The sequence below is a fragment of the Escherichia sp. S10b genome, from assembly GCF_028421345.1.
Lineage (GTDB): Bacteria > Pseudomonadota > Gammaproteobacteria > Enterobacterales > Enterobacteriaceae > ECMA0423.
The window spans coordinates 1-45,110 of sequence record NZ_JAHZSO010000142.1; the positions used below are offsets into that span (position 1 = coordinate 1).

Here is a 45,110-nt window from a genome sequence, read left to right on the forward strand (position 1 = left end):
GTTACAGAGCCAGCACCTGAACAGCCTGGTGTATGACCGTGACTACGGGTGGAATGACAACGGCGACCTGGTGCGCATCAGCGGCCCGCGACAGACGCGGGAATACGGCTACAGTGCCACGGGCAGGCTGGAGAGCGTGCGCACCCTCGCACCGGACCTGGACATCCGCATCCCGTATGCCACCGACCCGGCGGGAAACCGCCTGCCGGACCCGGAGCTGCACCCGGACAGTACCCTCACGGCGTGGCCGGATAACCGCATCGCAGAGGATGCGCACTATGTTTACCACTATGATGAATACGGCAGACTGACGGAGAAGACGGACCGCATCCCGACGGGTGTGATACGGACGGACGACGAGCGGACCCACTACTACCACTACGACAGCCAGCACCGCCTGGTGTTCCACACGCGGATACAGCATGGCGAGCCACTGGTCGAGAGCCGCTACCTCTACGACCCGCTGGGACGGCGAATGGCGAAACGGGTATGGCGGCGGGAGCGTGACCTGACGGGGTGGATGTCGCTGTCGCGTAAACCGGAGGAGACATGGTACGGCTGGGACGGCGACAGGCTGACGACGGTACAGACCGACACCACGCGTATCCAGACGGTATACCAGCCGGGGAGCTTCGCGCCGCTCATCCGCATCGAAACAGACAACGGTGAACGGGAGAAAGCGCAGTGCCGCAGCCTGGCGGAGAAGATACAGCAGGAAGGGAGCGAAGACGGTCACGGTGTGGTGTTCCCGGCTGAACTGGTGGGGCTGCTGGACAGGCTGGAGGGGAAAATCCGGGCAAACTGCGTGAGCAGTGAAAGCCGCCAGTGGCTTGCGCAGTGCGGGCTGACGGTGGAGCGGCTGGCGGCACAGATAGAGCCGGTTTATTTGCCTGAGCGAAAAATACATCTTTATCACTGTGACCACCGGGGCCTGCCGCTGGCGCTTATCAGTGAAGACGGCAATACGGCGTGGAGCGCGGAATATGATGAATGGGGCAACCAGCTTAATGAGGAGAACCCGCATCACCTGCACCAGCCGTACCGGCTGCCGGGGCAGCAGTATGATAAGGAGTCGGGGCTGTACTACAACCGGAACCGGTACTACGATCCGTTGCAGGGGCGGTATATCACTCAGGACCCGATAGGGCTGGAGGGGGGGATGGAGTCTGTATGCGTACCCGCTGAATCCGGTGAATGGTATTGATCCATTAGGGTTAAGTCCCGCAGATGTAGCGCTAATAAGAAGAAAAGATCAACTAAACCATCAAAGAGCATGGGATATATTATCTGATACTTATGAAGATATGAAGAGATTAAATTTAGGTGGGACTGATCAATTTTTCCATTGTATGGCATTTTGTCGAGTGTCTAAATTAAATGACGCTGGTGTTAGCCGATCGGCGAAAGGGCTGGGTTATGAAAAAGAGATTAGAGATTACGGGTTAAATCTGTTCGGTATGTACGGCAGAAAAGTAAAGCTATCCCATTCTGAAATGATTGAAGATAATAAAAAAGACTTGGCTGTAAATGACCATGGGTTGACATGTCCATCAACAACAGATTGCTCAGATAGATGTAGTGATTATATTAATCCAGAGCATAAAAAAACGATAAAGGCTTTACAAGATGCTGGCTATCTCAAGTAATCTATCAAAGATGATAATATTTATTTTTGCTATTATAATCATTGTTGTTTTATGCGTAATTACTTATCTTTATTTATACAAAGATGAATCTCTTGTAAGTAAACATTACATAAACTATATGGCAATACCAGAAAATGATGGAGTTTTTACATGGCTCCCAGATTTTTTTCCGCACGTAGCGGTGGATATATCAATATACACAAATGTAGAAGATGATTATTTTTTTTCTTATTTTTCCCTAACAAATGATGATGGGGGTAGGTTTAAGAAAACATTGACAGTGAGGGCCAGGGAACAAGTGGCGAAAATCGTATCAAAGAATGATCCAGATACAAAAAAAGTGTGGTGTAAATATGGTAAGATACCAGGGCAAGGGGATGGTGTAAACCTTTTTTTTGTTGGTGAAATTAATGTTACGCATTATTTTATAACAAATATTGGAGCTGGATTGCCTGATGCTTGTGCAGAGTAATTGCTTGAATTAAGAGTCTATCCCATATCGAAGTCGTCAACTTCGTAGTGAGGAAAAGTAAAATTCCTGACTGAGAAAAGACATGTCGGCTATTGTGTAAAGCCATATAGCTCAGACGATGAATATCTACTCGTATTCAGTTGTTTATTGAGGGTGAGTTCCGACCCTGAAACAACAAATAAAATGAACAGTCAGAGAGTTTACATAGAATTGCACTGGTCTTTTACGATATCTGACATTGTGTAATACATATTCAGCCATGCATTAATTAAAATGTTACGTGTTTAATGTGAGTCCCTATCTGAAAATAAATAATCCTTCCGGATTAAAATAAATTCTTGCCGGGAAAGAAAGAGGAAATAAACCATTAGCGGAAAACCAGCGGCACGCCAGGGTGACATGCCCCAGTACGGCGGCCCGATAGTCCAGGGTTCAGCGGGGGTACTGATAGTCGCGCCGACTGCATCGAGAACTCCATACAACTTTTTACGGAACGTCACCTGATAAAATTTGTTCAGTATCGTCTTTTGAGATTCTCAAGGTTATGGAGTAACCAGACAGAACGGACACCACTGTCGGAGATAAAAACCCCCTGTTTACGCAGCTCGTTGCTGGCCCGGTGCTGACCATGTGTCGGGAAAGCGACGGCGTAATCAACAACAGCCTGTTCAGTTGCCTCATCGGTACGGTTCTTAAGGTTAGGAGCGCGGCGACTACGATTAATCTGCGCATCCACACCGCCTTCAGCGACCAGTTCGCGGTAACGATAAAACGTATCACGCGAAACGCCCATGATTTTACAGGCTTTTGATACGTTGCTGAGTTCTTCAGCCAGATTGAGCAAACCGACTTTGTGTTTGATGACGGGATTGGCAGTATGAAGCATGAGAGTTACCTCTTGTTTTGGATAAGGATTCGACACTCATATCAAAACCGGTAACTCTCAACCTTTCAAGGCCATGTGTCAGATCAAGTCGCGACTAATACAAATACGTCCCTCATTACCGCGCCTTAACCCATTCCGCCACTTCCGCCCACTCACCGCGAAAGACAACTTTTTCCGCTTTTTTCTCAAGCTGATAGCGATACATTGGGTCGTAATATTCTTTAAGTAACGGCACCAGCCAGGCCAGATGACCGTCGGTGCTGCCGGTGGTGAGTTGCGTTGTCAGCGCCGTATCCAGCTGGGCAGCGAGTTCGTTATAGCGCTGTAACCCCAGCCGACGCTTAATCGCCGAAAGTCCGTGATGCAGGTATTCGCAATATTCCTGCCAGCCCTGTTCGTCGCCATAAGCGTGGGTAAAATCATGATGCATACGCAAGAAATACTCTTCGTTCAGGCGCTCAAGACGGATCTCAAACGGATCTTCTACCACCGCAATCGCCGCCTGAGTCATTCGCTCGCGCAGGCATTCCGGCAGGTGATTCGAACCGATCATCCGGCTTTCGTCTTCCAGCACCCACAGGCGCAAATCCTGACGGGCGTCGGTTTTCAGCATTTCGGCAGCCAGCAGGTTTTCAAAACTCGCCTGGCTAAGTTGTGGTTGTAACGTGCGACCAAACGCCGAACCGCGATGGCGCGCCAGCCCTTCCAGATCAACACCGTTCGGCTGTTGCTGCACTAACAGCGTTTTACCGCTGCCAGTACAACCGCCAATCAGCACTATCGGTTTTTGTGCCAGTTCAATAGTCGCCTGAATCGCGGTCTGGCGCAGTGCCTTATAACCGCCTTCCACCAGCGGATAATCAATCCCCGCTGCATACAACCAGCTTTGCACAATATGTGAGCGCTGACCGCCACGGGCGCAGCAGAGAATACCTTGCGGATTTTGCAGGCACGCTGCCCGCCAGGCGTCCATGCGCTGCTGACGAATTTCACCCGCCACCAGTTTATGCCCCAGCGCCAGCGCTGCGTCTGAGCCTTGCTGTTTATAGCAGGTGCCAACGGCGGCGCGTTCATCGTTATTCATTAACGGCAGATTGATAGCGGCGGGCATTGCGCCTTGCTCAAACTCGATAGGGGCGCGAACATCAATAATGGGCGTATCAGCAATCAGCAGGGCACGATAGTCCTGTTCCGTGTGTCTCTCTTGCATAGTTAAAAGTGAACCTCAAATCAGCTTGCGCGCTATTTTACGCGCCAACGCGCAAGGAAACTTGATTTTTAACTGCGTGGGTTGCCGAAAATTTCTAAAAATCCGCTGATTTCCGGCCTGCGCTGGGTAAACAAGGTCACAATATCTTCTACCGCTTTGCCGCTGCCAAATTTGCGCCATGCCAGACTCAATGGCGAAGGAGGGCGCATCGTTGGGATTACCCGGCTAACTAGTTGTTGATTATCGATCATTGACTGGCAAAGCGATTTTGGCAAAAAACCAATGCCAACGCCCGCAAGATGGGCGGCGATTTTCGTTTCCATATCAGGAACAATAATCTCTTTTTGCCCAGGCAATCGCCAGGCGACGCGTTTGGTTAAGGTGCGGGCGCTGTCTTCAATATTGACCGCCGGAAAGCGCCGCAACTGCGCTTCTGTTAGCGGCTCTTCAACGTTCGCCAGCGGATGATCCGCCGCCATGACAAAGCGCCATTGCACCGATCCTAAGGGATCAAGACTAAAGGTATTTGCCAGCGCCTCGGTTCCCGTGACGCCGATAGCCAGTGAAAAACCTTCGTATAATAGCGAATCCCAGACGCCCATAAAGATTTGTCGGGAGATGTGAAACTGGGTAAAGGGGTAACGTTCATTCAGCCACGCCAGCAACTGGGCGACGGCCTGGGGGTTGTAGAGCAGGTTGTTGATGACAATATTCACCTGGCGTTCCACGCCATCATTCACCTGTTGCAGCTCGCTTGGCATACTTTCCAGCCAGCTCAGCCAGTCTCTGGCCTGGGAAAGTAGATGCTCGCCAGCCGCTGTCAACGTCACGCTGCGAGTCGTGCGGAAAAACAGCGCTACTCCGGTATTCTCTTCCAGAAGTTTAATGCGATAACTGATCGTCGCCGTGGTTTTACATAATCGTTCTGCCGCTTTTGAAAAACTTCCTGTTTCAGCAACCGCAATGAAAGTCCGCAAGGTTTCTGGATCGAACATCTTCAGGTATCCCCTTTTAAATCCGCAAGTTGCGTGATTTTCTTATCCTCTGATTTATCAGTATTTTTACATGATAACCCTGTTCAATTTGTGGACTAAATCTAGTTTTGGAAAAATATTCCAGCTTTTGTATTGATGTTGTTCTCTTAAGGTTTTAGATTGCCTGTTATTGAAACCAAGCTGACCGGTCGGCGGTGGTTGAACGGAATTATGTTACAAGGACAAAAAGATGAAACTTCAGGTATTACCGTTAAGTCAGGAAGCCTTTAGTGCTTATGGCGACGTAATCGAAACTCAGCAACGGGATTTTTTCCATATTAACAATGGCCTGGTGGAGCGTTACCACGATTTGGCGCTGGTTGAGATTCTTGAGCAAGACCGTACGCTTATCAGCATTAACCGCGCGCAACCGGCGAATCTGCCGCTGACCATTCACGAACTCGAACGTCATCCGCTGGGCACTCAGGCCTTTATCCCGATGAAAGGTGAAGTGTTTGTGGTGGTCGTGGCGTTAGGCGACGACAAACCAGACCTGTCAACGCTGCGGGCGTTTATCACCAACGGCGAACAGGGAGTGAATTACCATCGTAACGTCTGGCATCACCCACTTTTCGCCTGGCAGCGCGTCACCGATTTTCTGACCATCGATCGCGGCGGCAGTGACAACTGTGATGTTGAAAGTATTCCTGAACAGGAACTCTGTTTTGCGTGACGCCTGCAACCGACTTGCATAAGATAAACTAATTGTTCATTGTTTATGCTCACTTGTAGGTCGGAGTTAACGTAGGTATGACGGAAGTTAGACGGCGCGGCAGGCCAGGACAGGCGGAGCCTGTGGCACAGAAGGGCGCACAGGCGTTAGAGCGGGGAATTGCGATTCTGCAATATTTGGAAAAAAGTGGGGGAAGTTCGTCGGTTAGCGATATTTCTCTCAATCTGGATTTGCCGCTCTCCACGACCTTTCGCTTGCTGAAGGTTTTACAGGCAGCGGATTTTGTCTATCAGGACAGTCAATTAGGCTGGTGGCATATAGGATTAGGTGTCTTTAACGTCGGTGCAGCGTACATCCATAACCGCGATGTCCTCTCCGTCGCCGGGCCGTTTATGCGCCGCCTGATGTTACTTTCCGGCGAAACGGTCAATGTCGCGATCCGTAACGGCAATGAAGCGGTATTAATTGGTCAGTTAGAGTGTAAATCGATGGTCAGGATGTGTGCGCCACTGGGCAGTCGTCTGCCGCTGCATGCTTCCGGTGCGGGCAAAGCGCTGCTTTATCCGCTGGCGGAAGAGGAGTTGATGAGCATCATTCTGCAAACCGGTTTGCAGCAGTTTACGCCAACTACGCTTGTGGATATGCCCACCTTGCTGAAGGACCTGGAACAAGCGCGTGAACTGGGCTATACCGTAGATAAAGAAGAGCATGTTGTAGGTCTGAATTGCTTAGCTTCAGCAATTTACGATGATGTAGGTAGTGTTGTTGCCGCTATCTCCATCTCCGGGCCTTCATCAAGACTGACAGAAGATCGTTTTGTCAGTCAGGGTGAGCTGGTCAGAGACACCGCCCGCGATATCAGCACGGCGTTGGGACTGAAAGCACATCCATAATGTCTGTCGCATCCCGCTCTGCGGAGCGGGTTTTTTTGACAAAATTTGAAAGTTGGAAAAATTTTCCAATTAATAGAGGTAGGAATAAAATGGCAAAAATGAGAGCCGTTGACGCGGCAATGTATGTGCTGGAGAAAGAAGGTATCACCACCGCCTTCGGCGTTCCGGGAGCTGCAATCAATCCGTTCTACTCAGCGATGCGTAAGCACGGCGGTATTCGTCACATTCTGGCGCGTCATGTGGAAGGTGCTTCGCACATGGCGGAAGGTTATACCCGCGCAACGGCAGGGAATATCGGCGTATGTCTGGGGACTTCCGGTCCTGCGGGCACGGACATGATCACCGCGCTCTATTCTGCTTCTGCTGATTCCATTCCTATTCTGTGTATTACCGGCCAGGCTCCGCGCGCCCGTCTGCATAAAGAAGATTTCCAGGCTGTTGATATCGAAGCTATCGCCAAGCCGGTCAGCAAAATGGCGGTTACAGTACGTGAAGCGGCGCTGGTGCCTCGTGTGCTGCAACAGGCATTTCACCTGATGCGTTCTGGTCGTCCGGGTCCGGTACTGGTGGATTTACCGTTCGACGTTCAGGTTGCGGAAATCGAGTTTGATCCTGACATGTACGAACCGCTGCCGGTCTACAAACCTGCTGCCAGCCGTATGCAGATCGAAAAAGCTGTAGAAATGTTAATCCAGGCCGAACGTCCGGTGATTGTTGCCGGGGGCGGGGTAATTAATGCTGACGCAGCTGCACTGTTACAACAGTTTGCTGAACTGACCAGCGTTCCGGTGATCCCAACGCTGATGGGCTGGGGCTGTATCCCGGACGATCATGAACTGATGGCCGGGATGGTCGGTCTGCAAACCGCGCATCGTTACGGTAACGCAACGTTGCTGGCGTCCGACATGGTGTTTGGTATCGGTAACCGTTTTGCTAACCGTCATACCGGTTCGGTAGAGAAATACACCGAAGGGCGCAAAATCGTTCATATCGATATTGAGCCGACGCAAATTGGCCGCGTGCTGTGTCCGGATCTGGGGATTGTCTCTGATGCTAAAGCGGCGCTGACACTGCTGGTTGAAGTGGCGCAGGAAATGCAAAAAGCAGGGCGTCTGCCATGCCGTAAAGAGTGGGTTGCTGAGTGCCAGCAGCGCAAACGTACTTTGTTGCGTAAAACACACTTCGACAACGTGCCGGTGAAACCGCAGCGCGTGTATGAAGAGATGAACAAAGCTTTTGGACGTGATGTTTGCTATGTCACCACCATTGGTCTGTCGCAAATTGCCGCTGCGCAAATGCTGCATGTCTTTAAAGACCGCCACTGGATCAACTGTGGTCAGGCTGGTCCGTTAGGCTGGACGATTCCGGCTGCGCTAGGGGTTTGTGCCGCTGATCCGAAACGCAATGTGGTGGCGATTTCTGGCGACTTTGACTTCCAGTTCCTGATTGAAGAGTTAGCCGTTGGCGCGCAGTTCAAAATTCCGTACATCCATGTACTGGTCAATAACGCTTATCTGGGGCTGATTCGCCAGTCGCAGCGCGCGTTTGATATGGACTACTGCGTGCAACTCGCTTTCGAGAATATCAACTCCAGCGAAGTGAACGGTTACGGCGTCGACCACGTAAAAGTAGCGGAAGGTTTAGGTTGTAAAGCGATTCGCGTCTTCAAACCGGAAGATATTGCGCCAGCCTTTGAACAGGCGAAAGCCTTAATGGCGCAATATCGGGTACCGGTAGTCGTGGAAGTTATTCTCGAGCGTGTGACCAATATTTCGATGGGCAGCGAACTGGATAACGTCATGGAATTTGAAGATATCGCCGATAACGCAGCGGACGCACCGACTGAAACCTGCTTCATGCACTATGAATAAGGGAGATAAATAATGTTACGTTTCTCTGCTAATTTATCGATGTTATTTGGAGAATATGATTTTCTCGCCCGTTTTGAGAAAGCTGCGCAGTGTGGTTTTCGCGGCGTTGAATTTATGTTTCCTTATGACTACGACATTGAAGAATTAAAACAGGTGCTGGCGAGTAATAAACTCGAACATACGCTGCACAATCTACCGGCGGGTGACTGGGCGGCGGGGGAGCGCGGTATTGCCTGTATTCCTGGCCGTGAAGAAGAGTTTCGGGATGGCGTAGCAGCAGCGATTCGTTATGCCCGTGCGCTGGGGAATAAAAAAATTAACTGTCTGGTCGGTAAAACGCCGGCTGGTTTCAGCAGTGAACAGATTCACGCAACGCTTGTAGAAAACCTGCGTTATGCCGCGAATATGCTGATGAAAGAAGATATTTTATTACTGATTGAACCTATTAACCATTTTGATATTCCTGGTTTCCATCTCACCGGAACTCGGCAGGCGCTGAAATTGATTGATGATGTTGGTTGCTGCAATTTGAAAATTCAGTATGACATTTATCACATGCAGCGGATGGAAGGTGAATTAACCAACACCATGACTCAGTGGGCCGATAAAATTGGTCACCTGCAAATTGCTGATAATCCGCATCGCGGCGAACCGGGAACCGGAGAAATTAATTACGAATATCTCTTTACGGTAATTGAAAACTCTGACTACAACGGTTGGGTTGGGTGTGAATATAAACCCCAAACCACCACGGAAGCTGGTTTACGCTGGATGGATCCGTACCGTTAAAACGTAACGCTATTCAGACAATGCTTTTTTAGGCCGCTAAGTTGGCAGGGGATCGTGTTGTCTGAATTCAGGAAAAGCGAAATTTAAAAGAGGTTAATTATGAAACTGGGATTTATTGGCTTAGGCATTATGGGTACACCGATGGCCATTAATCTGGCGCGTGCCGGTCATCAACTGCATGTCACGACCATTGGACCGGTTGCTGATGAATTACTGTCACTGGGTGCCGTCAGTGTTGAAACTGCGCGCCAGGTAACGGAAGCATCGGACATCATTTTTATTATGGTGCCAGATACACCACAGGTTGAAGAAGTTCTGTTCGGTGAAAATGGTTGTACCAAAGCCTCGCTGAAGGGCAAAACCATTGTTGATATGAGCTCCATTTCCCCGATTGAAACTAAGCGTTTCGCTCGTCAGGTGAATGAACTGGGCGGCGATTATCTCGATGCGCCAGTCTCCGGCGGTGAAATCGGTGCGCGTGAAGGGACGTTGTCGATTATGGTTGGCGGTGATGAAGCGGTATTTGAACGTGTTAAACCGCTGTTTGAACTGCTCGGTAAAAATATCACCCTCGTGGGCGGTAACGGCGACGGTCAAACCTGCAAAGTGGCAAATCAGATTATCGTGGCGCTCAATATTGAAGCGGTTTCTGAAGCCCTGCTATTTGCTTCAAAAGCCGGTGCGGACCCGGTACGTGTGCGCCAGGCGCTGATGGGCGGCTTTGCTTCCTCACGTATTCTGGAAGTTCACGGTGAGCGCATGATTAAACGCACCTTTAATCCAGGTTTCAAAATTGCGCTGCACCAGAAAGATCTCAACCTGGCACTGCAAAGTGCGAAAGCACTTGCGCTGAATCTGCCAAACACCGCGACCTGCCAGGAGTTATTTAATACCTGTGCGGCAAACGGTGGCAGCCAGTTGGATCACTCTGCGTTAGTGCAGGCGCTGGAATTAATGGCGAATCATAAACTGGCCTGATACCCGCAATAAAAATGGCCGATATCAGAATATGAATCGGCCAGCAATATTAAAAAAGAAAGCAGCCAAAGATGTTGCTTCAGTATTAAAAATAATATTTTTATTTTATTTGTTCCTCATAGCTAGATTAAAACAACGTTATTCGATACGTGAAATTAAGAGGGATTTATGGAACATCAGAGAAAACTATTCCAGCAACGCGGCTATAGCGAAGATCTATTGCCGAAAACGCAAAGCCAGCGGACCTGGAAAACATTTAACTATTTTACCTTATGGATGGGTTCGGTTCATAACGTTCCCAATTATGTGATGGTCGGCGGCTTTTTTATTCTCGGCTTGTCTACCTTTAGTATTATGCTGGCAATTATCCTCAGCGCCTTTTTCATTGCCGCGGTAATGGTATTAAACGGCGCTGCGGGCAGTAAATACGGCGTACCGTTTGCCATGATCCTGCGTGCTTCTTACGGCGTACGTGGCGCACTGTTTCCCGGATTATTAAGAGGCGGTATTGCTGCCATTATGTGGTTTGGCCTGCAATGTTACGCGGGGTCACTGGCCTGCTTGATTCTGATTGGCAAAATCTGGCCGGGATTTTTAACTCTCGGTGGTGATTTCACGCTGTTAGGGCTTTCTCTACCGGGCTTAATTACTTTCTTACTCTTCTGGCTGGTCAACGTTGGTATAGGTTTTGGCGGTGGCAAAGTTTTAAATAAATTCACTGCCATTCTTAACCCGTGCATCTATATCGTTTTCGGCGGTATGGCGATTTGGGCGATTTCGCTGGTCGGGCTCGGTCCAATCTTTGACTACATTCCGAGCGGTATTCAGAAAGCAGAAAACAGTGGATTCTTGTTCCTGGTGGTGATTAACGCGGTAGTTGCGGTCTGGGCGGCACCGGCGGTGAGCGCATCCGACTTTACGCAAAACGCCCACTCGTTTCGTGAGCAAGCGCTGGGGCAAACGCTGGGTTTAGTTGTGGCCTATATTCTGTTTGCGGTCGCTGGGGTATGTATTATTGCCGGAGCCAGTATTCACTACGGCGCTGACACCTGGAACGTGCTGGATATTGTTCAGCGTTGGGACAGCCTGTTTGCCTCGTTCTTTGCGGTACTGGTTATTCTGATGACGACTATTTCCACTAACGCCACCGGTAATATTATTCCGGCCGGTTATCAGATTGCTGCCATTGCACCGACAAAACTGACCTATAAAAACGGCGTACTGATTGCCAGTATTATCAGCCTGCTGATCTGCCCGTGGAAATTAATGGAAAATCAGGACAGTATTTATCTGTTCCTCGATATCATCGGCGGAATGCTGGGTCCGGTAATTGGTGTCATGATGGCACATTATTTTGTGGTGATGCGTGGGCAAATTAATCTTGATGAACTGTACACCGCACCTGGCGATTATAAATATTACGATAACGGTTTTAACCTCACCGCGTTTTCAGTAACTCTGGTGGCCGTTATTTTATCTCTTGGCGGTAAGTTTATTCCCTTTATGGAACCGTTATCGCGTGTTTCATGGTTTGTCGGCGTCATCGTCGCCTTTGCGGCCTACGCCTTATTAAAGAAACGTACAACAGCAGAAAAAACAGGAGAGCAAAAAACCATAGGTTAATTAATCCCGATATTGAACATTGAGTTAAAAACCAATCTGTATTTTACAAGGAGTTTGTTATGTCTTTTGATTTAATCATTAAAAACGGCACCGTTATTTTAGAAAACGAAGCTCGCGTTGTAGATATCGCCGTTAAAGGCGGGAAAATTGCTGCTATCGGTCAGGATCTGGGCGATGCAAAAGAAGTTATGGATGCGTCTGGTCTGGTGGTTTCGCCGGGCATGGTTGATGCGCACACCCATATTTCTGAACCGGGTCGTAGCCACTGGGAAGGTTATGAAACCGGTACTCGCGCAGCGGCAAAAGGTGGTATCACCACCATGATCGAAATGCCGCTCAACCAGCTGCCTGCAACGGTTGACCGCGCTTCAATTGAACTGAAGTTCGATGCCGCTAAAGGCAAGCTGACTATCGATGCGGCACAACTCGGTGGCCTAGTGTCTTACAACATCGACCGTCTGCATGAGCTGGATGAAGTGGGCGTTGTCGGCTTCAAATGCTTCGTTGCGACCTGTGGCGATCGCGGTATCGACAACGACTTCCGTGATGTAAACGACTGGCAGTTCTTCAAAGGTGCGCAGAAGCTGGGCGAACTGGGGCAGCCGGTGCTGGTGCACTGCGAAAACGCGCTGATCTGTGACGCACTGGGCGAAGAAGCGAAACGTGAAGGTCGCGTAACTGCCCATGACTATGTGGCTTCGCGTCCGGTATTTACCGAAGTGGAAGCGATTCGCCGCGTGCTGTATCTGGCGAAAGTTGCCGGTTGCCGTCTGCACGTTTGCCATATCAGCAGCCCGGAAGGCGTTGAAGAAGTGACTCGTGCACGTCAGGAAGGTCAGGACGTTACTTGTGAATCCTGCCCGCATTACTTTGTACTGGATACCGATCAGTTCGAAGAAATCGGCACTCTGGCGAAGTGTTCACCGCCGATCCGCGATCTGGAAAACCAGAAAGGCATGTGGGAAAAACTGTTTAACGGTGAAATCGACTGCCTGGTTTCCGACCACTCACCATGCCCTCCGGAAATGAAAGCCGGCAACATCATGGAAGCATGGGGCGGTATTGCCGGCCTGCAAAACTGTATGGACGTGATGTTCGATGAAGCGGTACAGAAACGCGGAATGTCTCTGCCAATGTTCGGCAAATTAATGGCGACTAACGCAGCAGATATTTTCGGTCTGCAGCAAAAAGGCCGTATCGCCCCAGGAAAAGATGCCGACTTCGTCTTCATTCAGCCGAATAGCAGCTATGTTCTTACCAATGACGATCTGGAATATCGCCACAAAGTCAGCCCGTATGTTGGCCGTACCATTGGCGCGCGTATCACGAAAACCATCTTACGTGGTGATGTGATTTACGACATTGAACAGGGCTTCCCTGTTGCGCCGAAAGGTCAATTTATCCTTAAACATCAGCAGTAATCTGGCCCCTGCAATGCCCGTCCTTGCGGCGGGCATTCTCCGGTTAAGGTGTGTTTATGTTCAATTTTGCAGTGAGCCGCGAAAGCCTGTTATCAGGATTTCAGTGGTTTTTCTTTATTTTTTGCAACACGGTTGTGGTTCCTCCTACGCTACTTTCTGCTTTTCAGTTGCCGCAAAGTAGCCTGCTTACGCTCACGCAATATGCTTTTCTTGCTACCGCACTGGCCTGCTTCGCTCAGGCGTTCTGCGGTCATCGTCGCGCTATTATGGAAGGGCCAGGTGGCCTGTGGTGGGGAACCATCCTTACTATCACCCTTGGCGAAGCATCGCGCGGGACACCGATCAACGATATCGCCACCAGCCTGGCAGTGGGGATTGCACTCTCCGGCGTGCTGACGGTGTTGATTGGTTTTAGCGGATTAGGCCATCGCCTGGCGCGGTTATTTACGCCGTCGGTGATGGTCTTGTTTATGTTGATGCTGGGCGCGCAGCTGACCACTATCTTTTTCAAAGGTATGCTCGGGCTGCCGTTTGGCATAGCCGACCCGAATTTTAAAATTCAGTTACCGCCGTTCGCGCTCTCGGTGGCGGTGATGTGCCTGGTACTGGGGATGATTATCTTCCTCCCGCAACGTTTTGCCCGTTATGGCCTGCTGGTCGGCACCATAACCGGCTGGTTGTTGTGGTACTTTTGCTTTCCTTCTTCGCACTCGCTCTCCGGTGAGTTGCACTGGCAGTGGTTCCCGCTCGGCAGTGGCGGTGCTTTGTCGCCGGGAATTATTCTGACGGCGGTGATTACAGGTCTGGTAAATATCAGCAATACCTACGGTGCGATTCGGGGCACGGATGTTTTTTATCCGCAGCAGGGCGCGGGGAATACGCGTTATCGTCGTAGCTTTGTGGCGACCGGATTTATGACACTGATAACCGTACCTCTGGCGGTAATTCCATTTTCACCGTTTGTTTCATCCATTGGTTTATTAACCCAGACTGGCGATTACACGCGGCGTTCATTTATTTATGGCAGCGTTATTTGCCTTCTGGTGGCGCTGGTTCCGGCACTCACACGACTGTTTTGCAGTATCCCTTTACCCGTGAGTAGTGCGGTCATGCTGGTTTCTTATCTGCCTTTACTCTTTTCCGCGCTGGTGTTTAGCCAGCAAATAACGTTTACCGCTCGCAATATTTATCGACTCGCATTGCCGTTATTTGTCGGCATATTTTTAATGGCATTACCGCCTGTGTATCTGCAAGACCTTCCATTAACGCTGCGTCCTCTGCTCAGTAACGGCTTACTGGTCGGGATTTTACTGGCTGTTCTTATGGATAATCTTATTCCGTGGGAACGCATCGAATAATTTGTTGAAAAAGGATTGATAATGAAGATTGTCATTGCGCCAGACTCTTTTAAAGAGAGCTTAAGTGCAGAAAAATGTTGTCAGGCAATTAAAGCCGGGTTTTCGACCCTCTTTCCCGATGCGAACTATATCTGTTTGCCGATAGCGGATGGCGGCGAAGGGACGGTGGATGCGATGGTCGCCGCGACGGGCGGCAACATCGTGACGCTTGAAGTCTGCGGGCCGATGGGCGAAAAAGTGAATGCTTTTTATGGCCTTACCGGCGACGGGAAAACGGCGGTGATTGAGATGGCGGCAGCAAGTGGCCTGATGCTGGTCGCGCCTGAAAAGCGTAATCCGTTGCTGGCCTCCAGTTTTGGTACGGGGGAGTTAATTCGTCATGCGCTGGATAACGGCATTCGCCATATTATTCTCGGCATTGGTGGCAGTGCGACGGTCGACGGTGGTATGGGCATGGCGCAGGCGCTCGGTGTGCGTTTCCTTGATGCCGACGGTCAGGTGCTGGTGGCTAACGGCGGTAATTTAGCGCGCGTGGCAAGCATTGAGATGGATGAATGCGATCCGCGTCTGGCGAATTGCCATATTGAAGTAGCATGTGACGTTGATAACCCGCTGGTAGGGGCACGCGGCGCGGCGGCGGTGTTTGGCCCGCAAAAAGGGGCAACGCCGGAAATGGTCGAAGAGCTGGAACAGGGGCTGCAAAATTACGCCCGTGTTTTACAACAGCAAACTGAAATCAACGTCTGCCAGATGGCGGGCGGCGGCGCTGCGGGCGGTATGGGTATTGCGGCGGCGGTATTTCTCAATGCGGATATTAAACCAGGTATTGAGATTGTGTTGAATGCGGTCAATCTTGCGCAGGCAGTGCAGGGCGCAGCACTGGTGATTACCGGGGAAGGGCGCATCGACTCGCAAACGGCAGGCGGTAAAGCGCCGCTGGGTGTGGCGTCGGTGGCGAAGCAGTTTAATGTACCGGTGATTGGGATTGCTGGCGTATTGGGTGATGGCGTGGAAGTGGTGCACCAGTACGGCATTGATGCGGTATTCAGCATTTTGCCACGTCTGGCACCTTTAGCCGAAGTGCTCGCCAGCGGTGAAACCAATCTCTTCAACAGCGCACGAAATATTGCCTGCGCCATTAAAATAGGTCAGGGAATTAAAAACTGACCCTTACCTTTAAAGCGGATGCGATTTATATCGCATCTTTTTTTACCTGAATTTACTACAAAAAAAGCCACGGTATAAACCGTGGCAAAATCCAACATAGCTAAAAATAATCAGGCGAGTGGTATGACTTAAATCTCTACGTCGCGGTTGCAATCTTTCGAGTAAATATAGCTGAACGCTTCACCACGCCCTACACCATAACCAGCCTGTAAAGAATAAGCGCCCATAAAGATGTAATCGCCTTTTTTCACCGGGATCCAGTTATTGTCGAGGTTATAAACCCCCTGACCGGAAAGAATATAGGCACCGTGTTCCTGAACATGTGTTTCGATATAACCGTGGCTGGCACCTGGTGCAAAAGAGAGGATATGCATGTTCATATCAAAACCTAACTCTTTGGGCAGAAAATCCAGCAGGATCACATCATCCATACCTTCATAGTGAATGCGTTCCAGTTCGCTGGCATTGCCAGAAACCAGCCACGGTGCATGGCCTTCTACCGGAACATAGCGACGCTTATATAAAAAGATTTGGCTGTCTTCGGCCTGGGCGTTAACAAACGTCATTAAGGAGCCTGGTGGGCAATAAAGATAGCCACCTTCGCTTAAGGCAAATGTTTTGCCTTCGGCTTTGGCAGTGATATTTCCAGAGATCACATACAGGAACGTTTCAATGCCTTCGCCACCGAAGCCCTGTTGGTTGCCACCGTTTTGATGCAGTGTGACCAGATAATCAACAAAAGAGGCACCCAGCTTTGGCGTGGAGAGGATTGTCGCGTCACAATTTTCAAAGCCCGGAATAATATTTTTTACCAGACCATCCGGGGTTAACAGTGCGAAATTACCGTGTTTAACAATCGCACGGTTAGCCAGTAAATCTTCGCGGTAACCGGTGACGTTATTTAAATATCCCATTTATGACTCCTTATTTCTGCCAGGCAAGTTGATAAAGCATGAGTGCCAACGTTTTGACCCCTTCGGCAAGGTCGGTAATATTGGTGCGTTCCGCCGGGTTATGGCTGATCCCGTTGATGCTGGGGATAAAAATCATGCAGGTTGGTACGCGAGGCGCGAAAATTTGCGCGTCGTGCCCGGCACCACTGTGCATCACCCGGTAATTCAGTTTTTCTCTTTCACACAATTCTGTCAGGGTGGCGACCAGCTCCTTATTCATCGGCACGGGTTCTTCGTCCATCCATAAATCGATATCAATACCAATGTCCATTTCATCGCAAATCGCCCGCATGTCGTTTTCTAACTGTTGGGTGAAATCGCGCAGCACGGCAGCGTCGGTATGACGACAATCAATGGTGAACGTGGTTTTACCCGGCACCACATTTACCGTATTCGGGTGCGGCTCTACTTTGCCAAAGGTCAGAACCAGCGGATCGCCCATCCTTTTCGCTTTTTCGACCGACTGATGGCAAATGCGACTGAAAGCGTAAACTGTATCACGACGATAACCCATCGGCGTGGTGCCTGCATGGTTTGATTCGCCGTTCAGCGTTACCGTATAACGACGCTGCCCGACAATTGCATTCACCACGCCAATTGATTGCCCATTACTTTCCAGCACACAGCCCTGTTCAATATGCAGTTCAACAAAGGCTTTAATATCCTGACGCGGAGTTAGTGGGGCGTTCGGAAGAGTAAATCCGCAAGCCTTCATCGCATCGACAAAACTATTTCCTTTGGCATCACAGATATTCCGCACGTCGTCAGGATTCGCCAGCCCAAAGATATTTTTACTGCCCCAGAAGACATACGGGAAGCGGCTGCCTTCTTCTTCTGCCATCGCCACTACTTCGACCGTACGTAGCGGCGCGCCGTATTGCGTTTTCAGCCAGTCAATTGCCAGCCACGCCGCCAGCGCGCCGAATTGCCCGTCGAGGTTACCGCCGTTAACCACGGTATCGATATGCGAACCGCTCAGAATCACTTCCTGTGGATATTCGGTACCATTCAGGCGACCGTATAAATTCCCTACTTCATCGAAACGTGTTTCCAGCCCACTTGCTGCCATTCTTTTTTTAAATTGCTGCTGGGTTTCCAGCCATTCCGGCGAATAAAGTAAACGGGTCATCCCACCCGTTGGGTCAGCGCCAAAAGAGGAAAGCCAGGGCAGCGTTTCTTCTATGGCTTGACGAAAATGTGTAATCATAAGAAAGTCCTGTCTCAATAATTATTGCGCAAAGGGATTTTTCGTTTCGTATGACGTGTTATAAAGCGCGTCGGAAATTAAATACTGGTAAATATCATCAACAATTTCGATGCCTTCGACGGCGGCTTTGCGTTGTTTAATATCCTGATCCTGTCCGGGATAATAAACTTGGTTAAAACCGGGCGCGGGGGTAATGGCATTTAATTCGCGCATGGTCTGGCTAAGATGTTGACGGAATAATTCGCTGGAGGAGAAAAAGTTCGGATTAATAACTATATGTAATTGCCCCAAATTACGCCCTGCGTGTAAATCGTCATACATCGAACTAACCTGTCGCCCGAACGGTAAGCCGAGTAAGACGCCTGAGAGGACGTCAATCATCATCATCAGGCCATACCCTTTTGGCCCGGCGGCGGGGAGCAGAGCATGTACCGCGAACGGATCGGTTGTTGGTGCACCGTTTTTATCGACCGCCCAGGTATCCGGGATAGACATATTACGCGAGCGGGCGTCGAGCACTTTTCCCCATGCCTGTACGGTAGTCGCCATATCAAAGGTAAGGATCTCGTCGCCTTCTCCCGGCGCGGCAAAGGCCAGGGGGTTAGTACCGTAGTAAATTTCCGCGCCGCCAAACGGCACCACCATTGGATCGGACTGGCACATCGAAATGCCAATGAATCCGGCGCGGGCTGCCTGCTGCACAAAATAAGAGATTGCGCCGCTGTGACCCATCCGGCTGATACCGACCACCGCAACGCCATTTTGCTGGGCGGTTTTGATGGCATGTTCCATACCCATTTTCGCCGCGACCTGTCCGGCGGCATTGTCGGCATGTAAAATTGCCGAGCACGGCCCGGTTTCCTCAAGACGAAACTCCGGTTCGCGGTTGGTGCCGCCTTTTGAAATGCGTTCCGCGTAGTATTCCACGCGCACCGCGCCATGAGAGTGGATCCCTCTGGCATCGGCGTAAACCAATACTTCAGCCACGGTTGCAGCGTGCTCACGTTTTAACCCAGCCTGGCAGAGTTTATTCTCAATTAGCTGGTGGAGTGTTTCCCGACTGATTTTCATCTGTCTTCCTTTTTAACGACGGTGTGAAGCATGACTGCAATTAACATATAGGGAAAATATCTGGATTATGTGATCCAGACAGGCAAAAAAATATAGTTAGAATTTATTTGATAATCCGCTCGCTTTTAACCTGGTTTTTAAAACAACCACGCTTATTAAAAAATAACACGTAATAGCATGGCGGTTATTTGAATTCTTTTGTTAATAATCCCTGTGTGATATTCATCACCTTATTTACCCGTTGTCATCGATACCGTAATCGCCACATTAACACTGCTCGTGCAATTGCCATGGGTGCAATTTTTAAGGAGTTGTTATGATCCACGCCTTTATTAAAAAAGGGTGTTTTCAGGATTCGGTCAGTTTAATGATTATTTCACGAAAACTCAGCGAATCAGAAAATGTTGATGATGTTTCCGTAATGATGGGTACGCCCGCCAATAAAGCGTTATTAGATACCACAGGTTTCTGGCATGACGATTTTAATAACGCCACGCCGAACGATATTTGCGTGGTAATTCGTAGCGAAGCGGCGGATGCGGGGATCGCGCAGGCGATTATGCAGCAGCTTGAAGAGGCGCTAAAACAACTGGCGCAGGGGTCAGGCAGCAGCCAGTCCTTGACGCAGGTGCGTCGCTGGGACAGTGCCTGTCAGAAATTATCCGATGCCAGTCTGGCGCTGATTTCAGTGGCTGGCGAGTATGCGGCGGAGCTGGCGAATCAGGCGCTGGATCGCAACCTCAACGTGATGATGTTCTCCGATAACGTCACGCTGGAAGATGAAATCCAACTTAAAACCCGCGCGCGAGAAAAAGGCTTGCTGGTGATGGGGCCGGACTGCGGTACGTCGATGATTGCCGGCACGCCGCTGGCTTTTGCTAACGTGATGCCGGAAGGCAACATTGGCGTCATTGGCGCTTCCGGTACCGGGATTCAGGAGCTGTGCTCACAGATTGCGCTGGCAGGGGAGGGAATTACTCACGCGATTGGCCTTGGCGGGCGCGACCTCAGCCGTGAAGTGGGCGGCATCAGTGCGCTGACGGCGCTGGAAATGCTCAGTGCAGACGAGAAAAGCGAAGTGCTGGCATTTGTTTCAAAACCGCCTGCCGAAGCTGTGCGTCTGAAAATTGTTAATGCCATGAAAGCAACCGGCAAACCGACGGTGGCGCTGTTTTTAGGTTATACCCCGGCGGTGGCCCGCGACGAGAATGTCTGGTTTGCCTCCTCGCTGGATGAGGCCGCACGCCTGGCTTGCCTGCTTTCACGCGTTACGGCGCGACGTAACGCGATAACGCCTGCCAGCAGCGGATTTATTTGCGGTTTGTATACCGGCGGTACGCTGGCTGCCGAAGCGGCGGGATTACTTGCCGGGCACCTTGGCGTGGAAGCCGACGATACCCATCATCACGGCATGATGCTCGACGCCGATGGTCACCAGATTATTGACCTCGGCGATGATTTCTACACCGTCGGGCGTCCCCATCCGATGATCGACCCAGCCTTACGCAATCAGTTAATTGCCGATCTCGGCGCTAAACCGCAAGTGCGCGTATTGCTGCTTGATGTCGTGATTGGCTTCGGTGCGACCGCCGATCCTGCCGCCTCGCTGGTAAGCGCCTGGCAAAAAGCCTGTGCCGCGCGTTCAGACAATCAACCACTGTATGCCATTGCCACGGTGACAGGCACTGAACGTGACCCGCAATGCCGCTCGCAGCAAATCGCCACGCTGGAAGATGCAGGGATCGCGGTAGTGAGTTCGCTGCCGGAAGCCACCTTGCTGGCGGCGGCACTGATTCGTCCGCTTTCGCCTGCCACTCAGCAACACACACCGTCATTACTGGAAAACGTCGCCGTGATTAACATCGGATTACGCAGCTTTGCGCTGGAGCTACAAAGCGCCAGCAAACCGGTTGTGCATTACCAATGGTCGCCAGTCGCCGGCGGCAATAAAAAACTGGCTCGTTTATTAGAACGTTTGCAATAAGGGGTTCCCATGTTTACATCAGTGGCGCAAGCCAATGCTGCGGTTATCGAACAAATTCGTCGCGCTCGTCCACACTGGCTGGATGTGCAACCGGCTTCTTCACTTATCAGCGAACTAAACGAGGGCAAAACACTGCTTCACGCCGGGCCGCCAATGCGCTGGCAGGAGATGACCGGACCCATGAAAGGGGCGTGCGTGGGCGCATGTCTGTTCGAAGGCTGGGCGAAAGATGAAGCGCAGGCGCTGGCAATACTGGAGCAGGGGGAAGTGAACTTCATTCCTTGTCACCATGTGAATGCCGTCGGTCCAATGGGCGGTATTACTTCTGCCAGTATGCCGATGCTGGTGGTCGAGAACGTGACCGACGGCAACCGGGCGTACTGCAACCTCAACGAAGGTATCGGCAAAGTGATGCGTTTTGGCGCTTACGGCGAAGATGTCCTGACTCGCCATCGCTGGATGCGCGATGTGTTAATGCCAGTATTAAGCGCGGCGCTGGGGCGCATGGAGCGCGGTATCGATCTCACGGCGATGATGGCGCAGGGCATTACGATGGGCGATGAGTTCCATCAACGCAATATTGCTTCCTCTGCACTGTTAATGCGTGCGCTGGCCCCACAAATTGCTCGCCTCGATCATGATAAACAGCACATCGCCGAAGTGATGGATTTCCTCAGCGTGACCGATCAGTTCTTCCTCAACCTCGCGATGGCTTACTGCAAGGCGGCGATGGATGCTGGCGCGATGATCCGCGCAGGCAGCATCGTCACGGCAATGACCCGCAACGGCAATATGTTCGGGATTCGGGTAAGCGGGCTGGGCGAACGCTGGTTTACTGCGCCTGTAAACACTCCGCAAGGTCTGTTTTTCACCGGCTTCTCGCAGGAGCAGGCGAACCCGGATATGGGCGATAGCGCGATTACCGAAACCTTTGGTATCGGAGGTGCGGCAATGATCGCAGCGCCTGGCGTAACGCGCTTTGTCGGTGCGGGTGGCATGGAAGCGGCCAGAGCGGTATCTGAAGAGATGGCGGAAATTTACCTTGAGCGCAATATGCAGTTGCAGATCCCAGGCTGGGATTTTCAGGGCGCGTGCCTGGGACTGGACATTCGTCGCGTGGTAGAAACCGGCATTACGCCACTCATCAATACCGGTATCGCCCATAAAGAGGCGGGGATCGGGCAGATTGGCGCAGGCACTGTGCGGGCACCGCTGGCGTGTTTTGAACAGGCGCTGGAAGCACTGGCTGAAAGCATGGGGATTGGTTGAGGAACGCGCAATGACGATCATCCATCCTCTGCTTGCCAGCCGTAGTGCACCGAATTATCGCCAGTCCTGGCGGTTAGCGGGAGTGTGGCGGCGGGCGATTAACCTGATGACGGAAAGCGGCGAACTGTTAACGCTGCATCGTCAGGGTAGTGGTTTCGGCCCCGGAGGATGGGTGCTTCGCCGCGCGCAATTCGATGCGTTATGCGGTGGATTATGCGGCAATGAACGACCACAGGTTGTGGCTCAAGGGATTCGCCTCGGGCGTTTCACGGTTAAACAGCCACAGCGTTATTGTTTGCTGCGTATTACGCCGCCTGCGCATCCTCAACCGCTTGCAGCTGCATGGATGCAACGCGCGGAGGAAACCGGGCTTTTCGGGCCACTGGCGTTGGCGGCAAGCGATCCGCTGACCGCTGAATTACGCCAGTTTCGTCACTGTTTTCAGGCCGCGCTCAATGGCGTTAAGACCGACTGGCGGCACTGGCTGGGTAAAGGCCCCGGATTAACGCCGAGTCATGATGACACGCTGAGCGGAATGCTGCTGGCGGCCTGGTATTATGGCGCTTTAGATGCGCGCTCCGGTCGCCAGTTTTTTGCCTGTTCCGACAATCTGCAACTCGTTACCACAGCGGTGAGCGTCAGTTATTTACGTTATGCCGCGCAAGGATATTTCGCCTCGCCACTCCTGCACTTTGTTCATGCTCTGAGTTGCCCGAAACGTACCGCTGTTGCGATTGATTCGCTGCTGGCGCTGGGGCATACGTCAGGGGCAGATACACTGCTGGGGTTCTGGCTTGGTCAACAATTATTACAAGGAAAACCATGAAAACACTGGTTGTAGCTCTTGGGGGCAACGCCTTACTCCAGCGCGGTGAGGCGCTGACGGCGGAAAATCAATATCGCAATATCGCCAGTGCTGTACCCGCGCTGGCACGCCTGGCCCGTTCTTATCGGCTGGCGATTGTTCACGGCAACGGGCCGCAGGTGGGGCTGCTGGCATTGCAGAATCTGGCGTGGAAAGAGGTAGAACCGTATCCGCTGGATGTGCTGGTGGCAGAAAGTCAGGGGATGATTGGCTATATGCTGGCGCAGAGTTTGAGCGCACAGCCGCAGATGCCGCCCGTGACGACGGTGCTGACGCGCATTGAGGTTTCGCCTGATGATCCGGCGTTTTTGCAGCCAGAGAAATTTATTGGTCCGGTTTATCAGCCAGAAGAACAAGAGGCACTGGAAGCGGCTTACGGCTGGCAGATGAAACGTGATGGTAAATATTTGCGCCGGGTGGTGGCGTCTCCGCAACCGCGTAAAATTCTCGACAGCGAAGCCATCGAGTTGTTGCTCAAAGAGGGGCATGTGGTGATTTGCAGTGGCGGCGGCGGTGTGCCTGTGACGGAAGATGGGGCAGGGAGTGAAGCGGTGATTGATAAAGATCTCGCTGCTGCGTTGCTCGCTGAGCAGATTAACGCCGATGGGCTGGTGATCCTCACTGATGCTGATGCGGTATATGAAAACTGGGGAACGCCGCAGCAATGCGCCATTCGCCATGCCACACCGGATGAGTTAGCGCCATTTGCCAAAGCCGATGGTTCGATGGGGCCGAAGGTAACGGCGGTGAGTGGTTATGTCAGAAGCCGTGGTAAACCCGCGTGGATTGGGGCGTTATCGCGGATTGAAGATACGCTGGCGGGCGAAGCAGGGACCTGTATTTCGCTGTAGTGATGAGAGCATCCGGCAATCGGTGCACCATGCCTGATGCGACGCTTGACGCGTCTTATCAGGCCTACAATGGGTACCGGAGCGGTAAGCCGGATAAGGCGTTTACGCCGCATCCGGCAATCAAATGAGCACCTGCTTAACTGAACTTACTCTGCGCCCACATCACGCCGCTGGCATACTCCGGCGGCAGCAGCGGGATCAAGGCTTCCAGCGTCGCGGTCAGACGCGATGTGTCGCTGTCGGTCAAATTCAGATGCCCCACTTTACGCCCCGGACGGACTTCTTTGTCGTACCAGTGCAGATGCACCAGCGGCAGTTTCAGCCAGTCATAATTCACATCGCTACCAATCAGGTTGATCATCACCGACGGACTATTCACTACCGGTTGCGGTAACGGCAGATCGGTAATCGCCCGCAGATGCAGCTCAAACTGGCTGATGCTGGCACCGTTTTGTGTCCAGTGACCGCTGTTATGCACACGCGGTGCCAGTTCGTTGATCAGCAGACCTTGCGGGGTGACAAAACACTCCATCGCCATCACGCCCACATAGCCCAGCTCCTGCATAATCGCCGACAGCATCTCTTCGGCTTGCGCTTGCTGCTGCGCATTGGCCTGCGGAAAAGCGACGCTGGTGCGCAAAATACCGTCCTGATGCAGGTTATGCGTCAGCGGATAAAACACGGTGCTGCCATCAAATCCGCGTGCGCCAACCAGCGACACTTCACCAGAGAAGTTAATGCCCTGCTCGACAATACATTCGCCGTAACACTCTGCCGGTAACTGTTCGGTTTCATTGGCACGTAAACGCCATTGACCGCGACCGTCATAGCCACCAGTGCGACGCTTAACAATCGCCAGTTCACCTAAACGCTCAAACACCGCAGGCCACTCGCTGCGATCGGCAAGTAACTGCCACGGTGCGGTCGGCAGGTGGAGCTTATCGAAAAGCTGCTTCTGAGTCAGACGGTCGGCAATAATCGGGAACACATCGCGGTTCACAAAGGCCGGATGACGCGCCAGCTCGCGGGTTAATGCGGTTTCCGGCCAGCGTTCGATCTCAGCGGTAATCACGCTTTGTTGAAAAGGCACCGCCGCCGGTTCAGCGTCCAGCCCGACCGGCCAGACAGCAATGCCTAACGGTTCACCTGCCTGACGCAGCATACGGCCTAACTGCCCGTTACCGAGGACGCAAACCTGTTTCATGCCGCACCTCGCGGGTCCGGGTTTTCCAGCACTTCGTCGGTCTGGGCTTTGCGCCAGTCATTCAGACGCTGGTGCAGTTCTTTATCATGAGTCGCAAGAATTTGTGCTGCCAGTAACGCCGCGTTTGCCGCGCCAGCTTTACCAATCGCCAGCGTACCCACCGGAATGCCGCGCGGCATTTGTACGATGGAGTAGAGGCTATCGACACCGCTCAGTGCGGCGCTCTGTACTGGCACGCCCAGCACTGGCACCAGCGTTTTGGCGGCAATCATACCAGGCAGGTGCGCTGCGCCGCCTGCGCCCGCAATAATCACCTGATAACCGTTCTCTTCGGCGCTTTCGGCGAAGCTGAACAGCTTATCGGGGGTGCGGTGAGCAGAAACCACTTCAACGTGGTGCGGGACATTCAGGATTTCGAAGATTTCGGCGGCGAACTGCATGGTAGCCCAGTCGCTTTTGGACCCCATCACGATGGCGACACGCGCCGGATTATTGCGGGAAGACATGCGTCTTAAAACTCCTGTGGTGCACAACTCTCGGCTTTAGAGGGCACAGAGAATAGCACGGAAAGAGAGCAAGGAAAACGGTTGCGTGGCTGTGAAATCAGCAAAGTTGCGGGTTTTTTAAAACGGAAAATGAATCAGCTCAACGTCATCCGCCGTGACTTTCACCATCGAACCTTCCGTATGCCAGGCACCGAGTACCACGCGAAAAGCAGGTTGCTGGTTGGCGATAAGTTCATGTACCGCCGGGCGATGGGTATGTCCGTGGATCAGCCATTGCACCTGATGTTTTTCCATCGCACTGACTACCGCGTTTTGGTTAACGTCCATGATCGCCAGCGATTTACTGCTGTTGGCTTCTTTACTGTTCGCTCGCATTCGCGCGGCAATGCGTTTGCGCACAAACAACGGCAGGGCGAGGAATAGCATTTGCAGCCAGGGTTTGTGGACTTTGGCGCGAAAAGCCTGATAACCCGCGTCATCGGTGCACAGCGTGTCGCCATGCATAATCAACACCCGGCGACCATAAAGTTCGAGCACCTTTTCTTCCGGCAATAATGTCATGCCGCTTTCACGGGCAAAGCGTTTGCCGAGCAGAAAATCACGGTTGCCATGAATGAAATAACAGGGAACGCCGGAATCGGACACCGCTTTGATCGCTGCCGCCATCTGGCGATGGAGTGGGTTGGGATCGTCGTCGCCAATCCATGCTTCAAACAGATCGCCAAGAATATACAGCGCGTCGGCCTTGCGGGCTTCCCCCGCTAAAAAACGCAGAAAACCGGCGGTGATCGCCGGTTCTTCCACGCAGAGATGAAGATCTGCAATAAAGAGTGTCGCCACGATTACTCGCTAACGGTCACGCTTTCAATGATAACGTCTTCTTTTGGCACGTCCTGGTGCATACCGCTACGACCGGTTGCAACACCTTTGATTTTGTCAACCACGTCCATGCCTTCAACCACTTCAGCAAACACGCAGTAGCCCCAACCTTGCAGGCTTTCGCCAGAGAAGTTCAGGAAGTCGTTATCAACCACGTTGATGAAGAACTGTGCAGTTGCAGAGTGCGGAGCCTGAGTACGGGCCATTGCCAGCGTACCACGGGTATTTTTCAGACCGTTGTTGGCTTCGTTTTTGATCGGTTCTTTGGTGGCTTTTTGTTTCATGCCCGGTTCAAAACCGCCGCCCTGAATCATAAAGCCGTTGATAACACGGTGGAAAATGGTGTTGTTGTAAAAACCTTCGCGGCAGTAGTCCAGGAAGTTTTTAACTGTTTCAGGTGCTTTATCGTCAAAAGTTTTGATGACAATATCGCCGTGATTGGTGTGGAAAGTAACCATTTTTGCATCCTGTTCCGTTTGATTGGTGCTTCAACCCAGTTCGGGTCATATATAGGGTGGTGTTATAGCATAACCGCACGATCGGATCATCACGCAATGTATGCTGATTCGCGCGGGAAATATGGGTATTATACGCAACTCAATTACCCACACATGTCTAAACGGAATCTTCGATGCTAAAAATCTTCAATACTCTGACACGCCAAAAAGAGGAATTTAAGCCTATTCACGCCGGGGAAGTCGGCATGTATGTGTGTGGAATCACCGTTTACGATCTCTGTCATATCGGTCACGGGCGTACCTTTGTTGCTTTTGACGTGGTTGCGCGCTATCTGCGTTTCCTCGGCTATAAACTGAAGTATGTGCGCAACATTACCGATATCGACGACAAAATCATCAAACGCGCCAATGAAAATGGCGAAAGCTTTGTGGCGCTGGTGGATCGCATGATCGCCGAAATGCACAAAGATTTTGATGCTTTGAACATTCTGCGCCCGGATATGGAGCCGCGCGCGACGCACCATATCGCAGAAATTATTGAACTCACTGAACAACTGATCGCCAAAGGTCACGCTTATGTGGCGGACAACGGCGACGTGATGTTCGACGTCCCGACCGATCCGACATATGGCGTGCTGTCGCGTCAGGATCTCGACCAGCTGCAGGCAGGTGCGCGCGTTGACGTGGTCGACGACAAACGCAACCCGATGGACTTCGTTCTGTGGAAGATGTCGAAAGAGGGCGAACCGAGCTGGCCGTCTCCGTGGGGCGCGGGCCGTCCAGGCTGGCACATTGAATGTTCGGCAATGAACTGCAAGCAGCTGGGTAACCACTTTGATATCCACGGCGGCGGTTCAGACCTGATGTTCCCGCACCACGAGAACGAAATCGCGCAGTCCACCTGTGCCCATGATGGCCAGTATGTGAACTACTGGATGCACTCGGGGATGGTGATGGTTGACCGCGAGAAGATGTCCAAATCGCTGGGTAACTTCTTTACCGTGCGCGATGTGCTGAAATACTACGACGCGGAAACCGTGCGTTACTTCCTGATGTCGGGCCACTATCGCAGCCAGTTGAACTACAGCGAAGAGAACCTGAAGCAGGCGCGTGCGGCGCTGGAGCGTCTCTACACTGCGCTGCGCGGCACAGATAAAACCGTTGCGCCTGCCGGTGGCGAAGCGTTTGAAGCGCGCTTTATTGAAGCGATGGACGACGATTTCAACACCCCGGAAGCCTATTCCGTACTGTTTGATATGGCGCGTGAAGTAAACCGTCTGAAAGCAGAAGATATGGCAGCGGCGAATGCAATGGCATCTCACCTGCGTAAACTTTCCGCTGTATTGGGCCTGCTGGAGCAAGAACCGGAAGCGTTCCTGCAAAGCGGCGCGCAGGCAGACGACAGCGAAGTGGCTGAGATTGAAGCGTTAATTCAACTGCGTCTGGATGCCCGTAAAGCGAAAGACTGGGCGGCGGCAGATGCGGCGCGTGACCGTCTTAACGAGATGGGGATCGTGCTGGAAGATGGCCCGCAAGGGACCACCTGGCGTCGTAAGTAATTGCGCTGTTGCCGGATGCGAGTTTTCGCATCCGGTTATCGCCTGCGCCACCACAACATTCCCATAAGCACCATCCCCGGCAACCACACCCACATCAATTCAGAAATTATCACCTGATGCCCGTACGGCGTGGTGTAACGAGACAATGCAAACGGCGCGACTTTAATCACCTGCCAGGGAGCGAAAAAGCGTTCATCTGACCACGGCCACAGCCAGCCAACGCCCTTACCGCCAGTGGTTACCGAATCCAGCAAGCTGTGCGATAGCAACGAGACGGTTAAAAACAGCCAGCAGCGAATCAGCCCAGCCCTGAACCATCGGCGTCCAATCAGCACACATAACAGCGGGACAACAAACGCAAACACCAGCGAATGGGTAAAACCGCGATGACCAAAAACATTGCCGTAAGCAACGCCAAATTTAAACGACAATACGTCGGCGTCGGGCAGCATCGCCAGGATGATTCCGGCAAATAACAGACGCGGAGGGATGACTTTCGAACCCAACCCTAAACCAATGCATAGGGGAACGGCGGCGTGCGTAATAACGGTTGGCATGATGGTCGCTTCGGCAAAATGTCGATGCTATCAGCATGGATGAACGGGGCGTAGAGGGCAAAAGTCTGAAAAGAGAACCGGCCTGTTGATACAGGCCGGGAAAGGGATCAGGCAACAACCTGTACGCTGTGACCTGCAAAACTCACTGTCTGACCGGCGACGATTTTGCAGCGTTTGCGCGTTTCAACCGCACCGTCGACTTTCACCTGGCCTTCGGCAATCGCGATTTTCGCCTGCGCGCCGCTTTCGCTCCAGCCTTCCAGTTTCAGCAAGTCGCACAGCTCAACGTGCGGATGTTTACCTAAAGAAAATGTCGCCATGTTACTCATCCTGTGGATCATGATATTCAACGCACGCCTGTAGCGTGTTTTCAATCAGCGTGGCAACCGTCATCGGGCCAACGCCGCCGGGAACAGGCGTAATGTATGAGGCGCGTTTAGCCGCGTCTTCAAACACGACGTCGCCCACAACTTTGCCATTTTCCAGACGGTTGATGCCGACATCAATCACAATTGCGCCTTCTTTGATCCAGTCACCGGGAATAAAGCCTGGCTTGCCAACGGCAACGATCAACAGATCGGCATTTTCTACGTGATGACGCAGATTTTTAGTGAAGCGGTGAGTCACGGTAGTGGTGCAACCTGCGAGCAACAGTTCCATGCTCATTGGGCGACCGACGATATTCGATGCGCCAATCACCACGGCGTTGAGGCCGAAGGTATCAATGTTGTAACGCTCAAGCAGCGTGACGATACCGCGCGGGGTGCAGGGACGCAGACGCGGCGCGCGCTGGCACAGACGACCGACGTTGTAAGGATGGAAACCGTCCACGTCTTTGTCCGGATGAATACGTTCCAGCACTTTGACGTTATCAATACCCGCCGGTAACGGCAGTTGAACCAGAATGCCATCGATGGTGTTGTCGGCATTCAGCGTATCGATAAGCTCCAGCAGCTCCGCTTCGCTGGTGGTTTCCGGGAGGTCATAAGAGCGGGAGACGAACCCGACTTCTTCACAAGCCTTGCGTTTGCTTGCGACATAAATTTGCGATGCAGGGTTACTACCCACCAGCACAACGGCCAGTCCTGGTGCCCGCAGTCCGGCTGCAATACGCGCCTGAACTTTTTGAGCAACTTCAGAGCGCACCTGCTGCGCAATCGTTTTACCGTCAATAATCTTTGCTGCCATCAGAGAGAGGATTCCATCTGTTACGTAGGTCGAAGGGGATGCGTCTATTTTGTCAGAAGCGGGGCGCGCTGTCAGGTTTCGTTTCAGATTTATCGCGTGAAGCGACCTCTTGCGAAGGTTAGGCGCACCGTCGCTGAGGTCGCTGAGATTGAAAGCTTCATTTTTCGTCCATGATGGCGTTGTAAATCTGGAACTGATTTATTTCCTTGTTTAAGGATTAAGATAATTTAAGAAATACCTGACAATATAAAAAGAATTTTCAGCCTGGTAATTTACCGCTTCAGGTCTATATTTTTGTTGAATATATTTTGCGCGGAAGTATTCATCTAACGGGGCTCTCTATTTTTTAGAATAGAGTGCATATTTTCAATTAAGACATTCTTAGAGGATAAAAAGGAATTTTACTACTATCAGTGTCTTAAATAAAGTAATCGGTTATATACGGATGTGGAGTCGATAAATGAGATTGAAGGAATATATATGAAATTAAGATTTATTTCGTCTGCGCTGGCTGCCGCACTATTCGCCGCTACGGGTAGTTATGCTGCCGTTGTAGATGGCGGTACAATTCACTTTGAAGGCGAACTGGTGAATGCTGCCTGTTCAGTGAATACTGACTCGGCAGACCAGGTTGTCACACTCGGTCAATATCGTACCGATATTTTCAATGCTGTTGGTAATACCTCTGCATTAATTCCATTCACCATTCAGTTGAACGACTGCGATCCTGTTGTTGCCGCTAATGCTGCCGTTGCATTTTCTGGTCAGGCTGATGCAATCAATGATAATTTATTGGCCATTGCATCCAGTACCAATACAACAACAGCAACGGGTGTCGGTATTGAAATACTTGATAATACATCCGCAATTCTCAAACCTGATGGGAATAGCTTCTCAACCAACCAGAACTTGATCCCCGGGACCAACGTTCTTCATTTTTCTGCACGTTATAAAGGCACCGGTACAAGTGCATCAGCAGGGCAAGCAAATGCTGACGCGACTTTTATTATGAGATACGAATAATCAAAACCACGTTGTTTTGAATTATATACCACGTCTTATAACAAAGTAATGTACCGGTTGTCTGAAGCGGTATGGTGGCAATGTAAATCGAAATCATGTTCACTTTGTATCATGCCGCTTTATTAAATGAAAAGGGAATGATGTGTTGTAAGAAACCAAAGCAATCATTTCTTTATATTTCTTATTTTTGCCGTCAGGAATACACAAGGCGTATTAACTATGATGACTAAAATAAAGTTATTGATGCTCATTATATTTTATTTAATCATTTCGGCCAGCGCCCATGCTGCCGGAGGGATCGCATTAGGTGCCACGCGTATTATTTATCCCGCTGATGCTAAACAGACTGCGGTATGGATTAGAAATAGCCATACCAATGAGCGTTTTCTGGTCAATTCGTGGATTGAAAACAGCAGCGGTGTAAAAGAAAAGTCATTCATCATTACACCGCCACTGTTTGTTAGTGAACCCAAAAGCGAAAATACTTTGCGTATTATTTACACCGGTCCACCGCTGGCAGCAGATCGTGAGTCTCTGTTCTGGATGAATGTTAAGACGATCCCTTCGGTAGATAAAAATGCATTGAACGGCAGGAATGTTTTGCAACTGGCGATTTTATCGCGCATGAAATTATTTCTCCGTCCAATTCAATTACAAGAATTACCCGCAGAAGCGCCGGACACACTCAAGTTTTCGCGATCCGGTAACTATATCAATGTTCATAATCCATCACCTTTTTATGTCACCCTGGTTAACTTACAAGTGGGCAGCCAAAAGTTGGGGAATGCTATGGCTGCGCCCAGAGTTAATTCACAAATTCCCTTACCCTCAGGAGTGCAGGGAAAGCTGAAATTTCAGACCGTTAATGATTATGGTTCAGTAACCCCGGTCAGAGAAGTGAACTTAAACTAACCGAATCATCTGACAATATCAGAGCTAATTATGAAAATACCCACTACTACGGATATTCCGCAGAGGTATACCTGGTGTCTGGCCGGAATTTGTTATTCATCTCTTGCCATTTTACCCTCCTTTTTAAGCTATGCGGAAAGTTATTTCAACCCGGCATTTTTATTAGAGAATGGCACATCCGTTGCTGATTTATCGCGCTTTGAGAGAGGTAATCATCAACCTGCGGGCGTGTATCGGGTGGATCTCTGGCGTAATGATGAGTTCATTGGTTCACAGGATATCGTATTTGAATCGACAACAGAAAATACAGGTGATAAATCAGGTGGGTTAATGCCCTGTTTTAACCAGGTACTCCTTGAACGAATTGGCCTTAATAGCAGTGCATTTCCCGAGTTAGCCCAGCAGCAAAACAATAAATGCATCAATTTACTGAAAGCTGTACCTGATGCCACAATTAACTTTGATTTTGCAGCGATGCGCCTGAACATCACTATTCCTCAGATAGCGTTGTTGAGTAGCGCTCACGGTTACATTCCGCCTGAAGAGTGGGATGAAGGTATTCCTGCTTTACTCCTGAATTATAATTTCACCGGTAACAGAGGTAATGGTAACGATAGCTATTTTTTTAGTGAGCTCAGCGGGATTAATATTGGCCCGTGGCGTTTACGCAACAATGGTTCCTGGAACTATTTTCGCGGAAATGGATATCATTCAGAACAGTGGAATAATATTGGCACCTGGGTACAGCGCGCCATTATTCCGCTGAAAAGTGAACTGGTAATGGGAGACGGCAATACAGGAAGTGATATTTTCGATGGTGTTGGATTTCGTGGTGTACGGCTTTATTCTTCCGATAATATGTATCCTGATAGCCAGCAAGGGTTTGCCCCAACGGTACGTGGGATTGCCCGTACGGCGGCCCAGCTAACGATTCGGCAAAATGGTTTTATTATCTATCAAAGCTATGTTTCCCCCGGCGCTTTTGAAATTACAGATTTGCACCCGACATCTTCAAATGGCGATCTGGACGTCACCATTGACGAACACGATGGCAATCAGCAGAATTACACTATTCCGTATTCAACAGTGCCAATTTTACAACGCGAAGGGCGTTTCAAATTTGACCTGACGGCGGGCGATTTTCGTAGCGGTAATAGTCAGCAATCATCGCCTTTCTTTTTTCAGGGCACGGCACTCGGCGGTTTACCACAGGAATTTACTGCCTACGGCGGGACGCAATTATCTGCCAATTACACCGCCTTTTTATTAGGGCTGGGGCGCAACCTCGGGAACTGGGGCGCAGTGTCGCTGGATGTGACCCATGCGCGCAGCCAGTTAGCCGACGACAGTCGTCATGAGGGGGATTCCATTCGCTTCCTCTATGCGAAATCGATGAACACCTTCGGCACCAATTTTCAGTTAATGGGTTACCGCTATTCGACACAAGGTTTTTATACCCTTGATGATGTTGCGTATCGTCGAATGGAGGGGTACGAATATGATTACGATTATGACGGTGAGCATCGGGATGAACCGATAATCGTGAATTACCACAATTTACGCTTTAGCCGTAAAGACCGTTTGCAGTTAAATATTTCACAATCACTTAATGACTTTGGCTCGCTTTATATCTCTGGTACCCATCAAAAATACTGGAATACTTCGGATTCAGATACCTGGTATCAGGTGGGGTATACCAGCAGCTGGGTTGGCATCAGTTATTCACTCTCATTTTCGTGGAATGAATCTGTAGGGATCCCCGATAACGAACGTATTGTCGGACTTAATGTTTCAGTGCCTTTCAATGTTCTGACCAAACGTCGCTACACCTGGGAAAATGCGCTCGACCGCGCTTATGCCTCCTTTAACGCCAACCGTAACAGCAACGGGCAAAATAGCTGGCTGGCAGGTGTAGGTGGGACCTTACTGGAAGGCCACAACCTGAGTTATCACGTAAGCCAGGGTGATACCTCGAATAATGGGTATACGGGCAGCGCCACGGCAAACTGGCAGGCCGCTTACGGTACGCTGGGAGTCGGGTATAACTACGACCGCGATCAACATGACGTTAACTGGCAGCTGTCTGGCGGTGTGGTCGGGCATGAAAATGGCATAACGCTGAGCCAGCCTTTAGGGGATACCAATGTTTTGATTAAAGCGCCTGGCGCAGGCGGTGTACGCATTGAAAATCAAACTGGAATTTTAACCGACTGGCGCGGCTATGCGGTGATGCCGTATGCCACGGTTTATCGGTATAACCGTATCGCGCTTGATACCAATACGATGGGGAATTCCATCGATGTTGAAAAAAATATTAGCAGCGTTGTGCCGACGCAAGGCGCATTGGTTCGTGCCAATTTTGATACCCGCATAGGCGTGCGGGCGCTCATTACCGTTACCCAGGGCGGAAAACCGGTGCCGTTTGGATCACTGGTACGGGAAAACAGTACCGGAATAACCAGTATGGTGGGTGATGACGGGCAAGTTTATTTAAGTGGTGCGCCATTGTCTGGTGAATTACTGGTTCAGTGGGGAAACGGCGCGAACTCACGCTGCATTGCGCACTATGTATTGCCGAAGCAAAGCTTACAGCAAGCCGTCACTGTTATTTCGGCAGTTTGCACACATCCTGGCTCATAAAGGAAATTATCAATGAAGATAATCTGCAGATTATTATTGGCGATGGCATGTTTGTGTCTGGCAAACATATCCTGGGCTACTGTTTGTGCAAATAGTACTGGCGTAGCAGAAGATGAACACTATGATCTCTCAAATATCTTTAATAGCACCAATAACCAGCCAGGGCAGATTGTTGTTTTACCGGAAAAATCCGGCTGGGTAGGTGTCTCAGCAATTTGTCCACCCGGTACGCTGGTGAATTATACATACCGTAGTTATGTCACCAACTTTATTGTTCAGGAAACTATCGATAATTATAAATATATGCAATTAAATGATTATCTATTAGGTGCGATGAGTCTGGTTGATAGTGTGATGGATATTCAGTTCCCCCCGCAAAATTATATTCTGATGGGAACAGATCCTAACGTTTCGCAAAACCTTCCATTCGGGGTGATGGATTCTCGTTTAATATTTCGTTTAAAGGTTATTCGTCCCTTTATTAACATGGTGGAGATCCCCAGACAGGTGATGTTTACCGTGTATGTGACATCAACGCCTTACGATCCGTTGGTTACACCTGTTTATACCATTAGTTTTGGTGGCCGGGTTGAAGTACCGCAAAACTGCGAATTAAATGCCGGGCAGATTGTTGAATTTGATTTTGGTGATATCGGCGCATCGTTATTTAGTGCGGCAGGGCCGGGTAATCGACCTGCTGGTGTCATGCCGCAAACCAAGAGCATTGCGGTCAAATGTACGAATGTTGCTGCGCAGGCTTATTTAACAATGCGTCTGGAAGCCAGTGCCGTTTCTGGTCAGGCGATGGTGTCGGACAATCAGGATTTAGGTTTTATTGTCGCCGATCAGAACGATACGCCGATCACGCCTAACGATCTCAATAGCGTTATTCCTTTCCGTCTGGATGCAGCTGCGGCAGCCAATGTCACACTTCGCGCCTGGCCTATCAGTATTACCGGTCAAAAACCGACCGAAGGGCCGTTTAGCGCGCTGGGGTATTTACGCGTCGATTATCAATGAGGTACGGAGAATGAGAAGAGCACTCTTTAGCTGTTTCTGCGGGTTACTGTGGATTTCCAGTGGATGGGCAGCTGACCCTTTGGGAACGATTAATATCAATTTGCACGGTAACGTTGTTGATTTCTCCTGTACCGTAAACACTGCGGATATTGATAAGACGGTAGATTTAGGCAGATGGCCTACGACACAATTACTGAACGCTGGCGATACCACGGCACTCGTCCCTTTTAGCCTGCGGCTGGAGGGATGTCCTCCGGGTTCAGTTGCGATTTTATTTACGGGAACGCCGGCATCCGATACCAACCTGCTGGCTCTGGATGATCCCGCAATGGCGCAAACCATCGCCATCGAATTACGTAATAGCGATCGCTCCCGGCTCGCACTGGGAGCGGCGAGCCCGACTGAGGAAGTAGATGCAAATGGCAATGTCACACTAAACTTTTTTGCCAATTATCGAGCGTTAGCCAGCGGTGTTCGGCCAGGTGTGGCGAAAGCGGATGCGATATTTATGATCAATTATAATTAATATTATATTAATTCGTATAATTTGGCGTAGTCGATAAGCTCTACAATTGAATGCAAACCTAGCTTGCCATAAATATTAGATTTATGCGCACTAACTGTTTTATTGCTAAGTAATAACTTATCGGCAATTTCTTTATTAGATAATCCGCTAACCAGATAACGTAATATGGTCACTTCACGATTAGATAGCACAGTGACCGTTGAACTATTCGTACTACATTTATTGCTTTTTATATAGTTAAGCGTTTCGCTGGGAAAAAACGTGTATCCGGAGAGGATCATCTGAACGGCATGAAAAATATCATTCTGATCATTGCATTTACTGACAAAACCGTTAGCACCAGCTTGTATCGCTCTGCCAGCATAAAAGCATTCTGATTTCGATGATAAAAATAACACTTTCACTGTGCTCTGGATTTGTTTGATCCTTTTCAGGAAGGTAAAACCGTCTGTTCCGGGCAAGTCTATATCCATAATGATTAAATCAACAGGACGGGTTCGGAGATAATCGATGGTTATGCGGTAATCATCCGTTTTCAGGACAATCTGCAATTCACTGTTTTTTTGCAACAGAACTTCAATAGACATTCTGATGATAGGATGAGTATCCATAATGATCACCGACGTTGGTTTCATAGTTACCAGTCTCATAGGAGCGGACAATTTTCCGTTAGGGCGGTAAATTGTACTTTGATACATGAAAATACGGGTTTTCTTGATTCAGACGCGCAGCGGTGTGTGTTTGTTTGCCGCTATAGCGAAATAAATCAGAAAATCAGACGCGGTCGTTCACTTGTTCAGCAACCAGATCAAAAGCCATTGACTCAGCAAGGGTTGACCGTATAATTCACGCGATTACACCGCATTGCGGTATCAACGCGCCCTTAGCTCAGTTGGATAGAGCAACGACCTTCTAAGTCGTGGGCCGCAGGTTCGAATCCTGCAGGGCGCGCCATTTCTTCTTCATTTATGCCCGTCTTATCCGTTTCCGCTTTGCCCTTCACCACATCACTTTTTGTCGCTGTTTGGCGAGATAATTCAACGGTGTCAGGCCGTAAAACGCCTTAAAAACAGAGATAAAGTATGACGTGCTGCTATAGCCACATAATTGCGCCACCTGAGTGATATTTTTGTTATCCATCAATAACATCTGTACGGCGTAACGCATACGACACTCTGTGACAATCTGGCTATAGCTGGTATTTTCGTTTTTTAATTTCTTTTTGAGCAGGCTGGGGCTTAAACATAGCGAACTGGCGACAATTCGCAGATTCCAGTAATGCTGAATATCGCTTTGAATAATGCGGCAGACGCTGTCGCGGACGCTGCTGCGTAAGATATACATCAGTAGGGCAATAAACCGCGATTGCTCAAGAAAGTTAGACAATACGGTAAAAAGCAATACGCGCGTCAACTCCGCTTCGCAGGGTTTGCTGGGTTGCTGCTTGCTGTGGTTGGCGGCTAGCCGGAACACTTCCGGTGTACGGCTATGACAAGCAATAACCGGGGTTGCCAGCCGCGACCAGGGCTTTACACAGGTTAAGTTCTTATTTAAAAACAACAGATAATCGTTGATGATGTTACGGTTGATGTGGGTGATTAATACGTGATTTAACGTTGAGAGTTCAATGACGTTATTGTTGCACGCGAAGGCGGCCAGGTAGTTTTTCGGAAGGGTAAACGTAGCATGGTTATTGACGCTTACCTCTACCTCTTTTTCGGTCAGGATCACCACGCAAGGTTCACTGCTGCTCAATTGCATTTCGCACTCCTCAGATATCAGAAACTCCGCTCAAAGGATCTATGCTTCCTGCATGAGTGATCGGCCCGTTCGCCGATAACGATCTTCTTTCTTTAGCACGCTTTTTAGCAATTAATCTTGATGGAATTCTGACGAGAGCGAAAGAGGTAAGCCAGGTCGTACCCGACTTACCTGGAGGAGATTTAATACTCGAGAATGCCGTGCGCGACGGGCAAATAGCGCAGAGAGAAATAGAGAGTGTCTTTACCGCAAGAGGAACGTTTCGCTAACAGCGAGGCAATTTCTGCGTCCGGTTTCGGTTTCGCTGTAAAGGTTTTGCCTTTGCCGGCGACAAAAAGTTCATAAACAATGCCGCTTGCTGGGGCGGAACTTTGGCAATCGGCGCTGGCTTGTAGATAACGTTCACGCTGTTCAGCGGTCAGTTTATCCACGCCGCTGCCATCCTGTACCCAAACATTAACGCCGGTTGCTTTAACGTGTTCCAGCAGTTGGCGATAGCCATCGGGCGACATGTTTCCGGCGAAAAAACTACTGATATAAACCGGTTTTGCTGAAACATCGCTAATCAGCCGCTGCGCGTTGTTTAACCATGTTAGCAAAGGCTGATGGGCAGCTTCGCTGCGCCAGTTCAGGTCGTCAATTTCCGCGCTGATGTACCAGCCATCCGGCGTTATGCCAGGCGCGGCGCTCCATAATCTGGCTTGCTGGAGATCGGCAGCCAGCAGGCGATTAAGATAGCTTTCCAGCGCTGCGGACGACTGTTTCTGGTGCATAAAAAATTCCGGATCGGCGTTCAGCCCGACAATCAGCTTCAGGCCAGCCTGTTGCGCAGCTGCGGCACGCTTAAACAATAACGTGCGCTGTTCTGGCTGGGTAAATGCATCGCCGTAACGGGTCCATTGCAAAACCAGGGTATCGAAGCCTTGCAAACGTAACTGACTCATCAGCCCCTGCCACTGGGTATCGGTAACCTGACTATCTCGGTTTTGTGGTTGCCAGATAATACCTTTCATCGCAAAGGAAAAAGGGCTGACCAAAAGCAGTGTCAGCAATACGAAAATGAACTTACGCATTTACCAGTGCACTCCAATGGTGAGAAACGCGTTGTTGCGCTCTCCGTTACGTTGATTAATCGCCTTAAAGGTATGTTGATACTCGACGCCGAGACTGACTTTGTGCGGCCAGGCGTCGTAGTGCGTCTCGCCGGTCCAGATATTCCAGCGGACCCCGACTCCGCCAAGCTGCGCGCCCTGAGTGCCTTTATCACGATAGCCGTTGTCCTGAACGTGAGCGTAAGGCTCAATAGTCTGTCCGTTAGCTACCTTCTGATGCCAGCTGACGCGATAATCTGCCGTCCACGCCTGAATATCCTGGCGGATATATTGCGCCGCATCGAGGTACAGGTTTTGGGCAAACCAGCCTGAACCGTTCGGGTGCCATTCGTCGCTGTATTTGCCGCCATTAAAGAATGAGGCGCTGGCGCGCAGCATGGTATCGGATGCGCCATTTTGCCCGTTCAGCGGCAACTGCTGTTCGACGGCGAGGAAAAAGATCTGATCGCGCAGCGGCTTCCAGCGCAGACCGGTGCCGGACATCGGATTTTTCACCGGCATCATCACCCCGTTTTCTCCGGTATCGGCAAAGACGCGGCTATAAACTGAGAGCAGGTCGCCTTCCAGCAGCATATTGCGTCCGATGCGGTACTCGGCTTCCAGTTGCCCGTAGCTACGATAGCTTTTCCCTGGCGCTGCGCCGCCGACATTATTGTTAGCGGTGCTCATTGCCCCGGAACGCAAGCCGATAGAAGAATCGAAACTGAACGTCCAGCGGCGACCGACCTCCTCATGCAAACGGCGGAAATTGAAGCGTTGCTGATTTTGCTCTGGGGTCAGTGGGGTTATCAGCGCCTGATTATCAATGTCATCAATCACCAGCCGGGCGTAGTGCTGCGTCGCAGGCATGTCATCCAGACGCTGGTTCACGTAGGCCAGTTGTCGGATCAGTGCCGGATCGTCCGGAAGCCCTTTATGCGCCTGTTCGAGCATTTCCCGCGACTGTGCGATATCACCGCTATCCCACAAGGCGTAACCAAGCGCTGCCTGGATGTTGCTATTATTCGGTTCCAGTTCCAGCGCGGCGCGCAAATCACTCACCGCCGCCGGGACATTATGACGTTGGCGATAAATTGTCGCCCGCGCAACGTAAGCGTTGGCAGAAGGCGCAATATTGATTGAGCGCGTGAGATCGCTCAGTGCGAGTTCCGGCTGACCAGGAATGTAACGTTGCGCATGCAGCCACCAGTAGAGGGCATTGTTTCCCAGTCCACGTTGTTCTGCCTGTTGTAGCCAGCGATCGCGAGCTGCACCATTTCCTGCCGCCTGGGCGGTATTGGCAGCAGCAAGCAGATCCTCATTGCTCATGTCGTGAAGACTGATTTTCTGCCAGGCCGCCAGTGCGGTGGCGTAGTCCTCAACCTGATACGCCTGATAGGCTACCGCACGATGTTGCCAGGCGTTCGGTTGTCGTTGTTCGGCCTGAAGCCATGCATACAGCGCCACACCGGGTAGCGTGTCCCGATAACACTTTGCCAGACGGTTCCAGGCGGCAGCATCGTAGGAAGGCGACATATCGCCCAGCAAGCGAACTATTGCCGGGCAATTATCTGCAATACCCGGCAACTGACTTTGCCACTGACGTTGCTCCGCCAGCGGTAAGGGTTTCGATAAAATCGCCACCTTCGCCGGCGTTGCCAGGTAAGGATGACTTTCCAGCAGAGACGCCAGTCGCGCCATTAAAGTCTGGCTGACACGCGCATCGCCCTGGAAAGGATAGCGTTGCAGCAATAAATCGGCAGCTTCGCGTGACTGCTCGTTCTGCATCAGTTGCCAGGTCAGTTGATCCAGGCGGGTAAGATTTGCCGGTTCTTGCTGATACAGCAATCGTGCCAGACGCAGAGATTCAGCCTTGTTACGGGTCGCCACGCTGACAGCATAACGCTCCTCAAGCATTTCATTGGCGGGGAGGGTGGCGAGCAGTTTTTGCGCTGCGTCGTACTGACCTTCTTTTAACAGCACCGGTAGCGTCGCGCCAACAACATACTGGCGGTTATCGGCAAACTGCACCGTATAATTCGCCAATGCCTGAACGGGGTTGGCGCTGTATTTAGATAACAGATAGAGCCAACTTTTCTCTTGTGCGTCCGTGGTAAACAGCGGCTTATTTTCATTGAGATAATGCTGGAGGCGTGCTTTTTCGCCACGATAAGCCAGCGCGGTCGCGTAAGTAATATATGACTGAGGATCGGTGAAGATCCCCTGTGATTGCAGTGCCAGGATCCGATCGTCCAGCTGCCCGGCAAGAAGCACGTCAAACCACTGACGGCGTTCTGCCGCGCTTAATGTGTTCTGCTGGCGTGCTTCATTGTATAGCGTATCTGCCTGGGACCATTGTTTCAGGTAGATTGCCCGTTGCAGCAGATCGGTTCGCAGCGTTTTTCCTTCTGGCGATGCAGCAAACGTCGCATCGTTCAGTTGCGCTCTGGCGACAGGTAATTGTGCCAGCCGCAGGGCATTCTGCCCGACTTCACTGCGACAACGCAGGGTCGGCGCAGCGTCGCACGCTTTTTGCTGGGCAAGCAGTTCTTCAACAGTCGTAACGCTTTTCACTTCAACCGGAATAGCCGCCAGACTGCGCTCAAGTCGGGCATCTCCTGGGTGACGTTTCAGTTGATCCTCAAGCAACAGCCGCGCCCGGTCATCATGACCAAAATGGCGATAGGCTTCCGCAAGGTATAAAGTCAGCGGAATATTATCCGGCACCTGCTGGTGTATATATTCAAATTCGCGGATGGCGGTTGCTTCGTCGTTATTTTTCTGTGCCTTCAGCGCCTTATCGAGACGGGGATAAATAACAAAATGGCGATAATCGCTCAGCCCCAGCTCTTCTGCGCTGGTGCCGATATTGTCTGCGAGTGCGCTGGTACTCAATAAAGACGTCAGCAGTAAACCAGACCATCCGATGACGCGATTAAGGTTATTCTCCTTCATTTTCGGACTCCAGTTGCGCAACCTGTTCTGTGTTTAAACCTGCTTTGAGTAATAGTGATTGCATCGAAACTTGTAATTCGCGTTGAATTGTCAGGACGCGATCCAACGTTTCCTGGCTGATAACGCCTTCGGTGACCAAAAACTTGCCGAGCGGCAGAGAACTGCGTTCATGGCGCAATAACAACACGTTAATTGCTGAACGATTAATATGACCGAGCGTGGTCAGTATTTCGGCGAACAGGAACTGATGCGGCACATATTGCCGCCAGATTTCACCGGTCTGCTGTTCCGTGAGCCACTGATGCTGAACCGCATTGTACAACATTGCCCGCGGATCGTGATCGCGTCGGCGTGCATACCAGTGACGTAACCCCGTGACAATTTGTCCCCGCAGAACAATGACGTAACGCACTTTGCGTCCGACTTTACGCGTCAGGGCCGCCAGCGAAACCGGGTCAATACCATCTTCACTGCCGACAATTAACTCATCATTTTCCAGACGCAGCGGCAGTACTGCATAATGCAGCGCTACGGAGGCTGGCATTTCGGCAATCAGCGAGGACGGGATCTGCCAGGCATCGATGGATTCCCACGCCACGCCGTTTTGCTCTGCCAGCGCCTGTGCCAGCTGCTCGGCGCTAATCAGCCCCTGCATCAGCATTGAACCGCCCAGGCGTAGACCTTCGACGCGATTACGCAGTGCTGTATCGAGTTGTTCTTCAGTGATGACCTGATTTTCCAGCAGAATTTGGCCTAACGGGCGCAACGAGCGGGTATCGCCAGTCACGCTGGGGAAGTCATGCGTTGTTTTATCCCACGCGACGCGACGTGGATCGCCGTGTTGAAGTACCTGTTTTAGCGCGCGCCAGTTGGCCATGAAGTTAATCAGGTTGCCCCAGAAAAGACGCAGGACAGATAGCAGCCCCTGCGTCAGACCGTAGTAGCCAGTGACGAAAATCACCCGCTGCACGATGCGGTTAACCATCAAGCCAAAGTTTAGCCACAGCAGGGTCATTAACCATGCGCTGCCGCTAAAAATAGAAAGGAAATGCCAGGCATTGGGCCACAAACTTTCATACGCCAGCAACAGCAAAAGCTGGAGCATCACCAGCATCGCGAGGAAGCTGACAAAGTTACTGATTGCCCCTTTGCGGTCGCGCCAGAGAAAGTAGTTCAGCGTCAGGCTGGAGGTCCATTTGTGGGTTTTAAAGCCCTGGAAAACAATGCCGATGATCCAGCGAGATTTTTGTCGAACTGCAGTCGAAAAGGTATCGGGGAAATATTCGCGCACGCAGATCATGTTTGACGTCCGTGCGTGCTGTAAAAATTTACGCTGCTCGCGTTCTTTGGCTTCGTCCACCACCGGAAAACGGACAAAAATTTCCGTCATACCTTTCTCTTTCAGGCGGAAACCAATGTCGTAATCTTCAGTCAGACTCTGCACGTCGAAAGCAATACCGTCACCGTCAGCTAACAGAGCGGTCACGGCGCGGCGGCTGAAACAGGTGCCGACGCCTGCGCTGGGCACTTGTCCGGCGAGGGCTTCACGCACCGGAACATCTTTGCCATGCAGCTCTGAAAACTCATCAATGTAAGTCATGCTGGTGAAGTGCGTCCATTCGCGTTCGAACGGATACACCGGGATCTGAATCAGATCTTTACGCTCGACCAGATAGTTGAACAGACGCAATTCCATCGGTGAAATCACATCTTCGGCGTCATGCAGAATAAAACCAGCAAAAGCGAAATTGGCGCTACGTTCAAACTGGGTGATGGCGTCCAGCACGTTGTTCAGACAGTCGGCTTTGCTGGTGGGACCAGGACGCGCGCAGACTACCTTATGCACGTTCGGAAAGCGAGCGCACACTTCGTCAACATCACGTTGAGTATCGGGGTCGTTGGGGTAGGTGCCAACAAAGATATGATAGTTTTCGTAGTCGAGCGTGGTCGCCGCCAGCTCGGCCATATTGCCGATGACGCCCGTTTCATTCCACGCCGGAACCATAATCGCTAACGGTTTTTCATCTGGTTTATACAGTTCGCGGTAACTCATTCGCGGGTAGCGGCGATAAACACTCAACTTGCGTTTAATGCGGCGTACCCAGTAGACGACATCAATAAAAAAATCGTCCAGCCCGCTGATGAACATGATGACCGCTAACGTTATCGCGATTACTTTTAAGCCGTAGAGCCAGGTTGCAAAAACATCAAGAAGCCAGTCCACACAAAAACCTTACATTAACGCTGGTTATGTTTAGGGTGGCGTATATTAAGGTTTTTTATGAATTGTGACAGCTTTTTACCATTAATAGGTATGACTATTGCGGCACGTTATTTTTACACTGGTTATAAAAGTTGCCGTTTGCGTAGAATGTAGACAAAAGCATGGTGTCAAGGAGGGGAGGTTAACGTCATAGTGAAAAGGAGCGGTGGCACCGAGCAGGTCATAATGTAGTGGAAGTGCCTGGAGGAGGTGAGCAGGCAGGGCAAGATTACGAAAGCCCGCTCCCCGCAAGGACTGACGCGAGATAGTTTCTGTCCATGGCTGCTTTTCGCATCTTACGTCTTAACCCTGCCTTGAATACCTTATCATTCGTCAAAATATTAATA

At 50.8% G+C, this 45,110-nt stretch carries 38 protein-coding genes, 1 tRNA gene and 4 pseudogenes; 24 read left to right on the forward strand and 19 right to left on the reverse strand.

Translation table 11 applies throughout. The annotated features are described in order from the left end of the window. From FTE26_RS08660 to FTE26_RS20245, 4 genes and pseudogenes are all read left to right on the forward strand, one after another. A pseudogene (locus FTE26_RS08660) lies at window positions 1-1,217 on the forward strand (RHS repeat-associated core domain-containing protein); the annotation flags it as partial. Continuing rightward, a complete protein-coding gene (locus FTE26_RS20240) occupies window positions 1,191-1,646 on the forward strand; it encodes a hypothetical protein (RefSeq protein WP_001013164.1) in 456 nt (151 codons plus the stop codon). The pseudogene FTE26_RS08660 and the gene FTE26_RS20240, both read left to right, overlap by 27 nt. Then, on the forward strand, window positions 1,627-2,118 hold the full coding sequence (locus tag FTE26_RS08665; RefSeq protein WP_000879785.1) for a hypothetical protein: 492 nt from the start codon (window positions 1,627-1,629) through the stop codon (window positions 2,116-2,118). Before FTE26_RS20240 ends, FTE26_RS08665 begins: the two co-directional genes overlap by 20 nt. 366 nt (window positions 2,119-2,484) lie before the next feature. Further along, window positions 2,485-2,580 (forward strand): annotated as a pseudogene (locus tag FTE26_RS20245) (hypothetical protein); the annotation flags it as partial. Between the two features lie 58 nt (window positions 2,581-2,638). Here FTE26_RS20245 and FTE26_RS08670 read toward each other — a convergent pair. From FTE26_RS08670 to allS, 3 genes and pseudogenes are all read right to left on the reverse strand, one after another. Beyond that, window positions 2,639-3,004 (reverse strand): annotated as a pseudogene (locus FTE26_RS08670) (helix-turn-helix domain-containing protein); the annotation flags it as partial. 115 nt (window positions 3,005-3,119) lie between these two features. Next, the gene (gene mnmH, locus FTE26_RS08675; RefSeq protein ID WP_001158001.1) at window positions 3,120-4,214 is read right to left on the reverse strand and encodes a tRNA 2-selenouridine(34) synthase MnmH; all 1,095 of its coding nucleotides are present in this window, start codon (window positions 4,212-4,214) and stop codon (window positions 3,120-3,122) included. A 68-nt stretch (window positions 4,215-4,282) separates the two neighbouring features. Beyond that, complete coding sequence (gene allS / locus FTE26_RS08680) at window positions 4,283-5,209, reverse strand: HTH-type transcriptional activator AllS (RefSeq protein WP_272457550.1); 927 nt, start codon at window positions 5,207-5,209, stop codon at window positions 4,283-4,285. Window positions 5,210-5,438: 229 nt separating this feature from the next. On the opposite strand from allS, the gene allA reads away from it, so the two are divergent. The 9 genes from allA (at window position 5,439) to glxK (ending at window position 16,021) form a co-directional block, all read left to right on the forward strand. Further along, a complete protein-coding gene (allA, locus tag FTE26_RS08685) occupies window positions 5,439-5,921 on the forward strand; it encodes an ureidoglycolate lyase (protein WP_000776388.1) in 483 nt (160 codons plus the stop codon). A gap of 77 nt (window positions 5,922-5,998) precedes the next feature. Continuing rightward, window positions 5,999-6,814 (forward strand): HTH-type transcriptional repressor AllR, encoded by an 816-nt coding sequence (gene allR, locus FTE26_RS08690; protein WP_000141276.1) that lies wholly within the window; start codon window positions 5,999-6,001, stop codon window positions 6,812-6,814. An 89-nt stretch (window positions 6,815-6,903) separates the two neighbouring features. Then, window positions 6,904-8,685 carry a glyoxylate carboligase gene (gcl, locus tag FTE26_RS08695; protein WP_001297446.1) on the forward strand — a complete coding sequence of 594 codons (1,782 nt, stop codon included), beginning with the start codon at window positions 6,904-6,906 and terminating at the stop codon, window positions 8,683-8,685. A gap of 12 nt (window positions 8,686-8,697) precedes the next feature. Next, window positions 8,698-9,474: a hydroxypyruvate isomerase gene (gene hyi / locus FTE26_RS08700; protein ID WP_000943560.1), complete on the forward strand. Its 777-nt coding sequence runs from the start codon at window positions 8,698-8,700 to the stop codon at window positions 9,472-9,474. A gap of 99 nt (window positions 9,475-9,573) precedes the next feature. Further along, on the forward strand, window positions 9,574-10,452 hold the full coding sequence (gene glxR, locus FTE26_RS08705; protein ID WP_000765839.1) for a 2-hydroxy-3-oxopropionate reductase: 879 nt from the start codon (window positions 9,574-9,576) through the stop codon (window positions 10,450-10,452). Window positions 10,453-10,620: 168 nt separating this feature from the next. Further along, entirely contained in the window at window positions 10,621-12,075 is a 1,455-nt protein-coding gene (locus FTE26_RS08710) for an allantoin transporter (protein WP_000401139.1), read from the forward strand. Between the two features lie 59 nt (window positions 12,076-12,134). Further along, window positions 12,135-13,496, forward strand: a complete 1,362-nt coding sequence (allB, locus tag FTE26_RS08715; protein WP_000006887.1) for an allantoinase AllB — start codon at window positions 12,135-12,137, stop codon at window positions 13,494-13,496. 56 nt (window positions 13,497-13,552) lie between these two features. Next, on the forward strand, window positions 13,553-14,854 hold the full coding sequence (locus tag FTE26_RS08720) for a uracil/xanthine transporter (RefSeq protein WP_001297442.1): 1,302 nt from the start codon (window positions 13,553-13,555) through the stop codon (window positions 14,852-14,854). A 21-nt stretch (window positions 14,855-14,875) separates the two neighbouring features. Further along, window positions 14,876-16,021: a glycerate 3-kinase gene (gene glxK / locus FTE26_RS08725; protein ID WP_000706355.1), complete on the forward strand. Its 1,146-nt coding sequence runs from the start codon at window positions 14,876-14,878 to the stop codon at window positions 16,019-16,021. A gap of 128 nt (window positions 16,022-16,149) precedes the next feature. Here glxK and allE read toward each other — a convergent pair whose 3' ends face one another. From allE to allD, 3 genes are read right to left on the reverse strand one after another with little or no spacing between them, the layout of a single operon-like run. Continuing rightward, window positions 16,150-16,935, reverse strand: a complete 786-nt coding sequence (gene allE, locus FTE26_RS08730) for a (S)-ureidoglycine aminohydrolase (protein WP_000540996.1) — start codon at window positions 16,933-16,935, stop codon at window positions 16,150-16,152. Window positions 16,936-16,945: 10 nt separating this feature from the next. Beyond that, on the reverse strand, window positions 16,946-18,181 hold the full coding sequence (gene allC, locus FTE26_RS08735; RefSeq protein WP_001297443.1) for an allantoate deiminase: 1,236 nt from the start codon (window positions 18,179-18,181) through the stop codon (window positions 16,946-16,948). A gap of 21 nt (window positions 18,182-18,202) precedes the next feature. Further along, the gene (gene allD, locus FTE26_RS08740; RefSeq protein ID WP_000703894.1) at window positions 18,203-19,252 is read right to left on the reverse strand and encodes an ureidoglycolate dehydrogenase; all 1,050 of its coding nucleotides are present in this window, start codon (window positions 19,250-19,252) and stop codon (window positions 18,203-18,205) included. Window positions 19,253-19,568: 316 nt separating this feature from the next. Here allD and FTE26_RS08745 point away from each other — a divergent pair, with 316 nt between their 5' ends. Genes FTE26_RS08745 through FTE26_RS08760 form a run of 4 tightly spaced genes read left to right on the forward strand, consistent with a single transcriptional unit; the run spans window position 19,569 to window position 24,221 of the window. Then, window positions 19,569-21,236 (forward strand): acyl-CoA synthetase FdrA, encoded by a 1,668-nt coding sequence (locus tag FTE26_RS08745; RefSeq protein WP_085674681.1) that lies wholly within the window; start codon window positions 19,569-19,571, stop codon window positions 21,234-21,236. Window positions 21,237-21,245: 9 nt separating this feature from the next. Next, window positions 21,246-22,505, forward strand: a complete 1,260-nt coding sequence (locus FTE26_RS08750) for a DUF1116 domain-containing protein (RefSeq protein WP_000495365.1) — start codon at window positions 21,246-21,248, stop codon at window positions 22,503-22,505. Window positions 22,506-22,515: 10 nt separating this feature from the next. Beyond that, the gene (locus tag FTE26_RS08755) at window positions 22,516-23,331 is read left to right on the forward strand and encodes a DUF2877 domain-containing protein (protein ID WP_001297445.1); all 816 of its coding nucleotides are present in this window, start codon (window positions 22,516-22,518) and stop codon (window positions 23,329-23,331) included. Further along, window positions 23,328-24,221 (forward strand): carbamate kinase, encoded by an 894-nt coding sequence (locus FTE26_RS08760; RefSeq protein WP_000855381.1) that lies wholly within the window; start codon window positions 23,328-23,330, stop codon window positions 24,219-24,221. The genes FTE26_RS08755 and FTE26_RS08760 overlap by 4 nt, the downstream gene beginning before the upstream one ends. Before the next feature lie 136 nt (window positions 24,222-24,357). Here FTE26_RS08760 and purK read toward each other — a convergent pair whose 3' ends face one another. From purK to ppiB, 4 genes are all read right to left on the reverse strand, one after another. Beyond that, the gene (gene purK / locus FTE26_RS08765; protein WP_000815553.1) at window positions 24,358-25,425 is read right to left on the reverse strand and encodes a 5-(carboxyamino)imidazole ribonucleotide synthase; all 1,068 of its coding nucleotides are present in this window, start codon (window positions 25,423-25,425) and stop codon (window positions 24,358-24,360) included. Then, entirely contained in the window at window positions 25,422-25,931 is a 510-nt protein-coding gene (gene purE / locus FTE26_RS08770; RefSeq protein WP_001295318.1) for a 5-(carboxyamino)imidazole ribonucleotide mutase, read from the reverse strand. Before purE ends, purK begins: the two co-directional genes overlap by 4 nt. A 117-nt stretch (window positions 25,932-26,048) precedes the next feature. Further along, window positions 26,049-26,771, reverse strand: a complete 723-nt coding sequence (gene lpxH, locus FTE26_RS08775) for a UDP-2,3-diacylglucosamine diphosphatase (RefSeq protein WP_000212252.1) — start codon at window positions 26,769-26,771, stop codon at window positions 26,049-26,051. A 2-nt stretch (window positions 26,772-26,773) separates the two neighbouring features. Next, on the reverse strand, window positions 26,774-27,268 hold the full coding sequence (gene ppiB / locus FTE26_RS08780) for a peptidylprolyl isomerase B (protein ID WP_000256002.1): 495 nt from the start codon (window positions 27,266-27,268) through the stop codon (window positions 26,774-26,776). 173 nt (window positions 27,269-27,441) lie between these two features. Here ppiB and cysS point away from each other — a divergent pair, with 173 nt between their 5' ends. Continuing rightward, the gene (cysS, locus tag FTE26_RS08785) at window positions 27,442-28,827 is read left to right on the forward strand and encodes a cysteine--tRNA ligase (protein WP_000912344.1); all 1,386 of its coding nucleotides are present in this window, start codon (window positions 27,442-27,444) and stop codon (window positions 28,825-28,827) included. 35 nt (window positions 28,828-28,862) lie between these two features. Here cysS and FTE26_RS08790 read toward each other — a convergent pair whose 3' ends face one another. From FTE26_RS08790 to folD, 3 genes are all read right to left on the reverse strand, one after another. Continuing rightward, window positions 28,863-29,384: a metal-dependent hydrolase gene (locus FTE26_RS08790; protein ID WP_001143552.1), complete on the reverse strand. Its 522-nt coding sequence runs from the start codon at window positions 29,382-29,384 to the stop codon at window positions 28,863-28,865. Between the two features lie 107 nt (window positions 29,385-29,491). Next, window positions 29,492-29,704: a ribosome-associated protein YbcJ gene (ybcJ, locus tag FTE26_RS08795; RefSeq protein ID WP_000190288.1), complete on the reverse strand. Its 213-nt coding sequence runs from the start codon at window positions 29,702-29,704 to the stop codon at window positions 29,492-29,494. 1 nt (window position 29,705) lies between these two features. Continuing rightward, window positions 29,706-30,572 (reverse strand): bifunctional methylenetetrahydrofolate dehydrogenase/methenyltetrahydrofolate cyclohydrolase FolD, encoded by an 867-nt coding sequence (gene folD / locus FTE26_RS08800; RefSeq protein ID WP_000729160.1) that lies wholly within the window; start codon window positions 30,570-30,572, stop codon window positions 29,706-29,708. A 480-nt stretch (window positions 30,573-31,052) separates the two neighbouring features. Between folD and fimA the strand changes: the two genes are divergently transcribed. The 5 genes from fimA (at window position 31,053) to sfmF (ending at window position 36,693) form a co-directional block, all read left to right on the forward strand. Further along, window positions 31,053-31,595 carry a type 1 fimbrial major subunit FimA gene (gene fimA, locus FTE26_RS08805; protein WP_000776555.1) on the forward strand — a complete coding sequence of 181 codons (543 nt, stop codon included), beginning with the start codon at window positions 31,053-31,055 and terminating at the stop codon, window positions 31,593-31,595. Between the two features lie 219 nt (window positions 31,596-31,814). Further along, complete coding sequence (gene fimC / locus FTE26_RS08810; RefSeq protein ID WP_000988364.1) at window positions 31,815-32,507, forward strand: type 1 fimbria chaperone FimC; 693 nt, start codon at window positions 31,815-31,817, stop codon at window positions 32,505-32,507. 30 nt (window positions 32,508-32,537) lie between these two features. Then, entirely contained in the window at window positions 32,538-35,147 is a 2,610-nt protein-coding gene (locus FTE26_RS08815; protein WP_001297441.1) for a fimbrial biogenesis usher protein, read from the forward strand. A 12-nt stretch (window positions 35,148-35,159) separates the two neighbouring features. Continuing rightward, the gene (fimH, locus tag FTE26_RS08820) at window positions 35,160-36,167 is read left to right on the forward strand and encodes a type 1 fimbria D-mannose specific adhesin FimH (protein WP_000691050.1); all 1,008 of its coding nucleotides are present in this window, start codon (window positions 35,160-35,162) and stop codon (window positions 36,165-36,167) included. A 10-nt stretch (window positions 36,168-36,177) separates the two neighbouring features. After that, a complete protein-coding gene (sfmF, locus tag FTE26_RS08825; protein ID WP_001250422.1) occupies window positions 36,178-36,693 on the forward strand; it encodes a fimbria assembly protein in 516 nt (171 codons plus the stop codon). Window positions 36,694-36,695: 2 nt separating this feature from the next. Here the strand turns inward: sfmF and fimZ are convergent, their stop codons facing one another. Beyond that, window positions 36,696-37,328, reverse strand: a complete 633-nt coding sequence (gene fimZ, locus FTE26_RS08830) for a fimbria biosynthesis transcriptional regulator FimZ (RefSeq protein WP_000805428.1) — start codon at window positions 37,326-37,328, stop codon at window positions 36,696-36,698. 242 nt (window positions 37,329-37,570) lie between these two features. Here fimZ and FTE26_RS08835 point away from each other — a divergent pair. Next, a tRNA-Arg gene (locus FTE26_RS08835) sits at window positions 37,571-37,647 on the forward strand. Window positions 37,648-37,692: 45 nt separating this feature from the next. Here the strand turns inward: FTE26_RS08835 and envY are convergent. The 5 genes and pseudogenes from envY to FTE26_RS08860 form a co-directional block, all read right to left on the reverse strand. Beyond that, window positions 37,693-38,454 carry a DNA-binding transcriptional regulator EnvY gene (gene envY / locus FTE26_RS08840; protein ID WP_001177469.1) on the reverse strand — a complete coding sequence of 254 codons (762 nt, stop codon included), beginning with the start codon at window positions 38,452-38,454 and terminating at the stop codon, window positions 37,693-37,695. Window positions 38,455-38,636: 182 nt separating this feature from the next. Then, a complete protein-coding gene (locus tag FTE26_RS08845) occupies window positions 38,637-39,527 on the reverse strand; it encodes a DUF4434 family protein (RefSeq protein WP_001224602.1) in 891 nt (296 codons plus the stop codon). Further along, on the reverse strand, window positions 39,528-42,500 hold the full coding sequence (gene nfrA, locus FTE26_RS08850) for a bacteriophage adsorption protein NfrA (protein ID WP_000662366.1): 2,973 nt from the start codon (window positions 42,498-42,500) through the stop codon (window positions 39,528-39,530). It lies immediately after the preceding gene. Beyond that, window positions 42,487-44,724 carry a cyclic di-3',5'-guanylate-activated glycosyltransferase NfrB gene (nfrB, locus tag FTE26_RS08855; protein ID WP_000383950.1) on the reverse strand — a complete coding sequence of 746 codons (2,238 nt, stop codon included), beginning with the start codon at window positions 44,722-44,724 and terminating at the stop codon, window positions 42,487-42,489. Before nfrB ends, nfrA begins: the two co-directional genes overlap by 14 nt. A gap of 268 nt (window positions 44,725-44,992) precedes the next feature. Further along, window positions 44,993-45,110: pseudogene (locus FTE26_RS08860) on the reverse strand (ISAs1 family transposase); the annotation flags it as partial.

What these genes read in the sequence shown, in the direction of transcription:
- ybcJ (WP_000190288.1), bottom strand. Translation starts at nt 29,704, where the DNA reads ATGGCGACATTTTCTTTAGGTAAACATCCGCACGTTGAGCTGTGCGAC.
- nfrA (WP_000662366.1), bottom strand. Translation starts at nt 42,500, where the DNA reads ATGAAGGAGAATAACCTTAATCGCGTCATCGGATGGTCTGGTTTACTG.
- purK (WP_000815553.1), bottom strand. Translation starts at nt 25,425, where the DNA reads ATGAAACAGGTTTGCGTCCTCGGTAACGGGCAGTTAGGCCGTATGCTG.
- FTE26_RS08760 (WP_000855381.1), top strand. Translation starts at nt 23,328, where the DNA reads ATGAAAACACTGGTTGTAGCTCTTGGGGGCAACGCCTTACTCCAGCGC.
- allA (WP_000776388.1), top strand. Translation starts at nt 5,439, where the DNA reads ATGAAACTTCAGGTATTACCGTTAAGTCAGGAAGCCTTTAGTGCTTAT.
- fimZ (WP_000805428.1), bottom strand. Translation starts at nt 37,328, where the DNA reads ATGAAACCAACGTCGGTGATCATTATGGATACTCATCCTATCATCAGA.
- allC (WP_001297443.1), bottom strand. Translation starts at nt 18,181, where the DNA reads ATGATTACACATTTTCGTCAAGCCATAGAAGAAACGCTGCCCTGGCTT.
- allB (WP_000006887.1), top strand. Translation starts at nt 12,135, where the DNA reads ATGTCTTTTGATTTAATCATTAAAAACGGCACCGTTATTTTAGAAAAC.
- FTE26_RS08665 (WP_000879785.1), top strand. Translation starts at nt 1,627, where the DNA reads ATGCTGGCTATCTCAAGTAATCTATCAAAGATGATAATATTTATTTTT.
- fimH (WP_000691050.1), top strand. Translation starts at nt 35,160, where the DNA reads ATGAAGATAATCTGCAGATTATTATTGGCGATGGCATGTTTGTGTCTG.
- allE (WP_000540996.1), bottom strand. Translation starts at nt 16,935, where the DNA reads ATGGGATATTTAAATAACGTCACCGGTTACCGCGAAGATTTACTGGCT.
- fimC (WP_000988364.1), top strand. Translation starts at nt 31,815, where the DNA reads ATGATGACTAAAATAAAGTTATTGATGCTCATTATATTTTATTTAATC.
- envY (WP_001177469.1), bottom strand. Translation starts at nt 38,454, where the DNA reads ATGCAATTGAGCAGCAGTGAACCTTGCGTGGTGATCCTGACCGAAAAA.
- hyi (WP_000943560.1), top strand. Translation starts at nt 8,698, where the DNA reads ATGTTACGTTTCTCTGCTAATTTATCGATGTTATTTGGAGAATATGAT.
- allR (WP_000141276.1), top strand. Translation starts at nt 5,999, where the DNA reads ATGACGGAAGTTAGACGGCGCGGCAGGCCAGGACAGGCGGAGCCTGTG.
- allS (WP_272457550.1), bottom strand. Translation starts at nt 5,209, where the DNA reads ATGTTCGATCCAGAAACCTTGCGGACTTTCATTGCGGTTGCTGAAACA.
- mnmH (WP_001158001.1), bottom strand. Translation starts at nt 4,214, where the DNA reads ATGCAAGAGAGACACACGGAACAGGACTATCGTGCCCTGCTGATTGCT.
- purE (WP_001295318.1), bottom strand. Translation starts at nt 25,931, where the DNA reads ATGTCTTCCCGCAATAATCCGGCGCGTGTCGCCATCGTGATGGGGTCC.
- allD (WP_000703894.1), bottom strand. Translation starts at nt 19,252, where the DNA reads ATGAAAATCAGTCGGGAAACACTCCACCAGCTAATTGAGAATAAACTC.
- ppiB (WP_000256002.1), bottom strand. Translation starts at nt 27,268, where the DNA reads ATGGTTACTTTCCACACCAATCACGGCGATATTGTCATCAAAACTTTT.
- gcl (WP_001297446.1), top strand. Translation starts at nt 6,904, where the DNA reads ATGGCAAAAATGAGAGCCGTTGACGCGGCAATGTATGTGCTGGAGAAA.
- FTE26_RS08815 (WP_001297441.1), top strand. Translation starts at nt 32,538, where the DNA reads ATGAAAATACCCACTACTACGGATATTCCGCAGAGGTATACCTGGTGT.
- FTE26_RS08710 (WP_000401139.1), top strand. Translation starts at nt 10,621, where the DNA reads ATGGAACATCAGAGAAAACTATTCCAGCAACGCGGCTATAGCGAAGAT.
- FTE26_RS08790 (WP_001143552.1), bottom strand. Translation starts at nt 29,384, where the DNA reads ATGCCAACCGTTATTACGCACGCCGCCGTTCCCCTATGCATTGGTTTA.
- fimA (WP_000776555.1), top strand. Translation starts at nt 31,053, where the DNA reads ATGAAATTAAGATTTATTTCGTCTGCGCTGGCTGCCGCACTATTCGCC.
- folD (WP_000729160.1), bottom strand. Translation starts at nt 30,572, where the DNA reads ATGGCAGCAAAGATTATTGACGGTAAAACGATTGCGCAGCAGGTGCGC.
- sfmF (WP_001250422.1), top strand. Translation starts at nt 36,178, where the DNA reads ATGAGAAGAGCACTCTTTAGCTGTTTCTGCGGGTTACTGTGGATTTCC.
- glxR (WP_000765839.1), top strand. Translation starts at nt 9,574, where the DNA reads ATGAAACTGGGATTTATTGGCTTAGGCATTATGGGTACACCGATGGCC.
- FTE26_RS08720 (WP_001297442.1), top strand. Translation starts at nt 13,553, where the DNA reads ATGTTCAATTTTGCAGTGAGCCGCGAAAGCCTGTTATCAGGATTTCAG.
- glxK (WP_000706355.1), top strand. Translation starts at nt 14,876, where the DNA reads ATGAAGATTGTCATTGCGCCAGACTCTTTTAAAGAGAGCTTAAGTGCA.
- cysS (WP_000912344.1), top strand. Translation starts at nt 27,442, where the DNA reads ATGCTAAAAATCTTCAATACTCTGACACGCCAAAAAGAGGAATTTAAG.
- FTE26_RS08750 (WP_000495365.1), top strand. Translation starts at nt 21,246, where the DNA reads ATGTTTACATCAGTGGCGCAAGCCAATGCTGCGGTTATCGAACAAATT.
- FTE26_RS08755 (WP_001297445.1), top strand. Translation starts at nt 22,516, where the DNA reads ATGACGATCATCCATCCTCTGCTTGCCAGCCGTAGTGCACCGAATTAT.
- FTE26_RS08845 (WP_001224602.1), bottom strand. Translation starts at nt 39,527, where the DNA reads ATGCGTAAGTTCATTTTCGTATTGCTGACACTGCTTTTGGTCAGCCCT.
- FTE26_RS08745 (WP_085674681.1), top strand. Translation starts at nt 19,569, where the DNA reads ATGATCCACGCCTTTATTAAAAAAGGGTGTTTTCAGGATTCGGTCAGT.